This is a genomic window from Allobosea psychrotolerans, from assembly GCF_002917105.1.
GTDB lineage: Bacteria > Pseudomonadota > Alphaproteobacteria > Rhizobiales > Beijerinckiaceae > Allobosea > Allobosea psychrotolerans.
Window position 1 is genome coordinate 194,085 of record NZ_PQFZ01000007.1, and the last position, 57,671, is coordinate 251,755.

General features: G+C 66.8%; 41 protein-coding genes (1 of these 41 only partly in view). 30 read left to right on the top strand and 11 right to left on the bottom strand.

Going from position 1 to position 57,671, the window contains the following annotated elements:
* The first annotated feature begins 23 nt into the window (after positions 1–23).
* A complete protein-coding gene (locus tag CYD53_RS14440) occupies positions 24–1,262 on the top strand; it encodes an aspartate kinase (RefSeq protein ID WP_103718791.1) in 1,239 nt (412 codons plus the stop codon).
* A gap of 43 nt (positions 1,263–1,305) precedes the next feature.
* On the opposite strand, the gene CYD53_RS14445 is transcribed toward CYD53_RS14440, so the two are convergent.
* Positions 1,306–2,157, bottom strand: a complete 852-nt coding sequence (locus CYD53_RS14445) for an NAD(P)H-dependent oxidoreductase (protein ID WP_103718792.1) — start codon at positions 2,155–2,157, stop codon at positions 1,306–1,308.
* Between the two features lie 95 nt (positions 2,158–2,252).
* On the opposite strand from CYD53_RS14445, the gene CYD53_RS14450 reads away from it, so the two are divergent.
* The 9 genes from CYD53_RS14450 to CYD53_RS14490 all read left to right on the top strand — a co-directional run bounded on the left by CYD53_RS14450 (position 2,253) and on the right by CYD53_RS14490 (position 12,611).
* The gene (locus CYD53_RS14450; protein ID WP_103718793.1) at positions 2,253–3,179 is read left to right on the top strand and encodes a LysR family transcriptional regulator; all 927 of its coding nucleotides are present in this window, start codon (positions 2,253–2,255) and stop codon (positions 3,177–3,179) included.
* 165 nt (positions 3,180–3,344) lie between these two features.
* Positions 3,345–4,694, top strand: coding sequence for a methyl-accepting chemotaxis protein (locus CYD53_RS14455; protein ID WP_103718794.1), 1,350 nt, complete (start codon positions 3,345–3,347; stop codon positions 4,692–4,694).
* Between the two features lie 200 nt (positions 4,695–4,894).
* On the top strand, positions 4,895–6,460 hold the full coding sequence (locus CYD53_RS14460) for a GMC family oxidoreductase (protein ID WP_103718795.1): 1,566 nt from the start codon (positions 4,895–4,897) through the stop codon (positions 6,458–6,460).
* A gap of 62 nt (positions 6,461–6,522) precedes the next feature.
* A complete protein-coding gene (locus CYD53_RS14465) occupies positions 6,523–7,608 on the top strand; it encodes a phosphotransferase family protein (protein ID WP_103718865.1) in 1,086 nt (361 codons plus the stop codon).
* A gap of 267 nt (positions 7,609–7,875) precedes the next feature.
* Positions 7,876–9,150 (top strand): acyl-CoA dehydrogenase family protein, encoded by a 1,275-nt coding sequence (locus CYD53_RS14470; RefSeq protein ID WP_103718796.1) that lies wholly within the window; start codon positions 7,876–7,878, stop codon positions 9,148–9,150.
* Positions 9,151–9,200: 50 nt separating this feature from the next.
* A complete protein-coding gene (locus tag CYD53_RS14475) occupies positions 9,201–9,758 on the top strand; it encodes a GbsR/MarR family transcriptional regulator (RefSeq protein ID WP_103718797.1) in 558 nt (185 codons plus the stop codon).
* Positions 9,759–9,796: 38 nt separating this feature from the next.
* Entirely contained in the window at positions 9,797–10,462 is a 666-nt protein-coding gene (locus CYD53_RS14480) for a DUF4166 domain-containing protein (protein WP_103718866.1), read from the top strand.
* Positions 10,462–10,890, top strand: coding sequence for a thiol-disulfide oxidoreductase DCC family protein (locus CYD53_RS14485; RefSeq protein WP_103718798.1), 429 nt, complete (start codon positions 10,462–10,464; stop codon positions 10,888–10,890). The genes CYD53_RS14480 and CYD53_RS14485 overlap by 1 nt, the downstream gene beginning before the upstream one ends.
* Positions 10,887–12,611 carry an SDR family oxidoreductase gene (locus CYD53_RS14490; protein ID WP_103718799.1) on the top strand — a complete coding sequence of 575 codons (1,725 nt, stop codon included), beginning with the start codon at positions 10,887–10,889 and terminating at the stop codon, positions 12,609–12,611. The genes CYD53_RS14485 and CYD53_RS14490 overlap by 4 nt, the downstream gene beginning before the upstream one ends.
* Positions 12,612–12,629: 18 nt before the next feature.
* Here the strand turns inward: CYD53_RS14490 and CYD53_RS14495 are convergent, their stop codons facing one another.
* From CYD53_RS14495 to CYD53_RS14515, 5 genes are all read right to left on the bottom strand, one after another.
* Positions 12,630–15,719, bottom strand: a complete 3,090-nt coding sequence (locus tag CYD53_RS14495) for an efflux RND transporter permease subunit (protein ID WP_245928246.1) — start codon at positions 15,717–15,719, stop codon at positions 12,630–12,632.
* Between the two features lie 44 nt (positions 15,720–15,763).
* Entirely contained in the window at positions 15,764–16,981 is a 1,218-nt protein-coding gene (locus CYD53_RS14500) for an efflux RND transporter periplasmic adaptor subunit (RefSeq protein WP_103718801.1), read from the bottom strand.
* Between the two features lie 20 nt (positions 16,982–17,001).
* Complete coding sequence (locus CYD53_RS14505; protein WP_342751703.1) at positions 17,002–17,448, bottom strand: MarR family winged helix-turn-helix transcriptional regulator; 447 nt, start codon at positions 17,446–17,448, stop codon at positions 17,002–17,004.
* 181 nt (positions 17,449–17,629) lie between these two features.
* Positions 17,630–18,280 carry a transglutaminase-like domain-containing protein gene (locus tag CYD53_RS14510; RefSeq protein WP_245928235.1) on the bottom strand — a complete coding sequence of 217 codons (651 nt, stop codon included), beginning with the start codon at positions 18,278–18,280 and terminating at the stop codon, positions 17,630–17,632.
* A gap of 112 nt (positions 18,281–18,392) precedes the next feature.
* Complete coding sequence (locus CYD53_RS14515; protein ID WP_103718804.1) at positions 18,393–19,595, bottom strand: pyridoxal-phosphate-dependent aminotransferase family protein; 1,203 nt, start codon at positions 19,593–19,595, stop codon at positions 18,393–18,395.
* Positions 19,596–19,773: 178 nt separating this feature from the next.
* Between CYD53_RS14515 and CYD53_RS14520 the strand changes: the two genes are divergently transcribed.
* The 9 genes from CYD53_RS14520 to CYD53_RS14560 all read left to right on the top strand — a co-directional run bounded on the left by CYD53_RS14520 (position 19,774) and on the right by CYD53_RS14560 (position 34,603).
* Positions 19,774–20,469: a GntR family transcriptional regulator gene (locus CYD53_RS14520; protein ID WP_425428299.1), complete on the top strand. Its 696-nt coding sequence runs from the start codon at positions 19,774–19,776 to the stop codon at positions 20,467–20,469.
* 198 nt (positions 20,470–20,667) lie between these two features.
* Entirely contained in the window at positions 20,668–21,666 is a 999-nt protein-coding gene (locus tag CYD53_RS14525; RefSeq protein WP_103718806.1) for a Bug family tripartite tricarboxylate transporter substrate binding protein, read from the top strand.
* Between the two features lie 8 nt (positions 21,667–21,674).
* On the top strand, positions 21,675–22,187 hold the full coding sequence (locus CYD53_RS14530; protein WP_103718807.1) for a tripartite tricarboxylate transporter TctB family protein: 513 nt from the start codon (positions 21,675–21,677) through the stop codon (positions 22,185–22,187).
* Between the two features lie 95 nt (positions 22,188–22,282).
* On the top strand, positions 22,283–23,806 hold the full coding sequence (locus CYD53_RS14535; protein WP_103718808.1) for a tripartite tricarboxylate transporter permease: 1,524 nt from the start codon (positions 22,283–22,285) through the stop codon (positions 23,804–23,806).
* 153 nt (positions 23,807–23,959) lie between these two features.
* On the top strand, positions 23,960–26,899 hold the full coding sequence (locus CYD53_RS14540; RefSeq protein ID WP_103718809.1) for an FAD-binding and (Fe-S)-binding domain-containing protein: 2,940 nt from the start codon (positions 23,960–23,962) through the stop codon (positions 26,897–26,899).
* A gap of 42 nt (positions 26,900–26,941) precedes the next feature.
* Positions 26,942–28,276, top strand: coding sequence for a beta-propeller fold lactonase family protein (locus CYD53_RS14545; protein ID WP_103718810.1), 1,335 nt, complete (start codon positions 26,942–26,944; stop codon positions 28,274–28,276).
* Positions 28,277–28,403: 127 nt separating this feature from the next.
* Complete coding sequence (locus CYD53_RS14550; protein WP_103718811.1) at positions 28,404–31,676, top strand: hybrid sensor histidine kinase/response regulator; 3,273 nt, start codon at positions 28,404–28,406, stop codon at positions 31,674–31,676.
* A 184-nt stretch (positions 31,677–31,860) separates the two neighbouring features.
* Positions 31,861–32,952, top strand: coding sequence for an NADH:flavin oxidoreductase/NADH oxidase (locus tag CYD53_RS14555; protein ID WP_103718812.1), 1,092 nt, complete (start codon positions 31,861–31,863; stop codon positions 32,950–32,952).
* Between the two features lie 157 nt (positions 32,953–33,109).
* Complete coding sequence (locus tag CYD53_RS14560) at positions 33,110–34,603, top strand: carboxypeptidase M32 (protein ID WP_103718813.1); 1,494 nt, start codon at positions 33,110–33,112, stop codon at positions 34,601–34,603.
* 98 nt (positions 34,604–34,701) lie between these two features.
* Here the strand turns inward: CYD53_RS14560 and CYD53_RS14570 are convergent, their stop codons facing one another.
* Positions 34,702–36,087 carry an amidase gene (locus CYD53_RS14570; protein ID WP_103718814.1) on the bottom strand — a complete coding sequence of 462 codons (1,386 nt, stop codon included), beginning with the start codon at positions 36,085–36,087 and terminating at the stop codon, positions 34,702–34,704.
* A 167-nt stretch (positions 36,088–36,254) separates the two neighbouring features.
* Between CYD53_RS14570 and CYD53_RS14575 the strand changes: the two genes are divergently transcribed.
* On the top strand, positions 36,255–36,734 hold the full coding sequence (locus CYD53_RS14575; RefSeq protein ID WP_103718815.1) for a hypothetical protein: 480 nt from the start codon (positions 36,255–36,257) through the stop codon (positions 36,732–36,734).
* An 86-nt stretch (positions 36,735–36,820) separates the two neighbouring features.
* On the opposite strand, the gene CYD53_RS14580 is transcribed toward CYD53_RS14575, so the two are convergent.
* Positions 36,821–38,203 (bottom strand): M23 family metallopeptidase, encoded by a 1,383-nt coding sequence (locus CYD53_RS14580; protein WP_146055923.1) that lies wholly within the window; start codon positions 38,201–38,203, stop codon positions 36,821–36,823.
* A gap of 531 nt (positions 38,204–38,734) precedes the next feature.
* On the opposite strand from CYD53_RS14580, the gene CYD53_RS14585 reads away from it, so the two are divergent.
* The 7 genes from CYD53_RS14585 to CYD53_RS30920 all read left to right on the top strand — a co-directional run bounded on the left by CYD53_RS14585 (position 38,735) and on the right by CYD53_RS30920 (position 50,827).
* A complete protein-coding gene (locus CYD53_RS14585) occupies positions 38,735–39,079 on the top strand; it encodes a hypothetical protein (RefSeq protein WP_103718817.1) in 345 nt (114 codons plus the stop codon).
* Between the two features lie 182 nt (positions 39,080–39,261).
* Positions 39,262–40,599, top strand: a complete 1,338-nt coding sequence (gene tssK, locus CYD53_RS14590) for a type VI secretion system baseplate subunit TssK (RefSeq protein WP_103718818.1) — start codon at positions 39,262–39,264, stop codon at positions 40,597–40,599.
* Positions 40,596–42,179, top strand: a complete 1,584-nt coding sequence (gene tssL / locus CYD53_RS14595) for a type VI secretion system protein TssL, long form (protein ID WP_103718819.1) — start codon at positions 40,596–40,598, stop codon at positions 42,177–42,179. Before tssK ends, tssL begins: the two co-directional genes overlap by 4 nt.
* Positions 42,180–42,197: 18 nt before the next feature.
* On the top strand, positions 42,198–45,821 hold the full coding sequence (gene tssM, locus CYD53_RS14600; protein WP_245928236.1) for a type VI secretion system membrane subunit TssM: 3,624 nt from the start codon (positions 42,198–42,200) through the stop codon (positions 45,819–45,821).
* A 6-nt stretch (positions 45,822–45,827) separates the two neighbouring features.
* Positions 45,828–46,574: a type VI secretion system-associated protein TagF gene (tagF, locus tag CYD53_RS14605; RefSeq protein ID WP_103718820.1), complete on the top strand. Its 747-nt coding sequence runs from the start codon at positions 45,828–45,830 to the stop codon at positions 46,572–46,574.
* Complete coding sequence (locus tag CYD53_RS14610; RefSeq protein WP_245928237.1) at positions 46,574–47,437, top strand: PP2C family protein-serine/threonine phosphatase; 864 nt, start codon at positions 46,574–46,576, stop codon at positions 47,435–47,437. The genes tagF and CYD53_RS14610 overlap by 1 nt, the downstream gene beginning before the upstream one ends.
* A gap of 102 nt (positions 47,438–47,539) precedes the next feature.
* Positions 47,540–50,827 carry a serine/threonine protein kinase gene (locus tag CYD53_RS30920; RefSeq protein ID WP_103718821.1) on the top strand — a complete coding sequence of 1,096 codons (3,288 nt, stop codon included), beginning with the start codon at positions 47,540–47,542 and terminating at the stop codon, positions 50,825–50,827.
* A gap of 329 nt (positions 50,828–51,156) precedes the next feature.
* Here CYD53_RS30920 and CYD53_RS14620 read toward each other — a convergent pair whose 3' ends face one another.
* The 3 genes from CYD53_RS14620 to CYD53_RS14630 all read right to left on the bottom strand — a co-directional run bounded on the left by CYD53_RS14620 (position 51,157) and on the right by CYD53_RS14630 (position 54,125).
* Positions 51,157–51,498: a hypothetical protein gene (locus CYD53_RS14620; protein WP_103718822.1), complete on the bottom strand. Its 342-nt coding sequence runs from the start codon at positions 51,496–51,498 to the stop codon at positions 51,157–51,159.
* 175 nt (positions 51,499–51,673) lie between these two features.
* A complete protein-coding gene (locus CYD53_RS14625; RefSeq protein WP_103718823.1) occupies positions 51,674–52,237 on the bottom strand; it encodes a DUF6931 family protein in 564 nt (187 codons plus the stop codon).
* 4 nt (positions 52,238–52,241) lie between these two features.
* On the bottom strand, positions 52,242–54,125 hold the full coding sequence (locus tag CYD53_RS14630; RefSeq protein ID WP_103718869.1) for a type VI secretion system Vgr family protein: 1,884 nt from the start codon (positions 54,123–54,125) through the stop codon (positions 52,242–52,244).
* Positions 54,126–54,454: 329 nt separating this feature from the next.
* Between CYD53_RS14630 and CYD53_RS14635 the strand changes: the two genes are divergently transcribed.
* The 3 genes from CYD53_RS14635 to tssC form a co-directional block, all read left to right on the top strand.
* On the top strand, positions 54,455–55,750 hold the full coding sequence (locus CYD53_RS14635) for a type VI secretion system protein TssA (protein WP_181011871.1): 1,296 nt from the start codon (positions 54,455–54,457) through the stop codon (positions 55,748–55,750).
* An 80-nt stretch (positions 55,751–55,830) separates the two neighbouring features.
* Positions 55,831–56,352 carry a type VI secretion system contractile sheath small subunit gene (gene tssB, locus CYD53_RS14640; RefSeq protein WP_103718870.1) on the top strand — a complete coding sequence of 174 codons (522 nt, stop codon included), beginning with the start codon at positions 55,831–55,833 and terminating at the stop codon, positions 56,350–56,352.
* A gap of 78 nt (positions 56,353–56,430) precedes the next feature.
* Positions 56,431–57,671, top strand: the 5' portion of a protein-coding gene (gene tssC / locus CYD53_RS14645) for a type VI secretion system contractile sheath large subunit (protein WP_103718825.1). The gene runs 253 nt beyond the window's last position; the window shows 1,241 of its 1,494 coding nt (coding positions 1–1,241); it begins with the start codon at positions 56,431–56,433; its stop codon lies beyond the right edge, outside the window.

A 57,671-nucleotide genomic window follows, 5' to 3' on the forward strand; every position in this document is an offset into this window, starting at 1 on the left:
GATCTGAGAGCCTCTGGACCGCCATGGCCCGTCTGGTGATGAAATTCGGCGGAACCTCCGTCGCCACTGTCGAGCGCATCAAGAACGCCGCCCGTCACGTCAAACGCGAGTTCGACGCCGGCCATGAGGTCGCGGTCGTGGTCTCGGCGATGTCCGGCAAGACCAATGAATTGGTCGGCTGGTGCAAGGAAGCCGCCGCGCTCCACGACCAGGCCGAGTACGATGTCGTCGTCGCCTCGGGCGAGCAGGTGACCTCGGGCCTGATGGCGATCGTGCTGCAGGAACTCGGCCTGCCCGCACGCTCCTGGCAGGGCTGGCAGATCCCGATCTACGGCTCGGACGCGCATGGCTCCTCGCGCATCGAGGCAGTCGAGCCCGCCGGCATCGTGGCCGGCTTCGACCGCAATCGCGAGATCGCGGTGTGCTCCGGCTTCCAGGGTGTCCATGCCTTGACCAACCGCATCGTCACGCTTGGGCGTGGCGGCTCGGACACCAGCGCGGTCGCGCTCGCAGCGGGGCTGAAGGCCGATCGCTGCGACATCTACACCGATGTCGACGGCGTCTACACCACCGACCCGCGCGTCGTGCCCAAGGCCCGGCGCATGGACAAGGTCTCCTTCGAGGAGATGCTGGAGATGGCCTCGCTCGGCTCCAAGGTGCTGCAGGTGCGCTCGGTCGAGATCGCCATGGTCCAGCGGGTGCCGACCTATGTGCGCTCCTCCTTCGACGACCCCGACAATCCGAAAACTGGTACTCTTATCTGCGACGAGGACGACATCGTGGAACAGCAGATCGTCACCGGCATCGCGTTTTCACGCGACGAAGCCCAGATCACGCTCCGGCGCGTCGCCGACCAGCCCGGCGTGGCGGCGGCGATCTTCGGCCCGCTCGCCGATGCCAACATCAATGTCGACATGATCATCCAGGTCGTCTCCGACGACCAGGCGACGACCGACATCACCTTCACCGTGCCGACCGCCGATTTCGAGCGGGCGCGCACGCTGCTGGAGAGCCGGCACGACCAGATCGCTTATCAGTCGCTCCAGGGCGCGACCGATGTGGTCAAGATCTCGGCGATCGGCGTGGGTATGCGCAGCCATGCCGGCGTCGCGGCGCGCGCCTTCCGGGCGCTGGCCGAGAAGGGCATCAACATCCGCGCGATCACGACCTCCGAGATCAAGTTCTCGGTGCTGATCGACGCCGCCTATACCGAGCTTGCGGTGCGCACGCTGCACTCGCTCTACGGGCTCGACGCCGCGTAAGGCGCCAGGCCTTCACGGCGCCGGTCCAAGCGACCCTCCAGCATCAGACCGAATATCGCGTTCGGTCTGATGCTGGAGGGTTTTGATTTTGCATCGGCTGGCCCGCCGCGCCCGCACCATTCAGATGCAGCGCGAAGCCCGCTGCATCCGGCTCGCCCAGCTCGGGGCGCAGCCGCATGCTCGGGATCAGGTAGTCGCCACCGTTCTGCCGCCGATAGGGGATCGGCGGGGTGGAACCAAGCGTGCGCATCCGCTCGCGCAGGCGTTCCGCCACTGCCGCGAACCCGGCCTCGTCGAGACGATCGACCCTGTAGGCCACGAAGGGCGGCAGCACGTCATAGCCCGGATAGTACAGGATGCCGTGATTGATCGGGAACAGCAGATCGTCGATCGGGCCGTTGATGCCGCGATCCGAGTAATGCTCCTCCCAGCCGCCGGCGGTCACCAGCAGCATGGCGCGCTTTCCCGCGAGGGTGCCCTCGCCATAGCGGTCGCCCCAGCGCGTCTCGCTGTGTTCGCCGACGCCATAGGCGAAGCCATAGGCATAGACCCGGTCGACCCAGCCCTTCAGGATCGCCGGCATGGCGAACCACCACAGCGGGAACTGCAGGATCAGCATGTCGGCCCAGAGCAGCTTCTCCTGCTCGGCCTTGACGTCAGCGGTCAGGGAATTACCGGCGAAAGCCTCTCCGGAGGCGGCCGCCGGCTTGAGCCGCGCGTCGGGCGCCAGCGTGGGGAAATCGGCGCGGTCGATCTCGGATTTCCAGCCATCGGCATAGAGATCCGACACCCGCACCTCATGGCCCAGGGCTTCCAGTTCCTTGATGGCGACGTCGTGCAGCGCGCCATTGAGCGAACGCGGCTCGGGATGAGCGAAGACAAACAGGATTTTCATGGGTGGACGATCCGGTGATGGGTTGATTGCCATCCAAGTAGCCAGAGACCGCTCAATCCGTTAGATGTCGGCAATGCATAAGATTATGCCAGATAATGGATAGATCTGACGTCACGCTCGAACGCATGCGCAGCTTCGTCCGCGTCGCCGAGCGCGGCAGCCTGTCGGCGGTCGCGCGCGAGCTCGGCGTCGGGCAGTCGACGATCACCCGGCATCTGCGCGAGCTTGAGGACGCGCTCGGCGTGCCGCTTCTCAGCCGGACCACCCGGCGCGTCACGATGACCGATGAAGGTGGCCGCTACTATGCCGACTGCATCCAGATCCTGCGCCTGGTCGAGCAGGCCGGCGACGAGGCGCGCGGCACGCGCGGCGCGCCGGCCGGCACGATCCGGATCTCCTGCACCGCGGCGTTCGGGGTCCTGCACGCCAGCCGCCTGATCTTCGCCTTTCAGGATTGTTATCCCGAGATCGGCGTCGATCTCAGCCTCACCGACGAACGTGTCGACCTGGTCCGGGAAGGCGTGGATATCGCGCTGCGGCTGGGTCCGCTCAGCGACAGCTCGATGAAGCTGCGGGCTCTCGGCCAGTGCCGGCGCCTGCTGGTGGCGGCGCCGGACTATCTGGCGGCGCGCGGGCGACCGACGATTCCGCAGGATCTCTCCGGCCATGAAGGCATCCGGATGTCGAATGTGGCGGGCAGCGATACGCTGATCCTGCAAGGACCGGACGGCGCGCGCCATGTCGTGCCCTTTGGCGGGCGTTTCCGGGTCGACCACGGGCTTGCCGCGCGCGAAGCTCTGGCAGCCGGGCGCGGCATCGGCCCCACCCATCAATGGCTGGTCGGCGATCTCCTGGCGGACGGCCGGCTCGAGGCGATCCTGCCCGACTACGCGCTGCCTTTCGTGCCGCTGAGCCTGCTGATCGTGCCCGAGCGCGCAGGCATCGCCCGGGTTCGGCTGCTGGTCGATTTCCTCGCCCAACAGATCAGCGGCATTGCGGGGATCGAAGCGCCGCGGCCTTAGGGTTTCCGCAGAGGGCTCCAGGTTCATTCATAGGCACGACACAGCCTAAAATACATGCAGGCAAGCTCCGAGGTTCATTAAGATTTTGATGGGATTGTCTTACGGAGGCAAACCTTCAGGCTGCAGCATTCCTTGGACCGTAATCCGAAAACCGATTCATCGGGAGTGAAGCCTGTCGCCATCACTGGCGCAGCCGTCGAGCGCCTCCTGCTGGCATCGGGCGTCGACGACGAGGCCCGCGCGATCGCCCGCTCCCTGCTGCCGGTCCTCTCCGCCAGGGCCGGCGCTGCCTGCCACGCCTATTGCGATCATCTCGAACGCTCCGTCGCCGACATGAAGCCTATGGTCGCCCAGCACCGGCCGGCGGTGGTCCAGGCCGAGGAGCAGCATCTCCGGACCTTGTTCGACGGCGCCTTCGGCGAGGATTACGTCGCCTCCCTGAACAAGGCGGCCCTGACCGAGTTCGGCGACGCCCTGGGCATCCGCACGCGGCTGGGCACGACGCTGCGCCTGATCGATCCGCTCTTCAAGGAAATCGGCCGCCGCCGACGCTTCGGCAGCCGCAAGGCAATCGAGGAATGCGCGGCCCTGACCCGGCTGATCCTCTGCGACGCCATCGCAGCGACCTCCTGCCATCAGCGGGCGAGCCGCATCAACCTGACGCAGCGCGAGAACCAGCTCCATCTGGCCGCCTCGTCCTTCCAGAACAACATCGTCCAGCTGTCGGAGAGCCTGAAGACCGCGGCCACGACCTTGAGAAACTACGCCGCGACCAGCCATTACCGCAGCGGCCAGGCGGACCGGGAAGCCACGCTCGCGGAGGATGCGGCGCGCGACTGCACCCAGCGCATCACCAGCACGGTGACGGCGACGAATGATCTGGTGCAGGCGCTCGACCATGTCAGCAGCGAGGCGCAGCAGAGCTTCTCAATCACCGGCCAGGCCGTCGCCGACACGCGCGAGGTCACCTCGTCGATCGCCGTACTGGCGGAGGCTGCCGGCCGCATCGGCTCGATCGTGACCCTGATCCAGCAGATCGCGACCAAGACCAACCTGCTCGCCTTGAACGCCACCATCGAGGCGGCGCGCGCCGGCGAGGCCGGCAAGGGCTTCGCGGTCGTCGCCGGCGAGGTCAAATCGCTGGCGCACCAGACCGCCAGCGCCACCGCCGAGATTTCGACGCAGATCGCGCAAGTGCAGTCGGCGACCGAATCCTGCGTCAGCCATGTGAACTCGATCAGCCTGACCATCGCCCGGCTGGAGGAATCGTCGGCCTCGATCGCCCAGACGGTCCAGCAGCAATCGGCCGCCACGAACGAGATGGCCGTCAACACGCAGGAAGCCGCCACCAGGACGCAGGAAGGCCTGCTCTCGGCCAAGGCCGCGCGAATGTCGATCGGCGACGTCACCAAGATGTCGATCGAGCTCGACAGCGCCGCCGTCCAGGTCGAGGCCTCGGCCGGGATGATCAGCGACCTCGTCACGCATTTCCTGTCGAACCTGCATGCGGCCTGAGGCTGGAGCACGATGCGAAAAAGTGGCAACCGGTTTTCGCATTGATGCTGCTCTAACTCTTAGATGAGCGCATTCCCACGTTTCTCCGAAACGCAGAAATTCTCTGCCTCCTTGTTTTGTCGCATTGTCTTCACGCGAGCCGGCGTCCACTTCGCTCGAAAATGCTCTAACCTCCGCGACGCGTCTTTCGCGGAGTCCCCATGATCGAGAACGACTACGACTACATCATCATCGGCGCAGGTTCGGCCGGCGCGGTGCTGGCGGCGCGGCTGAGCGAGAATCCGGCGATCCGCGTGCTCCTGCTCGAAGCGGGACGCGATTTCCGCACGGCGGAGACGCCGGAGCATATCCGCATCCCCAATCCGATGCGGGCGATCGCCGACGACGATTATCGCTGGCCGCAACTGATGGCGCGCCGGACGGAGCGGCAGGAGCCCAAGCTGCTCTGGCGCGGGCGGGCTGTCGGCGGCTCATCGACCATCAACGGGCAGATCGCCATTCGCGGCGTGCCGGACGATTTCGAGCGCTGGGCCGCGCATGGCTGCACCGGTTGGGGCTGGGCCGATGTCCTGCCCTATTTCAACCGGCTCGAGACCGATGTGAATTTCGGCGGCGCGCCCTGGCACGGCGATAACGGGCCGATCCCGGTCTATCGCGCGCCCGAAGCGCAATGGGGCCGGGTCGACCGCGCATTGAAGGACGCCTCGCTGGCGCTCGGCTATGGCTGGTGCGAGGACCACAACGCGCCGGACGGCACGGGCGCCTCGCCCTATGCCATCAACAGCCACCATGGCGTCCGCGTCTCGACCAATGACGGCTATCTGGAGCCGGCGCGTGGACGCGCCAACCTGACCATCATCGGCAACGCCCTGGTCTCCCGACTCAAGGTCGAGGGCAACCGGCCGCATGTCGGCGGCGTCGAGGTCCGCATCAACGGCGAGAGCATCTCGCCACGCGCGACCCGCGAAGTCATTCTCTGTGCGGGAGCGATCCATTCGCCAGCCATCCTGCAGCGCTCCGGCATCGGCCCGGCCGCGCTCTCGGCTTCGCTCGGCATCCCCGTCATCGCCGATCTGCCGGTCGGTGAGAACCTGCTCGACCACCCGATCATGCCGCTGTTCCTGCGCCTCAGGGAGACCGCGATGGTCGACACGCCGATGCACCGCCACACCAATTGCTGCCTGCGCTACGGCTCGGGCCTCGGCGGCGCGGGCGAGAACGACATGATCGTGATCGCCGGCAACCTCGCCTCCTTCGGCGGCGGCGACCTGACGCTCGGGCGGCTCGCCGTCTCCGTCTACCAGGCCTTCAGCCAGGGCAGCGTCCGCATCACCACGACGGATCCGGGCATCGACCCGCAGGTCGATGAGCGCATGCTCTCCGACGAGCGCGACCTGATCCGCATGCGCGACGGCGTGCGCCGGGCCGAAGCGCTGGCTGCGACGGAGGCGGTGAGGACAATCGCCTCGCGCGTCGAATACGGGCTGTCGGGCCGCTCGATCGATGAGCCGTTCGATGGGGCGGAACTCGACGCCTGGCTGTTCGAGGAATGCTCGGACGCGCAGCACGCCAGCGGCACCTGCCGGATGGGTGCGGCGGACGATTCCCGCAGCGTCGTCGATCCGCATTGCCGCGTCATCGGCTGCACGGGCCTGAGGGTGATCGATGCCTCGATCATGCCGGAGGTGGTGCGCGCCAACACGCATCTGAGCACGGTGATGATCGCCGAGAAGATGGCAGCCGAGATCGGTGGCGGCGGACGTTGAAATCCGGTCTTGCGCCGATCGTCGCGTTGACCTGCCCCTCCGGCCTCACGATGATGCCGGGCATGACGACCGGCCCAACCTCGGCAACCCTGGAATTCGATCCCGCCCGGCTCGACGCCTTCCTGCGCTCCGCCCTGCCCGGCCGGACCGGCGGCGCGATGATGTTGGAGCGGATCAGCGGCGGCCAGTCGAACCCGACCTTCTTCCTGTCCTATCCGGATGCCGGCACGCGACTGGTGCTGCGCAAGAAGCCGCCGGGGCCATTGCTGCCCTCGGCCCATGCGGTCGAGCGCGAATACCGCATCCTCAAGGCGCTGGCGGGCTCGGCCGTGCCGGTGCCGCCGGTGCTGCTCCTGCATGAGCAGGATGATGTCGTCGGCACGCCCTTCTATCTGATGGAACGGCTGGAGGGCCGCGTCTTCCACGACACCGCCCTGCCCGGCGTTTCCAGCGATGATCGCCGCGCCATGTATTTCGCCATGGCAGAGACGCTGGCCGCGCTGCACGCCTTCGACTGGCAGGCGGCCGGGCTCGCCGATTTCGGCAAGCCCGGAAACTATTATGCCCGCCAGCTCCGGCGCTGGGGCGGGCAATGGCGCGAGACCAAGACGCGGCCCATCCCGGCGATCGACCGCGCGATCGACTGGCTGAGCGCGCATCTCGACGAGAGCGCGGAGACGACGATCGTCCATGGCGATTTCCGGCTCGGCAATCTGATGTTCGCGCCCGACGCGCCGCGGATCGTCGCCGTGCTCGACTGGGAACTCGCGACGCTCGGGCACCCGCTCTCGGACGTCGCCTTCTCCTGCCTGCCCTGGCATTCGACGCCGGCGATGTATGCCGGCTTCGTCGGGCTCGACCGCGCGGCGCTCGGCATCCCGACGCAGGCCGAATATCTCGAGCGCTATTGCGCCGCCGCCGGACGCGCCAGCGGGCCCGGGCGCTTCCACATCGCCTTCTCGCTGTTCCGTTTCGCCGTCATTCTCGACGGCATCGCGGCGCGCGCCAAATCGGGCAATGCGGCAGCGGAAAATGCGGTCGCGGTCGGCGCGATGGCGGAGAGTTTCGCGCTGCGGGCCGACGCCGTGATCAACGACAAAAACAGTGAGACAGTGCAGGAGAAAACGCGGGGAACCCCTCTCCTGTAAGGAGAGGGGCAGGGGTGAGGTGTCGGCCGTCGGACCAGTTGCATGACGGCCTTGCCGTCATTGCGAGCGTAGCGAAGCAATCCAGGAGGGCTCGCTCTACGTCCTCTGGATTGCTTCGCTACGCTCGCAATGACGAGGGAGCAGCCGTCAGGGCACGGCCTAAGCGTCCAACGGCCGACGCCTCACCCTGCCCTCTCCCTCCGGGAGAGAGTTCCCCGCGCCTCGCCTTCTCTCGGTCGAGTAAGTACAGGCAAACGAGGAAGCACCATGGATTTCGCTTATTCCGCCAAGGTAGAGGAGCTGCGCACGCGGCTCCAGGATTTCATGGATGCCCATGTCCAGCCGGCCGATGCCGCCTGGAAGCATGAGGTCGAGGCCGGGCGTTATCCCATGGCGCTGATCGACGGCTTGAAGGCCAAGGCCAAGACTGCGGGCCTGTGGAACCTGTTCCTGCCCGCCTTGAAGCCGGATGAGCCCGGCACGAGGCTGAGCAATCTCGAATATGCGCCGCTCGCCGAGATCATGGGGCGGATCTACTGGTCCTCGGAGGTGTTCAACTGCAACGCACCCGACACCGGGAACATGGAAATCCTGCATATGTTCGCAACGGCGGAGCAGCGCCAGCGCTGGCTCGTGCCGCTGATGAATGGCGAGATCCGCTCCTGCGTCGGCATCACCGAGCCCGGCGTCGCCTCATCGGACCCGACCAATTTGCAGACCACGATCATCCGCGACGGCGACGATTACGTCATCACCGGCCGGAAATGGTGGACGACCGGGGCGCTGCACCCCAACGTCAAATTCTGCATCGTGATGGGGCTCTCCGATACGCGCCCCGAGGCCGATCCGCATAAGCGCCATTCGATGGTGATCGTGCCGATGGATGCGCCCGGCCTCACCGTGATGCGCAACCTGCCGCTGCTGAACCATTTCTCGCCGGAGGGGCACACCGAGACCGATTTTGCCCAAGTCCGCGTGCCCGCCGCCAATATCCTGGGCGAGGAAGGCGCGGGCTTCGCGCTGGCGCAGGCGCGGCTCGGCCCGGGGCGCATCCACCATTGCATGCGCTCGATCGGCCAATGCGAGGTCGCGCTCGAACTGATGATCGAGCGGGCGCTGCAGCGAAAAGCCTTCAGCCGCCAGCTCGCCGACTATGCCAATGTCCAGGACTGGATCGCGGAAGGGCGCATGGAGATCGACCAGGCCCGGCTGCTCTGCCTGCGCGCCGCCTGGATGATGGACACTCATGGCAACAAGGCCGCGCGTGTCGAGGTCTCCGCCATCAAGGTCGCCGCGACCCGGCTCCAGACCCGGATCGCCGACCGCGCCATGCAGATCTTTGGCGCCGGCGGGCTCTCCAACGATACGCCGCTGGCCTTCATCTACTCCTGGGGCCGGGCGCTGCGCTTCATCGACGGCCCCGACGAGGTGCATCTGCGCACCATCGCCGGCGCCGAAATCAGGAAGCGCCAGGGCGCCAACCGCTCGACCTTCGCCGAGCAGGGCGTCAAGGCGCCCTATCAGAAGCCTGCCGTCGAATAGCCGCCGAGGCGAAGCTTGCGCCGGCTCGCGGCTTGTCTTATATTTCTGTCATGACAGAAATTACAGATACGAAAGAAGAACTCCCCGAACCGCTCGAGGCCTTCATCCTGCAATGGGGCGATCTCGGTGGACAGTGGGGCGTCAATCGCTCGATCAGCCAGATCCATGCCTTCCTCTATCTCGCCGAGCGGCCGCTGACTGCCGAGGACATCGCCGAGAGCCTCGACATGGCCCGTTCCAACGTCTCCAACTCGATCAAGGAATTGCTGGGCTGGAACCTGATCCGGCGCGTGCCGATGCGGCAGGACCGGCGCGACCATTTCGAGGCCGAGACCAATGTCTGGGAGATCGCGGCGCGCATCGCGGCTGGCCGCAAGCAGCGCGAGATCGACCCGGCGCTGACGGCGCTGCGCCATTGCGTCGAGAAGGCGGAACACGACCCGAAGGTCACTCCGGTCGCGCGGCAGCGCCTGCACGACATGCTGGAGTTCACCGCCGCGCTCGACCGCTGGTACGGGCAGATGCTGTCGATCCCGCAGGGCAAGCGCGACATGCTGATCCGGCTGGGATCAAAGATCGCCTCCTTCCTCCCCGGGGGAAAGAGCTGAAACGGGGTAGCCAGAGCCACCCAATGGAGCAAGCCGCGATGTCGGCTCATGCACACAGGCAGACACAAGAGCCCGCCGGGCCTGCCACGACGCCCGCCCTCACCGATCTGCGCTTCCGCGCCCTGCTGGGCAGCCGGTCATGGAACGAACTTCCAGCCGACGTCCAGCGCCGCTTCTCCAAGCGCTTGAGCGGCAACGCGGCTGCGACCTATGTCGGGCGGATCAGCGAGCTGCGCATGAACCGCGCCGGCCGCATCCTGTCCCAAGTCCTGCGCCTGATCGGCGCGCCCTTGCCGATCTGCCTCGATACCGACGTTGCCAGCGTCGTCACCGTGACCGAGGACGCCACCACCGGCGGCCAGGTCTGGACCCGGCTCTACGCCAAGCAGGCCGGCTTTCCGCAGGTCATCCATTCCGCCAAGCGCTTCTCGGGCCCGACCGGGCTGGAGGAGTATATCGGCTTCGGCATCGCGATGGCGCTGACGCTCCATGTCGAAGAGGGAACGCTGCTGTTCCGCAGCGCCGGCTACAACCTCCAGCTCGGCCGCTTCCGGCTGCCCTTGCCCGGCTGGCTCTCACCGGGCGCGCTGACCGTCAGCCATGCCGAGACCGGCCCCGGCGCCTTCGCCTTCACGCTGCATCTCGCCCACCCGCTCTTCGGCGAATTGCTTGATCAGACCGGGCAATACCGGGACCAGCATTGATGAGCCGGCCTCCCGAGAACAGCCCACCGACCTGGCTCTATGACGGCGTCTGCGTGCTCTGCTCGGGCGGCGTGCGCTACGCACTGAAGCATGAGCGCGACAAGGCGATGCGCTTCGTCGCGATCCAGTCGCGCGAAGGGCGTGAACTGGCGCGCGCCCATGGCATCGACCCGGACGATCCCGAAAGCTTCCTATTCATCGAGAACGGCGTCAGCTTGCCGAAATCCGACGGCGTGCTCGCCTTGATCAGGCATCTCGGCGGGCCGGCACGGCTGCTGCTGATGGGGCAATTCCTGCCGCGCGCCCTGCGCGATTGGCTCTATGACCGTGTCGCGCGCAACCGCTATCGCCTGTTCGGCCGGAGGGCCTCCTGCGAGATGCCCGATCCGGCCCAGCGCCGACGCTTCAGCCTGCCCGAGGCATCATGACGACCAGACGCGTACTCCTGATCGGCGGAACCGGCGTCTTCGGGCAAAGGCTCGCCCGGCATATCGCCGGCATGGCCGGGCTCGACCTCACCATCACCTCGCGCAACGAGGCCAAAGCGCGCGCGCTCGCCGACAGCATCGCGACCGCCGCTACGACAACCATCCGAGGCATCGGCCTCGACCATCGGCGCGATCTCGATGCTGTTCTGGCCAAGCTCTCGCCCTGGCTGGTCATCGATGCCTCCGGGCCGTTCCAGGGCGCAAGCTACGACGTGCCGCGCGCCGCGCTGACGGCCGGCGCCCATATCGTCGATCTCGCAGATGCACGCGACTACATCCTCGGTTACGGCCCGGCGCTGGACGGCCTCGCCTGCGAGCGCGGGCTCGTCGCATTGGCGGGCGCGAGCTCGACTCCGGCCTTGTCCTGCGCTGCCGTGGCAGCGTTGACCGAAGGCTGGCGGCGCATCGACACGCTCGACATCACGATCACGCCCGGCGGGCGCAGCGAAGTCGGCGAGGCGGTCATCGCCGCGATCCTGAGCTATGCCGGCAGGCCAATCCCGATCTGGCGCGAAGGCGAGCTCCAGGACGCGCATGGCTGGATCGATGGGCGGCGCGTCGTGATGCCGGGTCTCGGCTCGCGACGGGTCGCGGCCGTCGAGACGGTCGATGCGCAATGGCTGGGCCCGAAGCTCGCTGTGCGCTCGCGCGTCGCTTTCCAGGCCGGCCTCGAATCGCCGATCGAGCAGTTCGGCATCGGCATGCTGGCCCGATTGCGCAAGCGCGGCTGGCTCGGCGACTTGAAGCCCTTGATCCCCGCCTTGCTGGCGGGGCGCAAGCTGACGCGGCTCCCGACATCCGATCGCGGCGGCATGCTGGTCGAGGCGACGGGGCTCGATGCGAACGGCGAATTGCGGACAGCGCGCTGGTCCCTGCTGGCCGAGCGGGGCGACGGGCCGCATGTCCCGACGCTGCCCGCAGCGGCCGCATTGCGCGCCTTGCTCGCAGGGCAGATCGCGCCCGGAGCGCGGCCGGCGGCAGGCGCGCTGACGCTCGCCGCCATCGAGGCCGAAATGACGCCCTATGCGATCAGCACGCAGAGCGAGACGACACGTCATGGCGAAGCGGTCTTCGAGGCCGCTCTCGGTCAGGCCGCCTTCAAAGCGCTGGCCGCGCCACTCAAAACCTTGCATGGCAGGGACGGCCCGCCGGTCTGGCATGGCCGTTCCGAGATCGAGACCGGCAACGGCTTCATCGCGCAGTTGCTGCGCAAGATCATCGGCTTGCCGCCTGCCGGCCGCGACATCCCGCTCACCTTCTCCATCGAGCGCATCGCCTCCTCCTCCGGCCCTGCCGAGATCTGGACGCGAAACTTCGGCGGGGTGCGGTTCTCATCGCGGCTCTCGACGCGTGCCGGAGGCGAACTCTGGGAAGCGTTCGGGCCTCTCTCCTTCGGGGTGGGCCTTGCCGTAGCCGGCGACGGCCTCGAACTTCCGGTCGCGACGATGCGGTGCCTGGGCCTGCCCCTGCCGTCATTCCTGCAACCGAAGTCGCAAGCGCGGGAATATGCCGACGCGGAGGGGCGCTTCCACTTCGACGTAAAGCTGACGCTGCCCGTCATCGGCCTGCTGACGCATTACAAGGGCTGGCTGGTGCCCGCCGGCGGCGCAGACGAGGCACGTCCGGAAAGCGCGCCCGCCGCTTCGCATCCGGCGGGCTGATAGCGCGGGCCTCCGCTCCTACTCCGCCGGAGCCGGATGGGCGGGTGCGGCGGGCTCTCCCAGCTTCTTCCTGCGCGAGAACAGCCGGTCGAGCCCGTTCGAGAGCCGCTCCATATAGAGGAACAGCACCGGGGTGATGAACAGCGTCAGCACCTGCGAGATCATCAACCCGCCGACCACGGCGATGCCGAGCGGCTGGCGCAATTCCGCGCTGGCCCCGGCGCCGAGCGCGATCGGCAGCGTGCCCATCAGCGCGGCGAGCGTCGTCATCAGGATCGGCCGGAACCGCATCACGCAGGCCTGGTGGATCGCGTCCTGCGGCGTCTTGCCCTCGCGTTTCAGCACGAGCGCGACGTCGATCATCATGATCGCGTTCTTCTTGACGATGCCGATCAGCATCAGAAGGCCGATGATGGCGATGACCGAGAGATCGAGCCCGAACAGCCTGAGCGCCCCCAGCGCGCCGATCGCCGCCGAGGGCAGCCCGGTCAGGATCGTCAGCGGATGGATGAAGCTCTCATAGAGGATGCCGAGCACGATATAGATCGTCAGGATCGCGCCTGCGATCAGCAGGCCCTGATTGGCGAGCGAATCCTGGAAGGTCTTGGCCGTGCCGGCCAATGTCGTCGAGAGCGATTTCGGCAGGTTGATCTCGGCCTTCAGCGCCTCGATCCTGGTGACGCTGTCGCCGAGCGCGACGCCAGCCGGCAGGTTGTAGGAGATCGTCACGGCCGGGAGCTGACCGAGCTGGTTGACCGTGAGCAGGCCCGTCGTGCGCTCGACACGCGCGAAGGCGCTGAGCGGCACCAGATTGCCATTGCTGGCGCGGATGCGGATCTGGTCGAGCTTGTCGGCCGACCAGCCGCCCTTTGGATCGAACTCGACGATGACCTGATAACTGTCGCCGGTGGTGTAGATGGTCGAGACCTGACGCACCCCGAAGCCGGAATAGAGCGTCGAGCGCAGGATGTCGGAGCCGATCTTGAGCTGGTTGGCCTTGTCGCGGTCGATCACCAGCGTCGCTTCCGCCGCGCTGTTCTGCAGGTCGGTGGTGACGTCGATGAAGGTCGCGGGATCACGCCCCATCGCATCGGCGAGCTTCAGCGACCATTCGTTCATGAGGCCCTGGTCGAGCCCCTGCACGACGAGCTGGTACTGGCTCTTGGAGGCGCGTGCGCCGATGTTGAGGTTCTGGACCGGCGTCATATAGGCAGTGATGCCGGCGATCGGCGCGAGATCGCGACGCAGGCCGGCTAGCACCGTCTGCAGCGGCGGGCGCTCATTCTGCGGCTTCAGCTCGACGAAGAGACGGCCGGCATTGAGGGCGCCGGCGCTGCCGCTGCTGCCGCCGACCGTGGAAGCGACATGAGCGACATAGGGTGAATTGCGGAAGACGTCGGCGACCTGCCCCTGCAACGCCTTCATGGCCGGGAAGGAGACGTCCTGGCGCGCCTCGGTCGAGACCTGGAGCTGGCCGATATCCTCCTGGGGGAAGAAGCCCTTGGGCGCGGTCTGCAGCAGCCAGACACTGAGAGCAAGCGTGCCGAAGAAGGCCAGCAGCATCACCGGCTGGAAGCGCAGGCACAGCGTCAGCGCTCGGTCATAGCCGCGCAGGATGCCGTCGAACCCGGCCTCGAGCACGCGTCCGAAGGCGTTCTCCTTGTGGTGCTCCGAATAGCCGCTCAGCAGGCGCGAGCACAGCATCGGCGTCAGCGTCAGCGAAACGAAGGCCGAGGCCAGGATCGAGACCGTCACGACCACGGCGAATTCGTTGAAGATGCGGCCGATGACGCCGCCCATCAGCAGCACGGGGATGAAGACCGCGACCAGCGAGAGCGAGATCGAGATGATGGTGAAGCCGATCTCGCCCGCGCCCTTGAGCGCCGCCTCATAGGCCGGGATCCCGTCCTCCTCCATATGGCGGACGATATTCTCCAGCATCACGATGGCGTCGTCGACGACGAGGCCGACGGAGAGCGTCAGGCCGAGCAGCGAGATGTTGTCGATCGAGAAGCCGAAGGCATACATCGCCGCAAGCGTCGCGATGATCGAGATCGGCACCGCCACGGCAGGGATGAAGGTCGCAGCGACGCGACGCAGGAAGGCGAAGATCACCATCACCACGAGGCCGATCGTCAGCAGCAAGGTGAACTGGACATCGTCCACGGCCATGCGGATCGAGACCGAGCGGTCGTTCAGCAGGGACAGGGAAGCCGCGGCCGGCAGCTGCTCCGAGAAAGCCGGCAGCATCGCCTTGACCTTGTCGACGACCTCGACGGTGTTGGCATCGGGCTGGCGCTGCACGGCGAGAACAACCGCGGGCACGCCGTCATAGGCGCTCGAGGTCAGCGAATTCTCGACGGAATCGATGACCTTGGCGACGTCGCCCAGACGCACCGGCTTGCCGTTGCGCGTGGCGATGATGACATTGGCGAACTGCGCGGCGTCGGCAAGCTGGGTGCGAGCCTGGATTGTGAGCTGCTGGCTGCTGTTCTGCAGCGTGCCGACCGGCGTGTTGGCGTTGGTCGCGGTGATCGCCGCCTGCAGGTCGTCGACGCCGATGCCGCGCGCAGCGAGCGCGACCGGGTCGATCTGGATGCGGACTGCGTATTTCTGGCTGCCGAAGATCAGGACCTGCGCAACGCCGTCGACCGTCGAGAGCGCCGGCGAGATGACCTGCTGAGCGAAGGCGTCGAGCTGCGAGAGCGGCACGACATCGCTCTTCAGCGCCAGCAGGATGATCGGCGCGTCGGCCGGGTTCACCTTGCGATAGCTCGGCGGCGTCGTCATCTCGAGCGGAAGCTGCTTCTGGGCGCGGGTGATGGCGGCCTGCACGTCGGCGGCGGCTGCGTCGATATTGCGGTTCAGCACGAACTGGATCGCAATCGAGGTCGAGCCCTGGGCGTTCGTCGTGGCGATCGAGTCGATGCCGGCGATGGTGGCGAACTGCTTGACGAGCGGCGTCGCGACCGAAGTCGCCATCGTGTCGGGCGAGGCGCCGGGCAATTGCGCCGAGACGTTCACGACCGGGAATTCCGCCCGCGGCAGGGCCGCCACCGGCAGGAAGCGATAGGCAAACAGCCCCGCCAGCACGAGCGAGACCGACATCAGGATCGTCGCCACAGGGTGGCGGATGCAGAAGCCGGAAATGTTCACGACTTGGCTCCCTGTGCGACCGGGGTGCCCTGCGAAGCCGGATCGGCCGGCGCGCCGTCCTTGGCGGCGCGCTCACGAATGCGCACGCCGGTCTTGAGCCGCATCTGGCCGTCGGTGACGACGCGCTCGCCGGGGTCGAGGCCCTCGCTCAGCGCCGTTCGATCGCCATCGCTCAGCGCGACCTTGATCTGACGCAACTCGGCCGTCTGGTCGGCCTTGGCGACATAGACATAGGCGCCCTTCTGGCCGGTCTGGACGGCGACGGTGGGAACGACCGTCGTGCCCATCAGGGTGTCGGCGGCGATCTCGACATCGACATACTGGCCGGGCCAGAGCGCGAGGTCGTCATTGCTGAAGGAGGCCTTGGCCGTGATCGTGCCCGAGGTCATGTCGACCGTGGAATCGACGAAGTTCAAGGTGCCCTGAGCCGGCGGCTTTCCGGAATCGGGCACGCTCGCCGTCACGGGAATGGCGCGGCCCGAGCCGAGAGCCCGCTGCAGCACCGGCAGGTCGCGCTCGGGCAAGGTGAAGGTGACCCGCAGCGGCTTCATCTGGGTCAAGGTGACGAGGCCCAGCCCCGTGCTGTTGGCGCCGACGAGATTGCCCGGCGTGACCTGGACCGCACCGGCCCGGCCGTCGATCGGCGCCAGGATGCGGGTGTAGCCGAGCTTGAGCTTGTCGGCGTCGAGCGTCGCCTTGTCCGCGAGGATGGTCGCGGCGGCCGAGCGCTCATCGGCCGTCGCCTGATCGACCGATTGCTGCGTGCCGGCATTCTTGACGAGCAGTTGCTGGTAGCGCGCGAGATCGGCCTCGGTGCGCTTGTGGACCGCCTGATCGCGGGCGATCGCCGCCTCGTCCTTCTCGATCTGCGCCTTGAGGTCGCGGTCGTCGAGGGTGAAGAGCAGGTCGCCGGCCTTGACGAACTGGCCGTCGACGACGTGCTGTTCCATGAGCTGACTGTCGAGCCGCGACTTCACCACGACGCTGGCCGGAGTCTCGACGAAGCCGATGGCGCGCTTGCGCACGGGCATGTTGGCCCGCTCGGCCTGCGCCGTCACCACGGCGACCGCAGCGCCCTCGCCGCTGCGCCCGGCACGGGCCGCACGCGCGCCGTCACCAGGATCGACGGCGCCGCGAGACGTCGTGAACCAGGCGCCGGTCGCAACCGCGACCGTGGCCAGGAGAGCAATCGAGAAAAGGGTCTTGCGCTGCATCGGTGAGTGGCTCCGGGGGATCAAGCGGCGCTGTCGGCGAGATCCGCCGCAAGCTGTGTCAGGCGTTCTTGTTTCTGCAGGCGAATGCGTTCGCGCATCGCGGCAAGCGTCTCCAGCGTCGCGAGGATCGCCGCCTCCTCGACGCCATCCAGCACCTCGCCGGCGATCTCGCTGCGCACCGTGTCGAGATCGTCGACCAGCGTGCGTCCATCGGGCGTCAGATACAGGAGGTAGGCGCGTCGATCGTTCGGGTCCGGCCTACGCTCGACCAATTTCTGCTGCTCCAGCCGGTCGAGCAGCCGCCCCACCGAGATCGGCTGTATTTCGAGCTGCTCGGCCAGGGCGGCCTGGTTGAGGCCTTCCTGGCGGCGCAGGCGCCCGAGCACGCCCCATTGCGCGCGGGTCGTGCCGTGCTGGTGGGCGCGCTGGTCGACATAGGCCCGCAACAGCCGCGCGGTCTCGACCAATTGGAACGTCAATTCACGCTTCAGGGGGCGCTTCATCTGCCGTGCCTCATAATCATAAGCCTGCTTATGATATGAGCGGCGATTGCGGCGATTTCTGGATCGCCTTCGCAGTTGCACAATTTCTGGTGCGCAATCTGGCGTTGGCCGCCGGATCGCGTCTCGGCCGCGCTTTTTGCGCGTTTCAGACCTTCGCTTCCTGCTCCATAGAGGCGCCGCGCAGGCCGCCGGGAATGCAGAGTTTCGGGTAGAGCCGCCTCATCTCGATGATCAGGAATTTCACCGGCACGTCGAAGAAGGCGCCGTGATCGGCGATATAGGCCATGAATTCGCGGCCCTGCCCGTCGAAGCTCTGGAGGAGCGCGTCATGCCGGCCGTCGAAAAACAGCGGCGCGACGCCGAGCTTCGCACACAGGCCCGCATTGAAGGTCGGCGAGACTTTCAGCCAGCGGCCGCCGAGAAAAACCTCGGTATAGCCGTGATAGGCAAAGATGTTGGTGCCGACAGCCTCCAGCAGGCGCGGCGTCGCGAGATGGTTCATGACGTCGGCGAGGCCGATCCGCGCCGGGATGCCGAGCGCACGGCAAAGCGCGGCATAGAGCGCCGCCTTGCCGACGCAATAGCCCGTGCCGGCCGCAAGCACGGCGCTGGCGCGATAGCTGCCGGGGTCGAGATAGTCGCGATAGGGATCGTAGCGGATCTCATCCCGCACCGCAGCATAGAGCAGCCGCGCCTGGGCTACCGGCTCGGCGACGCCTGCCGTCAGCCGCTGCGCCTGCGCGATCACATCCGGGTGATCGCTGTCGATGAATTCGGCCGGGCTCGTGAAGAGCACGCGGTGGCTGTCCTGCATCGCTTTCGTGCCCCGCGCCGGAGGTGACGCGCGAAGCCTAGCACTACAGCGGCCGCCCCGCGACGGCACTATGGCGCGAAGCTTTACATAGCGCTCAGGCCACCGCCGCGACCGGCACCTGATTGCCGTCGTCGCGCACCTCGAGTGCGGCCATCGCCGCCATGACGCCGCCGCTGCGATGCGGCACCCCCGCCGCAGCCAGCCCCATCTCGACGCCCGACAGCGCGCCCAGCAACATGAGTTCGTTGCACTCGCCGAGATGGCCGATGCGGAAGACCTTTCCTGCGACCTTGCCGAGCCCGGAACCGAGCGAGATGTTGTATTTCTCCAGCGTGATCTTGCGGTAGCGGTCGGCGTCGTGGCTCGGCGGCATCATCACGGCGGTGAGCACCGGCGACTGCTCGGCCGGGTTCTCGCAGAGCACCTCCAGCCCCCAGGCCTTGACGGCGGCACGCGTCGCGGCGGCGAGGCGCTGATGCCGCGAGAAGACATTGTCCAGCCCCTCCTCCTGCAGCATCGCGAGCGCCTCGCGCAGGCCATAGAGCAGGTTCGTCGCCGGGGTGTAGGGGAAGAAGCCGTTGGCGTTGATCTTCACCATCTCCTGCCAGTCCCAATAGGAGCGCGGCAGCGTATTGGTTTTCGACGCCGCCATCGCCTTCTCGGAGATCGCGTTGAAGCTTAAGCCCGGCGGCAGCATCAACCCCTTCTGCGAGCCCGAAACCGTGACGTCGACCTGCCATTCGTCATGGCGGTAATCGACCGAGGCGAGCGAGGAGATGGTGTCGACCATGAACAGGGCCGGATGGCCGGCGGCGTCGATCGCCTTGCGGATCTCGGCAATGCGGCTCGTCGAGCCGGTCGAGGTCTCGTTATGGACCACCATCACGGCCTTGATGCTACGCGCCTTGTCCGCGACGAGCCTCGCCTCGATCGTCGCCGGATCGGCCCCGCGCCGCCAATCGCCCGGGATGAAATCGACATTGACGCCGAAACGCGCCGCGATCTGGCGCCAGAGCGTGGCGAAATGGCCGGTCTCCGCCATCAGCACCGTATCGCCTGATGAAAGCGTGTTGACGATCGCCGCCTCCCAGGCGCCCGTGCCCGAGGACGGATAGATCACCACCGGCTGGCTCGTCCTGAAGACGGCCTTGCAGCCCTCCAGCACCGTCTTGCCGAGCCTGGCGAATTCGGCGCTGCGATGGTCGATGATCGGCATGTCCATGGCGCGCAGGACGCGATCGGGGATCGGACTCGGCCCCGGAATATGCAGGAAATGTCGACCCTGCTGCGTTGCCATGGCGTGTCCTCCCTCATGCGCATCTCGGCTGCGCGTTCTTCATAGCCGATTTTTTGCATTCATTTTTTGAGAATGCAATCGCCCATCCGAACTCAAACTTGGTGCCGATTATCTCGACAGCTCGTCGAGCTTCGCGTACCCAATAGCCATGACGAGCACAATTCCGGACCTGGAAGCCATGGAGATTCAGCCAATCGAGCCAGGGGCGACACCCGCCGCCGCGGCGCCCCGGCCGGCCATCTCGCTGCATGACGGATTGGTGACGGCGCTGCGCGACTACATCGTCGAGGGCAATCTCGCCGATGGCGCGCGCATTCCAGAGCGCCTCCTCTGCGACCGCTTCGGCATCTCGCGCACGCCCTTGCGCGAGGCCCTGAAAGTGCTCGCCGCCGAAGGGCTGATCGACCTGCTGCCGAACCGCGGCGCGCGCGTGCGCGAGTTGAGTGCTGAGGATCTGCGCGAGCTCTTCGACGTGATGGGCGGGCTGGAGGCATTGGCCGGGCGCCTGGCCTGCGAGCGTATTTCGGATGCGGAAATCGCCGAAATCGAGCAAACACACCATGAAATGTACCGTTTCTATCTGCGCCGCGAGATGCATGGCTACTTCCAGTGCAACCAGGCGATCCATCGCATGATCGTCGAGGCGGCCGGCAATGCGACGCTGAGCGCGACCTATGCCAGCTTCGCCGGGCGCATCCGCCGCGTGCGCTATTCGGCCAATCTCGCCAAGGAGCGCGATCGCTGGGGCGAGGCGATGCGGGAGCATGAGGCGATCCTGGACGCACTGCGCCGGCGCGCCGGCAGCGAACTCAGCGACATCCTGTTCCAGCACCTGCGCAACAAGCGCAAGGCGGCGCAGGCAGAGGTCGCCTAGCAACCCCGCGTCATTGCGAGCGCAGCGAAGCAATCCAGGGGGACGTGGCGCGCGAAGGCTGGAATGCTTCGCTGCGCTCGCAATCATGGTTGGTAGTCATTTTGTGTCGTTGCAATTTTCAGATTGAATGCAGATTTTTTTGGTTCTAGGCTCCCCTCACGACGCCGTCAGAGCGCGACTTAAGGGAGGTTAAGGATCATGAAGCAGCATTGGCTTGCCTTCTCCACGTTGCTAACCGTATCCGCGTTACTTGCCGGCGTCGCGCCCGCAGCCGCCTGGGAGCCGACCAAGGCGATCGAGATCGTCGTGCCCTTCTCGGCCGGCGGCGCCTCCGACCAGATGGCCCGCACGATCCAGGGCATTATTCAGAAGAACCAGCTCACCACCCAGCCGATCATCGTCGTCAACAAGCCGGCTGCAGGCGGCGCCGAGGGCATGCTCGACATCCAGAAATCGGCCGGCGACCCGCACAAGCTGATCACCACCTCGAGCGGCATCTTCATGACGCCGATGGCGACCAAGCTGCCGCTGAACTGGCAGGACTACACGCCGGTCGCAATGATGGCGCAGGATTCCTTCCTGCTCTGGGTCAATGCAAAATCCCCCTACAAGACCGCGGCCGATTTCATGGCGGCGGCCAAGGCGGCGCCCGCGCCGCTCAAGATCGGCGGCACCTCGTCCAAGCGCGAGGACAATTTGCTCGTCTTCGGCATGGAGAAGAGCGGCGGCGTCAAATTCGCCTATATTCCCTATACCAGCGGCGGCCAGGCCTCGACCCAGCTTTCGGGCAATCATGTCGACGCCAACACCAACAACCCGGCCGAGGATCTGGCGAACTGGCGCGGCGGGGCGACCAGGCCGCTCTGCGTCTTCGCGGAACAGAAGATGGCCTATAGCGAGAAGGTCGCGGACGGCCTGTCCTGGGCCGACATCCCGACCTGCGCCTCGCAGGGGCTGAACGTCAGTTACCAGATGCTGCGCGGCATGTTCATGCCCGGCAAGGTGACGAAGGAGCAGCAGGCCTTCTATGTCGAGCTGTTCAAGAAAGTCTCGCAGAACGCGGAGTGGAAAGACTATCTGGCGCGCAACGCACTCGTTCCCGATTATCGCGACGGCGACGCCTTCGTGCAGTTCCTCAAGCTCGACGAGGACAAGCACGCCAAGCTGATGAGCGATGCCGGCTTCATGGCCAAGTGAGGCCTGCAATGTCCGGCGCTTCCGACAGCCAAGTCTCGCACAGTCAAATCCCGCGCGGCCTCTCCCGCCGCCCGGTCGAGATCACCACGGCGCTCCTCCTGATCGCGCTCGGCCTGCTCGTGCTCTATGATTCCTATGGCCGCGGTGCGGGCTGGGACAATGGTCCGCAGAACGGCTTCTTCCCGGCGCGTGTCGGCTGGATCTTCCTGGCCGCCTCGCTCTTCATCCTGGTGCAGTCCTTCCGCACCGAGAACCGCGTCTTCGTCACCTATGAGCAGCTCGGCCAGGTCGCGCGGGTGTTCGCGCCGCTGGTGCTGTTCGTGGCGCTGGTCCAGCCGCTCGGCCTCTACGTCGCCGCGGGCATCTTCATCATCGTCTTCATGAGCATCGTCGCGACCTCGCGCTGGTGGGCGATCGGGCTGACGGCGGTCCTCGTGCCGCTCGCCTGCTTCTGGGTGTTCGAACTGCAGTTTCGCGTACCGCTGCCGAAAGGCCCGTTAGAGGCCCTGCTCGGCTACTAGAGCAATCTTCCAATTGCCCTATCTCCTTGTTTTGTCGCGTTTTCCTGACGCGAACCGGTATCCACTTCGCTCGAAAACGCTGCTGAGGACAAGCGATGGATGATTTCTCCTCCCTGATGACCGGCTTCCAGGTCGCACTCTCCTGGCACAATGTCGGCTTCATGGTGATCGGCGTCGTGCTCGGCATCATCGTCGGCGTGCTGCCGGGCCTCGGCGGGCCCAACGGCGTCGCGATCCTGCTGCCGCTGACCTTCGGCATGGACCCGACCTCGGCGATCATCCTGCTCTCCTCGATCTATTGGGGCGCGCTGTTCGGGGGAGCGATCACCTCGATCCTGTTCAACATCCCGGGCGAGGCCTGGTCGGTCGCGACGACCTTCGACGGCTACCCGATGGCCGTGCAGGGCAAGGCGGCGGAAGCACTGACGGCCGCCTTCACCGCCTCCTTCATCGGCGCGCTCTCGGGCGTGATCCTGATCACGTTCGTGGCGCCGCTCGTCGCCTCCTTCGCGCTCAGATTCGGGCCGGCCGAGTTCTTTGCCGTGTTCCTCCTGACCTTCTGCTCCTTCATCGGCATGGGGCGCGAGAACCGCGCCAAAATCCTGGCCTCGCTCTGCATCGGCTTCCTGCTCGCGGCGGTCGGGCTCGATTCGATCTCGGGCGATCTGCGCATGACGTTCGGATCGACCGAATTGATGCGCGGCTTCGATTTCCTGGTCGTGGTGATCGGCCTGTTCGGCGTCAGCGAAATCCTGCTGACCGTCGAGGAAGGGCTGGTCTTCAAGGGCAAGCAGGCCAAGATCGACCTCAAGGTGGTGCTGCGGACCTGGGCCGGGCTGCCGCGCTATTGGGCGACGCTCCTGCGCTCGGCCATCGTCGGCATGTGGATGGGCGTGACGCCGGGCGGGGCGATCGCCGCCTCCTTCATGGGTTACGGCCTCGCCAAGCGCTTCTCGCGGCAGCCCGACAGCTTCGGCAAGGGCAATATCGAAGGCGTGCTCGCACCCGAAACCGCGGCCCATGCGGCGGGCACCAGCGCGCTCCTGCCGATGCTGGCGCTCGGCATTCCAGGCTCGGCGACGGCTGCCGTGCTGCTCGGCGGCCTGCTGGTCTGGGGGCTGCAGCCGGGGCCATTGCTCTTCGTCGAGCAGAAGCAGTTCGTCTGGGGGCTGATCGCCTCGATGTATCTCGGCAATCTCGCCGGGCTTGTCATCGTGCTGGCGACCGTGCCGCTGTTTGCGGCGATCATGCGCATCCCGTTTTCCTATGTCGCGCCGGTGATCCTGATCGTCTGCGCCATCGGCGCCTATACGATCTCGAACTCGATCTTCGACATCTGGCTGATGCTGGGCTTCGGCCTCGTCGGTTATGTCTTCAAGAAGCTCGATTATCCGCTCGCGCCTCTCGTATTGGCGCTGGTGCTCGGCGACAGGGCCGAGGACTCGTTTCGCCAGGCGCTGCTCGGCTCGGGCGGCAGCCTCAAGGTCTTCGCCGCCAACGGGCTGGTGACGACGCTGGTCGGGCTGGCGCTTCTCCTGCTGCTCTGGGGGCCGGTCATGGATGGTGTCGGCGCCTTGCGGCGACGCGGCCAGCCAGTCGCAGCGAAGGCGGCTGAATAGGATGGGTCCGTTATTGCGAGCGAAGCGAAGCAATCCAGGAGCCGTGGAGCGAGCCGTTCTGGATTGCTTCGCGGAGCCTGTACTTGGGCTTGCCGAAGGCAAGACCCGGATGCTCGCAATGACGATCGCTACCGGCGAGGCCGAGATACCACAATGACGCTGGCACAGCCTTTCGCCAAATCCCATTCCCGCAATCTCGGCCTCGAACGCCGCCTCGCCCAGACGCTGGAAGGCGAGGTGCGCTTCGACGCCTTCACGCGCGGCCGCTACGCCACCGACGCCTCGATCTACCAGATCATCCCACAGGGCGTGGTCTTCCCGAAATCGGAAGCCGATATCGCGGCCGCGCTGACGATCGCCGCCGAGCACGGCGTGCCGGTGATCGCGCGCGGCGGCGGCACCTCGCAGAACGGCCAGCCGATCGGCGATGCGCTGATCCTCGACATGAGCCGGCATTTCAACGCGATCCGCGACTACGACCCGGCCGCCGGCACGATCTCGGTCGCGCCCGGCCTCGTGCTGGAGGCGCTCAACGCGCATGTCCGGAAGGATGGGCTGTTCTTCCCCGTGGAGCCATCGACCGCCAGCCGCTGCACCATCGGTGGGATGACCGGCAACAACTCCTCGGGCGCGCGCTCGCTGCGCTATGGCAAGACGGTCGACAATGTCATCGCCATGAAGGCGCTGTTCCATGACGGCGAGCCCTTCGCGCTGGGCGACGGCTTTGCCGGAGACAATCAGTCGATCAGGGCACGCGACCTGATGACGCGGATGCTCAAGCTCGCCGACGGGCACCGAGCCGAGATCGAGGCGATCTTCCCCAAGGTTCAGCGCCGCGTCGGCGGCTATAATCTCGACGAGCTCCTGCCTGCCCGGCCGAACCTCTCGCATCTGCTGGTCGGCTCGGAGGGCACGCTCGCCATCACCACCGAGGCGACGCTGAAGCTCTCGCCGCTGCCGGCGCATCGCGTCATGGGGGTCTGCCATTTCCCGAGCTTCCGCTCGGCGATGGAGACGACGCGCCATATCGTGGCGCTCGGCCCGGTCGCGGTCGAGCTCGTCGACAACAATGTGCTCGTGCTCGGCGCCGACATCCCGCTCTTCGTGCGCACGCTCGCCGACATCACCAGGGGCGAGCCCAACTGCCTGCTGCTGGTCGAATTCGCCGGCGACGATCTTTCCGCGCTCAAGCACGATCTCAAGCGCCTCGACCAGTGCATGGCCGATCACGGCTTTACTGATGCCGTCGTCGAGGTGGTCGAGCCCGCCAGGCAGAAACCGGTCTGGGAGGTGCGCGAGGCCTGCCTCAACATCATGATGTCGATGAAGGGCGACGGGAAGCCGGTCTCCTTCATCGAGGATTGCGCCGTCCCGCTCGAACATCTCGCCGATTATACCGACGCCGTCACCGCGCTGTTCGAACGCCATGGCACGCGCGGCACCTGGTATGCCCATGCCTCGGTCGGCTGCCTGCATGTCCGCCCGATCCTGAACATGAAGGACGAGGCCGGGGTCAAGGCGATGCGCGGCATCGCCGAGGAGGCCTGCGAATTGGTGCGCAGCTTCAAGGGCTCCTATTCCGGCGAACATGGCGACGGCATCTCGCGCTCGGAATTCGTCGAGCCGATGTTCGGCGGCCCCCTCACCCGCGCCTTCGAGCAGGTCAAGGACGGCTTCGACCCCGACAACCGCTTGAACCCCGGCAAGATCGTGCGCCCGCTCAGGATGGACGATCGCAGCCTGATGCGCTTCGCACCCGGCTACGCCACGCCGATCCCGGCCGAGACGGCGCTCGACTGGTCCGACTGGGGCGGGCTCGGCGGCGCCGTCGAGATGTGCAACAACAACGGCACCTGCCGGAAGATGACCGGCGGCACGATGTGCCCCTCCTGGCGTGCCACGCAGGACGAGACGCATCTGACGCGCGGGCGGGCGAACAGCTTGAGGCTCGCCATCTCCGGCCAGCTCGGGCCGGACGCCTTCACCTCACCGGAGATGAAGGAGACGCTCGATCTCTGCGTCTCCTGCAAGGGCTGCAAGCGCGACTGCCCGACCGGCGTCGACATGGCGCGCATGAAGATCGAGTTCCTGCACCACTACCATCAGCGCCACGGTCTGCCGCTGAAGGAGCGCCTGATCGCCTGGCTGCCGCGCTATGCGCCTTATGCGGCCAGGCTCGCCCCGCTGATGAACCTGCGCGACCGCATTCCGCTGCTGGCGCGACTCTCCGAGCGCTGGCTCGGCTTCAGCGCGCGGCGCTCGCTGCCGGTCTGGCGCAGGGCCTGGACGCAAGGCGGGCGCTCCGCGACGCCGGGCGACGTCAAGGGCGACGGCCGCGACCTCGTGCTCTTCGGCGACAGCTTCAACCGCTATTTCGAGCGCGAGAACCTCGAAGCCGCCGAGCGCGTGCTGGCGGCCGGCAGCTATCGCCTGCACAAGGTCGAGCCCAGGGATGGTGGCCGGCCGCTCTGCTGCGGCCGCACCTTCCTCTCAGCCGGCCTCGTTGACGAGGCGCGCATCGAGGCGAAACGAACGCTCGAAGCGCTCGCCCCCTATGTCGCCAAGGGCGCGCGCATCGTCGGCCTCGAACCCTCCTGCCTGCTGACTTTCCGCGACGAATTCGGCGCAATTCTGCCCAAGGCGGAGGTCGAGCCGGTGGCGAGCGCTGCCTTCCTGCTCGAAGAGCTTCTGGCCGCCGACCTCAAGGCGGGGACAACCACCTTGCCCCTCAAGGACCAGGCCGGCCGCATCGCGCATCTGCACGGCCACTGCCACCAGAAGGCTTTCGCGGCGATGGGCGCGGTCGAGGCGACCTTGCGCGCCATTCCCGGCCTCGATGTCCGCCCGATCGAATCGAGCTGCTGCGGCATGTCGGGCGCCTTCGGCTATGGCGCGGCGACGATCGACGTCTCCTTCGCCATGGGCGAGCTCGCCTTGCTGCCGGCCGTGCGCAAGGCCGGCGCGGGTGACCTCATCGTCGCTGACGGCACGAGCTGCCGGCACCAGATCCATGACGGCGCAGGGCGCGAAGCGATGCATGTCGCGCGCGTGCTCGCCGAGGCTCTGGAGGACAAAGCCCGCCAGACAAGCTGATCAACGACCCGGCAAACGGGCGATCCAACGGGAGGAACGACCATGCTACGGACGACGCTTCTCTGCAGCGCGATGGCGCTCGGTTTCACGGCATATGCGGACAGGGGCATGGCGAAGGACTATTTTTTAGCGAGCGGACGCTGGGACAATGTCGTGCTGGTGATCGATCTCGACAAAGCGCTCGACCCCGCCAATGACGGCACGCCGAAGGCGGTGGTGAACCGCCTGCGCGTCACGCCCGATATCGAGGTCGACGGCAAGACCGTGATTTCAAGCGGCCAGCCGATCTCGATCGCGATCGCGCCCGACAACAAGCGCGCCTATGTCGTCAACCATTCCGGCCGCTCGACGCCTGCCGCAGCGGCCGCCTTCCAGCATGGCCATGCCGGCACCGTCACGGTCATCGACCTGGTGAAGGCGCTCGATCCGGCCAGCAACGACACGCTCGCCGCCGTCGCGGGCTATATCGAGACGGAAGGTTTTGGGCCGACCGGCTTCGCCATTGCGGCGGACGGCAAGCATGCGGTGCTCGCCCATGCCGAGCGCGAAGGCGACGAGGATGGCGGTCGCCATCTCAGCATCGTCGATCTCGCCAGCAACAGGGTGATCCGCAGGGTCGAACAGGCCTATGGCAAGCCGGGCTTCCCCTGCCCGCCCGATCCGGTGCCGCATCGCGCGCCCGATCCGAAATTCGGCTGCTTCCCCGACACCAATGGCGTGACGATCAGCCCGCTCGGCGGCGGCACGATCTTCGGGGCCAATGGCGGCACCGACGACATCACCGTGATGAGCCTGCAGAAGGCGATCGCCGGCGAGGCCGGCGCAGAGCTCGCACGCATCCCGGTGCAGGCCGGCGGCTTCGGCATCTCGGTGAGCCCGGACGGCAGGCTCGTCGCCCATGCCTCCCGCGAAAGCGCGCAGACCGACATCCCCGGCAACACGGTCTCGATCATCGATGTCGAGAAAGCCTTGTCCGACCCCGCCAAAGCCGAGGTCGCGCGCGTGCTGGTCGGCACCGACGACAAGGCCACTCCGACCCGGCCTTTCGTGGCGGCCTTCCTGCCGGACGGAAAGCGCATCCTCTCCACGCATTTCCGCGCCAACAACATCGACATCATCGATGTCGCCAAGGCGATCGCGGGTGGGCCCGCGACGATCCGGCGGGTCGAACTGAAGACGCCGGGCGGCGAGCCCTCGCGCCCGCGCGGCATCGCGATCACGCCCGACGGCAAATACGCCGCCATCACCGGCGCGCCCAAGGGCAAGCCGAACTCCAGCATCGTCTGGATCGTCGATCTCGCAAGCTATGAGGTGAAGGGCCGTGTCACCGGAATCGGCAATGAAAGCTACATGATCGGCGTGTTCCAGGCGCCGTAATCCTGACGCCACAGCCCTTTTCGCCATCCGGACAGGCGGCGCGCGGCCAAGCACGCCTTTGCGCTTGCCGTAATCTGCGATCCCGGCCACATGTCAGAGGTCTCTTAGAACTCCACCAGAGCGCCTCATGCTGGCCCCGCACGACCCATATGCTTTCCTGGAGAATGGCGGCGAGACCGGCGCACTCATCGCGCAATTCGACTGGTCGCGGACGCCGTTGGGGCCGATCGAGAGCTGGCCGCAGAGCCTGCGCACCACCACGGCACTGGCGCTCAGTTCGCCGCTACCGGTCGTGATGCTGTGGGGGCCGGAGGGCACGCTGATCTACAATGATGGCTATGCCGCCTTTGCCGGCAAGCGCCACCCTGCCCTGCTCGGCGCCAAGGTGCTGGAGGGCTGGCCGGAAGCGGCCGAACTCAACGCCCGCGTGCTCGACACCGTGCTCGCCGGCGGCACGCTCTCTTTGCGTGAACAGCGCCTCGCCTTGAACCGGCGCGGCGTGCCGGAGGATTGCTGGCTCGACCTCGACTACATGCCGATCCTCGGCGAGGACGGCCGCCCGGCCGGCGTCTTCGCCGTGGTCATCGAGATCACCGAACGAGTCCGCACCGAACAGCGGCTCAAGATCGCGCAGGAGGCCGGCGGCGTCGGCGTCTTCGAATGGTATCCCGAAAGCGGCCTGCTCGACGTCTCCGACGAATATCGTCGCATCTGGGCCATTCCGCCGGAGGTGCAGGTCACCGACGATCTGCTCGTCAGCCTGCTGCATCCCGATGACCGCGCCTTGTCGGGGCCGGAGCGCCTGACCGAGGCCAATCCCCTCGCCTATGCGGAATATCGCCGCTTCGACCCCGCCACCGGCGAGACCCGTTGGATCGCGCGACAGGGCGAGGCGGTCTCGACGCCCGAGAGCGGGCAGCGCCGTTTCGTCGGCGTCTGCTTCGACATCACGCCGCGCAAGGCGGCCGAGGACGCGCTGCGCGCCAGCGAGGCGCGCTGGCGCAATCTGTTCGAGCAGATGCAGGAGGGCTTCTTCATCGCCGAGGCGGTGCGCGATGCCGCCGGGACAATGGTCGATTTCCGCTTCGTCGAGATGAATCCGGCCTTCGAGGCGCGCACCGACGTCAGGATGGCCGATGCGATCGGCCGCAATGTCAGCGAGATCATCCCGAACCTGCCGCCCGAGCTGATCACGACCTATGCCATCGTGCTTGAGACCGGCAAGCCGGCACGCTACGAGATCAATGTCCCGTCGATGAAGCATCGCTGGTTCGAGGCGCGGGCAAGGCGCATCGGGCCGGACCGCTTCTCGGTGCTGTTCCTCGACATCACCGGCCGCAAGAAGGCGGAAGCCGCGCTCAGAGAAAGCGAGGCGCGCTTCCGCACGCTTTCGCAATCCATGCCGAACCATGTCTGGACCGCCAGGCCCGACGGCCAGCTCGACTGGTTCAACGAGCGCATCTACGCCTTCACCGGAGCGGCCCCCGGCACGCTCGACGGCGAGGCCTGGATGGCGGTGGTCCATCCCGAGGATGTGGCGAGCACCGCCGCCTCCTGGGAGAACGCCCGGCGCGACGGCACTCCCTACGAGACCGAATTCAGGCTTCGCCGCCACGACGGCACATTCCGTTGGCATATCGCCCGCGCGATGCCCGCCCATGACGAGCACGGCACGATCACGCGCTGGGTCGGCACCAACACTGATATCGACGCGCAGAAGACGGCGGAGGCCGCGCTTGCCGACCTCGCCGACACGCTGGAGGAGCGCGTCGCCGCTCGCACCGCCGAACTCGCCAAGGCCGAGGAGGCGCTGCGCCACAGCCAGAAGATGGAAGCCATCGGCAACCTGACCGGCGGCATCGCCCATGACTTCAACAACCTGCTGCAGGTCATCAGCGGCAACCTGCAATTGCTGTCGCGGGAGGTCGCGGGCGACGAGAGAGCCGAAAAGCGCGTCGACAACGCCATGGCCGGCGTCGCGCGCGGCTCCAAGCTCGCAGCCCAACTGCTGGCCTTCGGCCGCCGCCAGCCGCTGGAGCCCAAGGTCGTCAATGTCGGCCGCCTGATCCGCGACATGGACGACCTGCTGCGGCGTACTTTGGGCGACGCGATCGAGATCGAGAGCAGCATCGCCGGCGGGCTGTGGCACACGCTGGTCGACCCGGCCAATGTCGAGAATGCCATCCTCAACCTCGCGATCAATTCGCGCGACGCCATGGATGGCCAGGGCCGATTGACGATCGAGGCCGGCAACGCCTTCCTCGACGACGCCTATAGCGGCGCCCATCGCGACGTCGCTGCGGGGCAATATGTCCAGATCTCGGTCACCGACACCGGCTCGGGCATGAGCCGCGAGGTCATGGACCAGATCTTCGAGCCGTTCTTCTCGACCAAGCCGCAGGGCAAGGGCACCGGACTCGGCCTGTCCATGGTTTATGGCTTCGTCAAGCAGTCCGGCGGCCATGTGAAGGTCTATAGCGAGCCCGGCCAGGGCACGACGATCAAGCTCTATCTGCCGCGCTCGCTCCAGACCGAGGACATGCTGGTGGAGAGGGACGCAGGCCCGGTCACCGGTGGCAGCGAGACCATCCTCGTCGTCGAGGATGACGAGGCGGTGCGCGAGACCGTGATCGCGCTTCTGGGCGAGCTCGGCTATCGTGTGCTGAAGGCGCCCGACGCCCAGAGCGCGCTCGCGGTCATCGAGAGCGGGGTCGCGATCGACCTGCTCTTCACCGATGTCGTCATGCCCGGCCCGCTGACGAGTCCGGAGCTGGCGCGCAAGGCCAAGGAGCGGCTGCCTCAGCTCAGCGTCTTGTTCACCTCCGGCTATACCGAGAACTCGATCGTCCATGGCGGGCGGCTCGACGAGGGCGTCAACCTGCTCTCGAAGCCCTATGGGCGCGAGGCGCTGGCGCGGAAGATCCGCCAGGTTCTGGTGCAGGACGGCAAGACGCCGTCCTATGAGACCGTCCGGCCCCAGCCGAAAAGCGCTGCGCAGAAGGCGGCGTTGCAGGCCGCGACCGCCCCGGTGCCCGAACCGGCGCGCCGGAGCAACCTGACCGTGCTCGTCTGCGAGGACGACGCCATCATCCGCATGGACACCGCCGACATGGTCCAGGATCTCGGCCATGTCGCCATCGAGGCGGAGAACGGGCTGAAAGCGCTCGAGATCGCGACGGGGCGCAATGTCGACATCCTGCTGACGGATGTCGGCCTGCCCGATATCTCGGGCAGCGAACTGGCGCACAGGTTGCGCGCATTGAAGCCCGAGCTCGCCATCATCTTCGCCACCGGCCGCGACCAGGTCGAGGGCTTCGAAGGCGCGGCCCGCACCGCGCTGCTGAAAAAGCCCTATCGGCTGCACACGCTGGAGAAGATTCTCGGCTCGATCCTGGATTGAGAAGCGCCGCACGCCGTCTTCCGTATCGGAACATCGCTTGCGTTTGCAGCGCAGGGCGCGTGCAGGCTTGCGCATGGCCAGGCATGCTGCGCTGCGGCTAGACTTGCCCGAACGCGGACGAACCTGCCCCTTCGAAAGCCCGCTCCATTCCAAACCCTGCCCCATTCAAGGCGAACCGACCACGATGAGCCAGCTCTTCAGCCCCTACACGCTCGGCGAACTCACCCTCGCCAACCGCATCGTCATCGCTCCGATGTGCCAGTATTCGGCCGAGGACGGCCGCGCGACCGACTGGCACGTCATCCATCTCGGCCATCTCGCCTTGTCGGGCGCCGGGTTGCTCTTTCTGGAGGCGACGGCAGTCGAGCCGGAAGGGCGGATCAGCCCGTTCGATCTCGGCCTCTGGTCGGATGAGACCGAAGCCGCGCTGGCCAGGGCGCTCGCCGCCGTGCGCGCGCATTCCGATATGCCGATCGGCATCCAGCTCGGCCATGCCGGCCGCAAGGCCTCGGTGGCGCAGCCCTGGGCCGGCGGCGGCCAGCTCGGCCTCGACCAGGGCGGCTGGCAGACGGTCGCCCCCTCGGCTGTGGCCTTCGAAGGCCACGCCAGGGCTCCGCACGCCCTGACGACCGACGAGATCGCCCGGCTGGTCGAGAGCTTCGCGCTTGCCGCCAGGCGCTCGGCCAGGCTCGGCCTCGATGCGATCGAGCTCCACGGAGCCCATGGCTATCTGCTGCACCAGTTCCTCTCGCCGCTCTCCAACCGGCGCGAGGACACCTATGGCGGCTCGCTGGAGAACCGCATGCGCTTCCCCCTCGCGGTGTTCGATGCGGTCAAGGCGGTCGTGCCGTCTTCCCTTCCCGTCGGCATCCGTGTCTCCGGCACGGATTGGGTCGAGGGCGGCTGGGATATCGAGCAGACGCTCGTCTTCGCCTCCGCGCTGCAAGCGCGCGGCTGCAGCTTCATCGACGTCTCGGGCGGCGGCCTCTCGGCCGCGCAGAAAATCCCGCTCGGCCCGAGCTACCAGGTGCCGATGGCGCGCGCCGTGAAGCAGGCGACCGGCCTGCCGACCATCGCGGTCGGACTGATCACGGAAGCCGACCAGGCCGAGGCGATCATCGGCACGGGCGACGCAGACTTCGTCGCACTGGCGCGCGGCATGCTCTACGACCCGCGCTGGCCCTGGCACGCGGCCGCCCATCTCGGCGCGACCGTGAAGCCGCCCTTGCAATATCTGCGCTCTCAGCCGCGCCAGTACAAAAGCCTGTTCGGCTGAACCCGATCATTGACCTCAGCCCTCATCCCGAGGAGCCGCGCAGCGGCGTCTCGAAGGATACTCCAGAGCGCGCCGGATGATCCTTCGAGACGCATTCGTTCCGAACGCTCCTCAGGATGAGGGCTTTGGAAAACTGACGACAAGGGAAACACCAAGCATGACCGCCTATTCCGAGCTTGCCGATCATTTCGGCCGCATCGCCGCGCTGTCCAACGCCATCGGCATCCTGAGCTGGGACAATGCCGCGATGATGCCGACCGGCGCCGCCGCGACGCGGGCCGAGAGCATGGCGCTGCTCGACGTGCTGCGCCATGGCATGGCGGTCGAGCCGCGCATCGGCGACTGGCTGGGCGCGGCCGAGGCCGATGACGGGCTCGGTCCCTGGGAGCGCGCCAATCTGCGCGAGATCCGGCGGCTCTGGACGGTTCAGACCGCGCTGCCCGCCGATCTGGTGGAAGCGTCGAGCAAGGCGATCTCGGTCTGCGAGATGCGCTGGCGACAGGCACGCACGGACTCCGATTTCGCCGGGCTCCTGCCGTTCCTGAGCGAGGTCTTGAACCTGCAGCGCCAGATCGGCCAGGCGAAGGGCGAAAAGCTCGGCCTCTCGCCTTACGACGCGCTCTTGAACGACTACGAGCCCGGCGGGCGCTCGGAGAAGATCGACGCCTTGTTCGACGATCTCGCCGGCTTCCTGCCGGGCTTCACGCAGGAGGTCCTGGCGCTCCAGGCGCGCCGGCCCAAAGCGCCGGAGCCGCAGGGCCCCTTCGCGATCGAGAAGCAGCGGGCGCTCGGCCTCAAAATGATGGCGGCGCTGGGCTATGATTTCGAGCGCGGCCGGCTCGACGTCTCCACCCACCCGTTCTGCGGCGGGGCCGACAACGATGTCCGCATCACCACGCGCTATGACGAGAGCGATTTCGCCAAGGCCTTGATGGGCGTGCTGCACGAGACCGGGCACGCGCTCTACGAGCAGGGCCGGCCGCAAGCCTATATGAACCAGCCCGTCGGTCAGGCGCGCGGCATGAGCCTGCATGAAAGCCAGTCGCTCCTGGTCGAGATGCAGGCCTGCCGCTCAGCCGCGTTCATCCGCTTCGCGGCGCCCTTGATGCGCGAGGCTTTTGGCGGCTCGGGCCCGGCCTGGGAGCAGGAGGCCCTGCTGGCGCGCTACACCAAGGTCGAGGCCGGCTTCATCCGCGTCGATGCCGACGAGGTGACCTATCCGGCCCATGTCATCCTGCGCTATCGGCTGGAGAAGGCGCTGATCGCGGACGAGATGCCGCTCTCGGAACTGCCCTTCGCCTGGAATGCCGGCATGAAGACGCTGCTCGGCGTGACCCCGCCCGACGACCGGCGTGGCTGCCTGCAGGACGTGCATTGGCCGAGCGGCGGCTGGGGCTATTTCCCGACCTATACGCTGGGCGCAATGACGGCAGCGCAGATTTTCGAGGCCGCCTGCAAGGCCGAGCCCGAGATCCTGCCTTCGATCGGGCGCGGCGACTTCTCGCCTCTGGTCGGCTGGCTGCGCAGCCATATCCACAGCCAGGCCAGCCTCTACGAGACCGACGAGCTGCTGACCCACGCCACCGGCCGCCCGCTCGACGCCGGCGTGTTCAAGGCGCATCTGCGCCGGCGTTATGGCGGCGAAGGCTAGAGCGTTTTCGAGCGAAGTGGATACCGGTTCGCGTGAAGAAAACGCGTTAAAACAAAAAGCTAGAGCTGTTGAACGATCCAATCGGATCGGAAACTGCTCTAGTCTTTGCCGCCAGAGACCACCGGCATCGGAAACCCGCCGAACGCCTGCTCATAGACCGCCCCCAGCGCCAGCAGGCGGTCGTCGCTTCCTTGCGGCCCGATCAGCTGGAAGCCGATCGGCATGCCGTCCGGGCCCGGCCTCGCCGGCAAGGTCAGCCCCGGCAGTCCCAGCGCATTGGCGAAGGCGGTGAAGACGGCGTGACCGCGCGGGCCGACCGATTGCCCGTCGATCACCTCCGGGTGCGTCTGCCCGACCGGCCAGGGCTGCGCTGCCGTCGCGGGCGTCAGCAGCAGGTCGAAGCGGGAGAAGAGCGCCTCGAACGCCTCGCCAGCCGCCTCGATCGTCCGCAGCATGCCGAGATAGTCGCTGGCCGAATGGCCACGGCCGCGTTCGGCCATGGCGGCGATCCCGGGTTGCACGGGCGCGTCCCGCCCGAGCTTGAGATGCGCGTCGAGCAGCCAGGCCACACCGGTTTCGCTGACGACCGACCAGATCGCATTGACCGGCTCGGCCAGGGCGAAATCATCCAGGCGCTCGACGCCATGCCCGAGCCCGGCGAGGCGCTCGGCCGCACCGGCGACGCTGGCAGCGATCGCCGGATCGACCGGCGCCTCGCCGAAGCGTGGAATGAAGGCGATCCGCTGCCCAACGGGCGGCGCAGCCACCTCCCCCGCGTCAGCGATGATGCGCAGCATCGCGCAGACGTCGCCGACGCAACGCCCGACCGGCCCCACCACCTCGAAAGCGTCGAGGATTGCCGGAAAGCCATGCCGGCGCGGCACCAGCCCGCGCGAGGGCTTGAGGCCGATCAGACCCGCATGCGCCGCCGGTCGGCGGATCGAGCCGCCGCCATCGGTGCACAGCGCCAGTGGCCCGATGCCCGAGGCCACGGCCGCAACCGCCCCGCCGCTCGACCCGCCAGGCGTCAGGCTTAGGTTCCACGGGTTGCGCGTCGGGCCGAAGAGCGCGTTGTCGGTGACGCCCTGCACGGTGAATTCCGGCACATTGGTCTTGCCGAGGATGACGGCCCCTGCCGCGCGCAAACGGGCGACGGGGGTCTCGTCGCGTTCCGGCACAAAATCGGCGTAGCAGGCGCTCCCCCAGGTGCTGCGCAGGCCGGCGGTCAGGATGTTGTCCTTGATCGTCAGCGGGACGCCGTCGAGCGGCCCAAGCGCTACGCCACGCGCCCAGCGGCCAGCGCTGGCCCACGCCGCCGCCTGCGCGCCCGCCCGGTCGAGCGTGACGACGGCGTTGAGGAGCGGATTGACGGCGTCATGGCGCTCCAGGACCGCTTCCAACGCCTGGACCGGCGTGGCGCGCCCCGCCGCGAAAGCCTGCGCGAGTTGCCCGGCTGTCAGGGCCCAGAGTGGCTGGTCGCTCATTGGAAAGGCGCTCCGCAATCATCATACCGGGATAGCCTCCCCCGACTGGGAAACGCCGTCATTCCAACCGCTAAGCCATGGCTGCTCATCCGACAACGGGGCTTGAAACGGGGCGCGATTAGGATTTGAATCAAGTTCCCGCTCAGGGCCACGCTAGGGAGAACGCAATGCTGAGGACTTTGATAGTCGCATCTGCTTCCGCCATCGCCGTCGCATCCGTCTTCGCTACGCCGGCCTCGGCGCTGACGATGAAGGAATGCAGCGCGAAGTATCAGGATGCCAAGAAGGCCAATACGCTGAAGGGCCAGAAGTGGAACGATTTCCGCAAGGCCCAATGCGGCGACGACGACGCCTCCGACAACGATGCCGCAGCAGCCGTCGCCGATCCCGCACCGGCGCCCGCAGCCACGCCCGCTGCAACGGCCACCGGGCAGAAGCCGGCAGCGGCGCCCGCCCGCGCCAAGGCTGCGGTCTTCCCCAGGGTCGTCTCGCCGAAATACTCCGAGGAATCGCCCGGCAAGGCCCGGCTGAAGACCTGCGCCGACCAGTACAACGCCAACAAGGCGACCAATGCCAATGGCGAGCTGAAGTGGATCGAGAAGGGCGGCGGCTACTGGAGCCAGTGCAACGCCAAGCTCAAGAGCTGAGCAGAGCCGCCACGCGAAACAGCTCGGCCCCGGATCCTGTCCGGGGCCGTTTTTATGCCGATGCGCCAGACATCCCGCGCTCACATCTATTGGGTCGCATAGATCCGTTCCCCGACCCGGATGAAATGGGTGGGGTCGTTGGGCTCGCCATTGATGCGCGTCTCGTAATGCAGATGCGGGCCCGTCGAGCGCCCGGTGCTGCCGACGAGCCCGACCACCGTGCCGAGCGCGACGGGTTGGCCCACGGCGACGTTTATCGCCGATAAATGACCGTAGCGCGTGGTGATGCCGTTGCCATGATCGATGATGACGAGATTGCCGTAGCCGCCGCCGACGCCTGCCGTCTGCACCACGCCTGATCCCCCGGCATGAACGGGAACGCCGATCGGCGAGCGGAAATCCGTGCCGGCGTGGAAGCGGGCCTCGCCGGTGAACGGATCGGAGCGCGTGCCGTAGGAGCTGGTCATCAGCCCGGCGCTGCCCGGGATCGGCCGGAAGAACGGCACGGCGTTCGCCGCCGTCCTGAGCCGACCCAGGACCGAAAGCGTGCGCCTGATCTGCGCGACATTGCTCTCGAAAGGGCCGCCGCCGAAATCCTTGGTCTCCGGCAGCAGGTTGGCGACCTGCCCGCGCACGAGCGCAGCCGTGGGCACGAATTTCTCGGCGTCGAGCCCGACCTCGGAGAACGCCTGGCGCAATTGCAGCAGGGTCGATTGCGAGCGCTGCGTCAGGCCGTTGAGCGAACCCAGCTGCACCTTCTCGAAACGGTCAATCGCATGTTCGAGATAGGTCACACGCTCGGGCGCGGGATAGCTCGGATCGAGAATGGTGAAGGTCGATTGCGGCGCGGCGCGCTGCACCGAGGCCGCCTTGATCGGCGCCCCGCCGGCCTCGCCGAACTTCACCGGGCTCGCCCCGTCGGGCACGCGGGTCTGGTCGGCCAGCGCGGTCAGCATCGCCTGGCGCGCCTCCAGCGCCGCCTGGCGCAGCATCAGATCGGCGATGCGCCCCTCGACGCCGTCACGCTCCAATCGGGTCTGCCGGGCGAACCGGTCGAGCTGGGTACGGAAGACCACCAGCTTCTGCTCATAGGCGAACTGCATGTCGCTCTGCTGCGCGACGAGGCGGGCCGAGAGCTTGTCGCCGAAGATCAGGGCGCTGGTCGCGATTGCAGCCCAGCCAGCCAGCAGCACGAAGGCGACAAGGACAAGCGCAATCGTCGCCGGGCCAATCGTCATGGTCCAGCGCGGCCGGCCCGGCCGCGAGAGCCTGGCCGCCTTGTCGCGCTTGTCGGATTTGCCGTCGCCCGGGGTTGCGGCTTCGGCCTTGCGCATCTGCGCCTGGGCCTTCGCCTCGGCGGCAGCAACCTTTGCCTCGGCGGCAGCCCTGGCCTCCGCGGCCTTTGCCGCCTTCATCCGGGCAGCAACGCGCTCGGCCGCTGTCTGCGGTTTGGACGGGGCGGAACTCAAGGCCGGGCTCCTCCAAGCATGTCCTGGAAAACGGCGCGCGCGATTCTCTGCCGAGCCGGGCGAAAGTCAACGCCGCAACGATGCTTCAGGCTGGCAGCCCCGCCACCTGCCGAAAGGGACATGGAGCCCATTTCCTTATACGGGGGGATCTTTGACTTTACACAACGCAAAGGCAATCCGCCGCAATAGCCTCGCCAAGATACCGACGATTGTCGATTCGGGGCGCGAATTGTCAATCGATTGCGTAATTGACATGACACGCGTCCCGTTGAAACACTCCAAGCAATCTTTCTCTAGGTTCGGCCATGTCATCACCTTGCGACATCACCGTGTTTCCCCAGCATGCGAGGCGGCCCGGAGCGAGGTGATCCGGCGCTTCAACGCCAGGGATTAAGGACCAGGTCACGCGCAACGCCGAGAGACGCGCCAGATATGTGAATGAATTCAGGGTGCTACAGGAGAGAAGCCCCTGGACGGACTCGACCTCTCAGACTTGGCCTCTCATCGCCTTCCGCCGCAAGGAGCCCTGCCATGACCGCGACCCTGCCTCCCGAACAATCCGCCCTCGACCGCGAGATCCTCGACGAGTTGTTCGAGATCGTGCCCGACGAGTGGAACGCTTTCCTGCTTTCGGTCGAGCCGCGCAAGCTCGACGGCGACGGGCAGATCGTCACCATCGTCAACCCGGACATCGCCGGGGCGGAAATCCCCGCGACAGAGGCGATCCGCATCTGCGTCGCCAAGCTTGCGGCCTTCTTCACCCGCGAAAAGCGCAGCTGGGAGCGCCTGACCTATGCCGCCTTCGCCGACGAGGCCGGCACCTGGCGCGTCAAGATCACCGCACCGCTGCCGCCCCCCACAGCGCCGGCCGCATGAGCGCACTGGGACCGGCCGTGGTCAAGATTAGGCACGCGGTGCTTTCGTGCTTGTTCCGCTGCATTGCGCCACGTTACGATGCGTGAGCGCGGCTGAAATAAAGTTTGCCGGCTGCGTGACGAAGCGGGATGCGCCGCTTACGCCTTGATCTGGAATCATGACGATGGCTCGAAGGCTCGGCGATGTCTTGGAACAGTAAGGTCGTCTGGGGCGAAGGACTTTTTCTGCGGCCGCATCATCTGCAGCAGGCGGACCGCTATCTCGAAAACCTCGTCGATGCGCGCACGCGCTTCGTCACGCCTTACCCCTGGGGCTTTTCGACTCTCGAGATCGACCGCGACCTTGCCCAGCAGAGCCGCTTCGGCCTGCGCCGCGCGGCCGGCATCCTGCCTGACGGCACGCCCTTCGACATTCCCGCCCACAGTCCCCTGCCCGCTCCCATCGACGTGCCGGACGCCGCCGCCAAGCAGTTGCTCTGGCTGACCATGCCGGTCGCGGCAGCCAATACGCGCGAGGTCGACGAGCCGACGAGCGCCACCGCCAGTCGCTATGTCACCGCCAGTGAGATGCTGATCGACTCGACGGCCGCCATGCGCGTCGAGGAGGAGATCGACGTCGCCTATCCCCGACTCGGCTTCGATCTGCGCAAGACCACCAAGCCCGGCTATGTCAGCTTGCCGATCGCCCGCATCGTCGAGGTGCGCGACAAGACCATCGTCTTCGACGACAAATTCATCCCGCCGGTGCTGATCGCCTCGGCCTATCCCGCGATCGACGGCTGGATCGACCGCGCCATCGGCTGGATCGAGGCCAAGCTCGAGGAGCTGGCGCGCTATGCGGCGGATCCGACGGCCGGCGGCGGCCTGCAGAGCGCCGATTTCTTCGTGCTGCAATTGCTCAACCGGCACCTGCCGGTGCTGCAGCATTTCCGGCATTCGCGCTATATCCATCCCGAGCGGCTCTATGAGGAGTTCGTGCGAATGGTCGGCGAACTCGCGACCTTCGCCACGCCGGAGCGCCGGGCGCGGACCTATCCGCGCTACGACCACGACAATCTCGAACTCGTCTTCGAGCCAATCCTGCGCGACCTGCAGGATTTCCTCAGCGCCAGGCTCGGCCGCCGTGCCATCCGGCTCGAACTGATCGAGCGCGCGCCCAACGCCTTCGTCTCGACGATCCGCGACCGCAGCCTGTTCCGCAACGCCAATTTCGTGCTGGAAGTCGCGGCACGCCGACCCCTGATCGAGATCCAGCTGCAATTCCCGCAGCTCTTCAAGATCGGCCCGAACACGAAGATGAACGACATCGTCAACGCCCATCTGCCGGGCGTCGGGCTCAATCACATTCCGACCCCGCCGCCGCAGATCCGCGCGGTCGCGGACCATGTCTACTTCCTACTGGACAAGAACTCTCCACTCTGGCCTGAATTCAGCACGGCAAACGCGATCGGCCTGCATTTCTCGGGCGACTGGCCGGAACTGCAGCTCGATCTCTGGGCGATCCTCGGAGACAGGCGATGACCGAGCCCAAAGACCCGTTCGAACCTGCCTACAACCCCAATGAGCGCACGGTCGTGCGGCCCAATCCCGGGGGCAGGCGCCCGGTCGCGCCGAGCCCGCCCAGCTCGCAGCCCGAGCAGCCGGGCCCGTTCACGCCGTCGGCCTATCCGCCCCCGCCCGCCTCCTACCATCCGGCCTCGGGCTACCAGCCGCCGCCGAGCTACCCGCAGGCAGACCCCAACGCCGCCGCGCAGGACGCCTGGGCCGATGCGCCGCGCCAGAGCTATCCGCAGCCGGCCCCGCCGCCCTACCAGCCGCCACCGGCGCAGAGCTACGCTCCCCCGCCCCAATCCGCGCCGCAACCGCAAGCACCAGGCTCCGTGCCGCAGGTCGCGCCGCGCGAGATGCCGGTGGCGCCCAATGAAAATCCGATCATGAGCGCGGCCGCGCCGATCCTGTCGATCCTCGGGCGCCTGCGCGTGGCCCTGGCCTATGCCTCGTTCAGCCAGTTGATGGACCAGGTCGCCGGCGCGATCCAGCGCTTCGAGGCCGACGTCACCGGCGCCGGCATCGGCCAGGAGCAGGCCAAGCAGGCGAAGTACACGCTCTGCGCCACCGCCGACGACATCGTCCAGAACATCCCGGCGCAGGATCGCCAGCTCTGGACCCAGTACAGCATGCTGAGCCGCTTCTTCGGCGAGCGCACCGGCGGCATCCGCTTCTTCGAGGAGCTCGACCGGGCCAAGCAGGACCCGATCCTGAACTACAACTTGCTGGAGCTGCAGCACGCCTGCCTGGCGCTGGGCTTCCAGGGCGTGCACCGGACCTCGGCCGGCGGCCAGGCGACCTTGCAGACGATCCAGCGCAATCTCTACGAGACGCTGCGGCGCGTGAAGCAGCGCGTCAATCAGGAGCTTTCGCCGCGCTGGCAGGGCCAGGACATGGCGGCACGCGGCACGACCGTGCGCATCCCGTTCTGGGCGATGGCCTCGCTCGCAGGCCTCCTGCTGCTCGCCATGTACCTGACCCTGCGCTCGCTCCTGAGCTCCGGCAGCGATGCGGTGATCGACGATGTCGGCCGCATCTTCCCCACGACCGACGTCTCGATCGAGCGGCGCGTCGTCCAGCCGATCAAGCCCACGCCTCCGCCGCCGATCAAGACGACGCAGCTCGAGCGCATCCGCGCGGCGCTGGCGACCGAGATCGGTGAGCAGAAACTGGCGGTGGATTCCGTCTCGACCGGCATCATCGTGCGCGTCAACAGCTTCGCCTCCTTCGAGCCCGGGAAGGCGACGGTGATCGACGCCTTCCGCCCGCTCGCCAAGCGCATCGCGCAGACGCTGGAGAAGGAGCCCGGCCAGATCAGGGTCACCGGCCATTCCGACAACACGCCGATCAAGACCGTGCGCTTCGCCAACAACTACGAATTGTCGGTCGAGCGCGCCAAGGCCGTCGGGGTCCTCCTCGCGGAGGATCTCAGCGACAAGAAGCGCATCCTCCCCGACGGCAAGGGCGACACCGCCCCCATTGCCTCGAACGATACGATCGAAGGTCGCGCGCGCAACCGGCGCGTCGACGTGCAGATCCCGCATGAACGCTGACCTGAGGCGGAGGCGCTCGTGACCCTGGCAATCTGGTTGCGCATCATCATCAGCCTGATCGGGCTTGCCGCCTTCGGCGCGCTGGTCTGGTTCGCCAGCCCGTTGATCTCCATCGCCGGCATCTATCCGTTCGATTCCGAATGGGTGCGCTTCGCCATCATCGCGGTGGTGTCGCTCATCGTGCTCGGCCTGCTGGTCTGGGGCATCATCCGGCGCAGGCGCGAGGCAGCGGCGCTGGAGCAGGGCCTGGCCGATGCCGCCGTCGATGAAGGCGATGGCGACGTGCTGGGCGAGCGCATGGCGGACGCGCTGCTGACGCTGAAGAAATCTGCCGGCTCGAGCGCCAACTATCTCTACGAGCTGCCCTGGTATGTGCTGATCGGCCCTCCGGGCTCCGGCAAGACCACGGCCCTGGTCAATTCGGGGCTGAAATTCCCGCTCGCCAAGGGCGGCGCGCCATCCGCCGTCGCCGGCGTCGGCGGCACACGCTATTGCGACTGGTGGTTCACCGACGACGCCGTGCTGATCGACACGGCCGGCCGCTACACCACGCAGGATTCCGACGCCTCGGCCGACCGCAAGAGCTGGCTCTCCTTCCTTGACCTGCTCAAGAAGAACCGGCCGAACCAGCCGATCAACGGCGTCATGCTCGCGATCAGCATCGAGGATGTACTGACCGCATCGCCCGCCGAACTCAACGCCCATTCCGATGCGATCCGGGCGCGGCTGACCGAGTTGCACGACAATCTCAAGGTCGATTTCCCGGTCTATGCCCTGTTCACCAAGATGGACCTTGTCTCCGGGTTCATGGAGTATTTCCAGCATCTGAACGAGGCCTCGCGGCGCGTGGTCTGGGGCCATACCTTCCAGACCGACGACAAGACGCTGAACATGATCAGCGAAGTGCCCGACGAGTTCGACGCGCTGGTGGAGCGCCTCAATTCCGAACTGCCCGACCGGCTCCAGGAAGAGCCCACGCCCAGCGCGCGTGTGCAGATCTTCGGCTTCCCGACCCAGATGGCGGCGGTGAAGACCCCGATCATCGAGTTCCTCAACCGTATCTTCGAGCCGACACGCTATCATTCGCGCGCGACCCTGCGCGGCTTCTATTTCACCTCGGGCACGCAGCAGGGCACGCCGATCGACCAGCTGATCGGTGCGATGGCGCGCAATTTCGGCGCGAACCAGGTTGCCGCCGCGGCAATGTCGGGCTCGGGCAAAAGCTTCTTCCTCACCGATCTGATCACCAAGGTGGTGATCGGCGAATCCGCCTGGGTCTCGACCGACCGCAGGGCGGTGCGCCGCGCCTTCGCCCTGAAGGCGGCCGCCTATAGCGTGCTCGCCCTGGTCACGCTGGGCGGGGCGGCGGCGTGGTGGACGAGCTACAACCGCAATGTCGACCTGATCGCCGAGACCAACGACCAGACCAAGACCTTCGTGGCGACCGCGGCCCCGATCATCCAGGAGCCGACCGTCGCCGATCGCGATCTGGAGAAGATCGTGCCGCTGCTCGACGCATTGCGCGCCCTGCCCGCCGGCTATGCGCAGGAGGGCGTCTCGCCGCCCCTGCAGGCGACCTTCGGCCTGAGCCAGTGGGATCGGCTCGGCGCGTCCTCGGAGGCGGTCTACAAGACCGGGCTGGAGCGCCTGCTGCGCTCGCGCCTGATCTTCCGCATGGAAGAGCTGATCGAGGCCAACCGCTCGCGGCCCGACTTCATCTACGAGGCGCTCAAGGTCTATCTCATCCTCGGCGGCCGCCAGAAGATGGACGAGGATCTGATCCTGCTCTGGATGCGGCGCGACTGGGTCGACAATCTCTATCAGGGCGCCGCCAATGCGCGCCTGCGCGAGGAGCTCAGCCAACACCTGACGGCGATGCTGCGCCTGCCCGATTCCGGCGGCGCCGGCACGCTGACGCTCAACGAGCCATTGATCGAGGAGGCCCAGAAGACGCTGGCGCGGTTGAGCCTGGCCGAGCGTGCCTATCAATTGCTGCGCGTCCAGGCACGCGCCTCGCCGGGCAAGCCCGACTGGACCGCCGCCGCCAAGGGCGGCGCCGACGCCAAGCTCGTCTTCGAGGGCCCCCGCGGCGGCGAGCTCGAGAATGTCCGCGTCCCGTTCTTCTACACCTATGCCGGCTTCCATGAGGGCTTCATCGGCCGCTTGCGCGACGTCGCCAAGCAGATCGAGGAGGAGCGCTGGGTGCTGGGCACGGCCGGCGACCAGAGCGCCGTCTCGGATCAGTACGAGGCGCTGCCGCGCGCCTTGCTGGAGCTTTACGCCAAGGACTTCATCGCCTCCTGGCAAGGCGCGATGGCGGCGCTGCGCTTCCGGCCGCTGCTCGCCAACAAGCCGCAATATCCGGCGCTCAGCGCGGCGTCGGCCGTCACGTCGCCGCTGAAGCAGGTGCTGGAATCGATCCGCGACGAGACCAAGCTCACCCGTGAGCGCCCGGCGCCGGCCGGGCAGACCGCGACGCAATCGGCAGGCGGCTCCTTGAGCCAGGCGCAGCAGGCGCAGAACCTGGCGCAGCGGCTCGGCGTCAATACGGGCAGCGCCTCGACGACGCTGTCGCGCATGGATATCGCGCTCAAGGCGATGGAAAAGCCCAACACCGCCAGCGGCGAGCAAGCGCCGGGTGCGACCATCGAGGCGGCCTTCAAGCCGTTCCACCAGTTATTCGAGGGCGAGCAGGGCCGCCGGCCGATCGACCAGGTGCTGCTCGCCTTCTCCGAGGTGAACCAGAATCTGCGCCTGCTCGCGACCAACCCGGCGCTGGCGCCGCAGGTCAACGCCACCTTGCCCGGGCAGATCCAGACCTTGCGCAACAGCGCCAACCTGATCCCGCAGCCCTTTTCCGGCCTGATCCAGACCGCTGCCACGAGCTTCGAGAATGAACTGACCGGCAGTTCGGTCTCGCAGCTCCTGCAGGACCTGCGCTCGCAGGTCACCGCGACCTGCAACCTGATCGTCACCAACCGCTACCCCTTCGCGCGCGGCAGCGACCGCGACGTGCCGCTGGCCGATTTCGGCCGGCTCTTCGGCACGGGCGGCATCATGGACAAGTTCTACACCACCAATCTCGCGCCGCTGGTCGACACGTCCAAACCCGAATGGGCCTTCAAGCAGAACATCAGCGTGGCGCGCTCGCTGCCGCCCGCCGCGCTCAAGGAGTTCCAGCGCGCCGCCGACATCAAGGACGCGTTCTTCGGCACTGGCGGCAACATGCCCTCCTTCACCATGGCGATCACGCCGCAGCCGGCGGCGAGCTCCGGCTCCGCGCCGACGATCAAGCTCGACATCAGCGGCGTCGCCGTGGTGGCGCAGGCCGGCGGCGGGCCGACGCCGGTGGTCTGGCCGGGCCCTGCCGGGCTCGACCGCACGGTGATTTCGAGCCAGACCACGAGCACAGGGCTGTTTGGCGGCGTGACCAGCAGCCCACCCGTCTTCGGACCGGAGAAGCGCGGCCCCTGGGCCTTCTTCCGCTTCCTCGACCTCGGCTCGGTGACGAAGCGCGGGGAGGCCCTGGTCGCCAGCTACTCCGTCGGCGGCCAGTCGATTTCCTACCAGATCAATGTATCGTCCCTGAAGAACCCGCTGACATTGCCGGCCCTGCGGGAATTCAGATGTCCGGGAGGCTGAGGCAGGATGCACTGCGCCCTTTTCGGCAAGCTACCGGCCAAGCGTGATTTCATCGCGGTGAACATGCCGCGCGAACTCCTGCGCTTCTGGGAGATCTGGCTGCAGGGCGGCATGGCGGCCAGCATCCAGGCCCTCGGGCCGGGCTGGAAGGAGGCCTATCTCAGCGCGCCGATCTGGCGCTTCTGGCTCGGCCGCTCGCATCTCGGCAGCGAGGTGCTCGGCGCCTTCATGCCCTCGCTCGACGGCGTCGGCCGCTACTTCCCGCTCGCCATCCTGGCGATGGCGCCTGAGAGCCAGGCCTTCGCGGCGCCGACGGAGAACGCGCAGGCAGCCTGGTTCGAAAGCGCCGAAGCCTTCCTGCTCGACACGCTGGAGCCAGACGCTGCCTATGAGGCAACGCTCGCCGCGCTCGAAAGCCTGCCCTTGCCCGAGAGCGTCGCGCGCGACACGCAGCCCGCGATCGTCGCCGCCAATCGAGGACTGCTCGGCGTGAGCGGCGACGCCGCGACCGAGATTCCGGCCTTGCTGGCGCGGCTCGAACGGTCGGACAAGGCCGCCCGCCAGGCGGCAGGCTCCTGGTGGTGGAGCATTGGCGGCGACAGGTTTCCAGCGCTTGCGCTCTGTGCGGAACGGTTGCCGGAGGCACAGCATTTCACGCTGATGCTGACGGGCCCGACCGCCGGTCCGGAAAGCGGCGGCACTGATGCGAGCGGCGAGAGCGCACAACCGGCCAGGATCGGAGTCGAGCCCTGATGGACAGCACCCTTCCGCCCCCGTCCATGCGCGCGAGCAACGATCCGCTCGCCATGCTTGCCGGCGCGCTCAACCCGCAGGCCAGCTTCCGCTTCGAGACCGGAGCGACCACCCATGTCGGCAAGGTGCGCAGCGAGAACGAGGACAGCTACATCGTTCACGCTGACGCCGGCCTCTGGTGCGTCGCCGACGGCATGGGCGGATATGAGGCCGGCAAGCTCGCCTCCTCCACCGTCGTCGAGGCGCTGCGCACGATCGGCCAGGCGGCCTCCGCGGCGGATCTTCTCGCGCGGTTCCAGGACCGGGTGCTGCAGGCCAATACCGGCCTGCGCAAGGCGGGCGCGGAACGTGGTCTTGCCACCTTCGGCACCACCGTCGTCGCGCTCCTGATCTATGAGCGCTTCTTCGCCTGCTGCTGGGCCGGCGACAGCCGGACCTACCGCGTCAGCCAAGGCCGGCTGTCGCAGATCTCGCGCGACCATACCGAGGTGCAGGATCTCGTCGACCAGGGACAATTGACCCCGGAGGAGGCCAAGCGCTGGCCGGGGCGCAACATCATCACGCGCGCCATCGGCGTGAACGACCTGCCCGATCTCGACCTGATTCAAGGCGCGGTGGAAGAGGGGGACGTTTTCGTGCTATGCAGCGATGGCCTGACCGGCCATGTCTCGGATACCGAGATCCTGGCCGGCGTGGCCGGGCGCGCGCCGCAGGCGGCCTGCGACCATCTGGTCGAGCTCACTCTTGCGCGCGGCGCGAGCGACAACGTCACGGTGATCGTCGTGGCATGCGAGCCGAAGGGCGCGGACGCGCCAGTCCCACCCTCGCCGGCCAGAAGCGACGCCGACGGGCGTGAGGCCTGAAGCGATGCGGCGGCATGAAACAGGGATGACGGAAATGCGGCGGCGTCGCCGCCGTCTTGTCCGCGCCCTGTCGGCCGCCAGCTCCGGCGAAGGCCGCGTGCCATGAGCGACAACGGCGCCACCGTCATCATTCCCCGCGCCCGCGTCGCAGTCGGTACGACGCTGAACGGCATCTATCGGATCGACCACCCCATCGCCGCCGGCGGCATGGGCGAGATCTACAAGGGCTACGCCATCCAGACCGGCGATGCGGTCGCGATCAAGATGATCCGCTCCGATCTCGCCGAGAACGAGAGCGCGCTCGCTTTGTTCCGCAAGGAAGCGTCCTCGCTGCACAACCTGCAGCACGAGGCGATCGTGCGCTATTACCTGTTCTCGATCGACCCGCAGCTCGGCCGCGCCTATCTCGCGATGGAGTTCGTCGACGGCACCTCGCTGAAGGACCATCTCGTCCGCGGACCGCTGTCCTTCGAGGACACCTGCATCCTGCAGCAGCGCATCGCCTCGGGGCTGCATTCGGCCCACAAGCTCGGCATCATCCATCGCGACGTCGCCCCCGACAACGTCATCCTGCCCGGGGCCGACGTGGCCTTGGCCAAGATTCTCGATTTCGGCATCGCGCGTTCGACGCGGGCCGGCGAGCAGACGATCATCGGCAGCGGCTTCGCCGGCAAGTACAACTATGTCTCGCCGGAGCAGCTCGGCCTGTTCGGCGGCGACGTCACCCCGAAATCGGACATCTACAGCTTCGGCCTGGTCCTGGCGGAGTGCCTTCAGGGCCGCCCCATCGACATGAACGGCTCGCAGGTCGAGGTCATCGACAAACGCCGTGTCGTGCCCGATCTGTCGAAGATCGATCCGCGCTTCCGGCCGCTGCTCGAAAAGATGCTGCAGCCCCTGCCGGAGAACCGCCCGGCGACGATGGCGGAGGTCGCGGCCTGGCAGCCTGCCGTCGGCAAGCCGGCCAAAGCGACGACGACGACAGGCGCCAGCAGCGGCAAGACGGGCATGGCGATCGCGGCCGGCCTGGGCGCCGTCGCGCTGCTCGGCGGTGGGCTTTATTTCGGCGCCGACCTGCTGAAGGGCGGCGGCACCCCGGCCCAGATCGCCAGCACCAGCCCGGCGCGCCTGGCCGATGAGGAGGCCCTTGCCGCCCAGGCCGCGCGCCGCGCCAGCGAGGATGCGCGCGCCCGGCAGAGCCAGGAGCGCGCCGAGCAGGAGCAGCGCGCGGCGCAGGAACGCGCCCTGCAGGAGAAAGCCGCGAGCGAGAAGCTGGCGCGCGAGCGCGAACTCGAAGAGACGCGCCGCCAGGTCGAGGCCAAGGCTGCCGACGACGCCCGCAGACTGGCGGAAGCCAGGGCGGCCGAGGAGGCGCGCCGGGTCGCTGAGGCCAAAGCCGCCGAAGAGCGCCGTGTCGCGGAGGCCAAAGCCGCTGACGATGCGCGCAAGCTCGCAGAGGCGAAGGCGGCCGAAGATGCGCGCCGTGCGGCGGAAGCCAAAGCCGCAGAAGAGCGACGCGTCGCGGAGGCCAAAGCCGCTGACGATGCGCGCAAGTTCGCCGAGGCGAAGGCGGCTGAAGACGCGCGTCGTGCGGCGGAAGCGAAGGCAGCAGAAGAGCGACGCGTCGCGGAGGCCAAAGCCGCTGACGATGCGCGCAAGCTCGCAGAGGCGAAGGCAGCCGACGACGCGCGCCGCGCGGCGGAAGCGAAAGCCGCCGAGGAGGCCCGCAAGCTGGCGGAGGCCAAAGCCGCGGAAGAGCGCCGGATCGCCGCCGAAGCGAGAGCGGCCGAGGATGCGCGCAAGCTCGCTGAAGCCAAGACCGCCGACGAGGTGCGCCGCCTGACCGAAGCGAAGGCGGCCGAGGATCGCAGGCTCGCAGCCGAAGCCAAGGTCGCGGAAGCCAAGGCCGCCGAGGAGGCGCGCCGCACCGCCGAGGCCAAGGCCGCCGAGGACCGTCGGATCGCAGCGGAAGCGAAAGCGGCCGAGGATGCCCGCAAGCTCGCCGAGGCCATGGCTGCCGAGGAGGCGCGCAAGCAGGCCCTCGCCAAGGCAGCCGAGGACAAGCGCCTCGCGGCGGAGGCGAAGGCGGCGGAGAACGCCCGCAAGCTCGCTGAGGCCAAGGCTGAGGAGGAGACCCGCAAGCTGGCCCTCGCCAAGGCAGCTGAAGACAAGCGCCTCGCGGCTGAAGCGAAAGCGGCGGAGAATGCCCGCAAGCTCGCCGAGGCCAAGGCCGAAGAGGAGACCCGCAAGCAGGCTCTCGCCAAGGCGGCCGAGGAACGCCGCCTCGCCGCTGAAGCGAAAGCGGCGGAGAACGCCCGCAAGCTCGCCGAGGCCAAGGCCGAGGAAGACGCGCGCAAGCAGGCCCAGGCCGCCAAGCTCGCAGAGGAGCGCCGGCAGGCGGCCGAGGCCAAGGCGGCAGAGGAAGCCCGCAAGATCGCCGAGGCGAAGGCTGCCGAGGAGATGCGCAAGCAGGCCCAGGCGAAGGCGATCGAGGACAAGCGCCTCGCCGCCGAAGCCAAGGCGGCCGAAGATGCGCGCAAACTCGCGGAGGCCAAAGCCGCGGAAGAGGCGCGCAAACAGGCCGAGCTTCAGGCCGCCGAGGCCCGCCGCCTCGCCGAGGAGCAAAGCGCCAGGGCGGCTGCCGACGCGGAGGCCAACCGTGTCGCCGCCTTACGCGCCGAAGAGGAGGCGAAGCGCAAGATCGACGGCGCAACCGCGGAAACACGGGCCACCGCAGAGGATGCGCAGATCACCGAGCGCCAGCGCATTGCGCTTGAACAGGCGCAGGCGCGCTGGCTGACGGAAGAGGCCGAGGCCATGCGCCGCGCCGGGGTGACCGCGCCGCGCCAATCCATCGAAGAGATCGAGCAGCGCAACGCCGCCGCCCAGGATCAGGGCGTGCGGGTTGCCCTGGCAGATCCCACCCTGCTCGCCCCCAAGCCATTGGCCGACCCGCGACCACCACGCCCGGTTCCGACCGACCCTGCAGCGCTGACGCGCGAAACGCAGGAGGAATTGACGCGGATCGGCTGCTATGCCGGCCGGATCAGCGGCAATCTCAATGTCGCGACCCGCGAAGCGCTGCGCATCTACCGCCAGCGCATCGGCGCGGCCCCCGAGCCGGCCGCGATCACGCCCGAGCAACTGCTCGAACTGCGCGAGCGGCCTGCCCCGACCTGCCCCCCGACGAATGTCGCCCCTGCGCCGGGCAAGCGGGCCCCTGCCCTGGTGCGTCGCCCGCCGCGCACCGAACCGGTGCAGCGCGCCCAGCAACCCCAGCGCGAGCGCGCCGCCGAAAGCAAGCCGGCTCGGGCCGCGCCGGCCGCCGCAGCGGCGCCCGCGGCAGCCGCGCCGAGGCGCGTCACGCCAGGTCTCGGATTGGGATTCTAGGGCATTTCCGCGTTTCTCCGAATCGCAGAAATGCCCTAGCTTCCTGTTTTAACGCGCTTTCTTCACGCGAACCGGTGTCCACTTCGCTCGAAAACGCTCTAGGTTGCTCTCGGCTCGGAAGCGCGTCGTCATCCCGGCGGAAGCGAAGCGCTGCTCCGGGATGACGGCGTGTCTCCAAGCGTGAGCGGTCAGCTTTGAGATTTCGTTCGGTCCGCACAGGCGCCGGACCAGACAATGTGCACAACACCCACCGCCCGAACGCAATCGAGCGACGCAAGTCTTGCGTCGCTCGGGTCATTCGCTTGGCGATGGCGTCCGTCGTGGGCCGTTCAGTAGACCGTGCCGATCCAGATGAGGCTAGGCCGCGCGGAGAATGAGGTGTAGCCCTCGGCACGGCGCGGCGGGCGGGCCGGCTCGGCATAAGCCACGCGCTGCAGCGCCGGAGCGGTACGTACCGGTTTGACCGAGGCCACGCGCACGCTCCGGGGGCGCGTCGCCGCGTTACGCACAGGCGGCAGCGGCGCTATCACCAGATGCGGCTCGTCTTGCGCTTCCGCGACCAGAAAGGCGCCGGGAACGATCACGTCCTGTGCCAATGCAGGCGTGAGCCCGATGAGTGCGAGCGCCGTTCCGAAAGCCATGGATCGCGCAGTCGAAAGGCCGAAGATCATCGCCTAGCTCCATTCTGCATCAGGGCACCATATCATGATTGTGCCAATGCGCCAACATCCGCAAGGTTCCACGAAACCGGTGAAGAATGTCCGAATCCTATCGGAACAACCGGATCCAACCCCGATTCAGGTCATTTCTGGCATTCTCCCCGCCCCGCCGTGACCTCGTCCCGCCTCAGCTCGGGCGGCGCTGCAGGAGCTTCAAGCCATGGTCGATGCAGGTCGTCAGCCTGGCGCGGCGCTCCTGAGTCGCGTTACGGGCCAGGGCGATCAGGACTGCCGCGCGGATCGCCTTGGCCGTCAGATGCGGCGGGGCCATCACCGGAGCGTGAGGATTGTCGGCCATATCGCCGCCGGACCAGGCCGCGCCCAGCGCAAGCCAGGTACTGGCGTCGGCGCGCTGGCTCGCAAAGCCGATGCGCAAAGCTTCGATCCGGCGCGACTGCTGCGGATCCTTGACCCAGAGTTCGGCCGCCTGGAAAGCGCGGTTCTGCTCGATCTGCTGGCGCTCGCGTTCATCGGCGAGCCCGCGCACGCAGGAGCAGCCCCACCAGACCGCCTCCCGCCTCGGCAGGAGATAGGCGCAGAAGCTGATCGCGTCCTCCGGCGTCTTGCTGTCGATCAGCCCGACGAGGAAATCGCGCGGGGCGGCATCGCTGGGGGCAGCCTCGATATCCTCTCCCGCAGTCGGAAAGGCCTCGAAGACATCGCGCGCGGTGAGAAAGCGGTCTTGGCGCATGGCGTCAGTTGATCTTCACCATGCCGCCCGTGATCGTCAGGGTCGCGTGCCCCTTGAGCTGCGTCGTCGTACCCGACATGTCGAGATCCGCCGAAGCCTCGACCTTGATGTTGAGCGATTTCAAGGTGATGCTCTCCTGGTCCATCACAATCGTCGAACCGCCCACCTTGAGCGTGATCTTCTGGCCCGCCTTGATCAGGATTTCCTGGCTGACGTCGACAACCTGGTTGCCGGTCTCGACCTTGAGGTTGTCGTCGCCCTTCTTCAGGGTGATGTTGCGCGAGGCCTCGCCCTTCTCGCTTGAAAAATCCTCGCCGATATTGCGGGTCTCGGTGTCCCGGATCAGCGTGTCGAGAAACTTCTCGGCGCGGAACTCGACCTTCTCGGCCTTCCTGGTGTCGTCGAAGGTCAGCTGGTTGTAGCCATTGCTGCCGGTCGTCGTGTCCGATTTGATGCCGTTGATATTCTTGCTCGCCTTGGTGCCGAACGGCATCTTGTGCTTGCCGTTATAGACTGTGCCGACCACCAGCGGGCGGTCGATGTCGCCCTCCAGGAATTCGACGATCACCTCCTGGTCGATGCGCGGGATGAAGGAACCGCCCCAGGAATCCCCGGCCCAGACCTGCGCGACGCGGACCCGGTAGAGATGCTCGTCATCGCGATCCCAATGGAACTTTACGAGGATGCGGCCCTGATCGTCGACGTCGATCTCCTCGCCCTTCTCGCCGACGACGCGGGCCGTCTGCGGGCCAAAGATCGTCGGCTTGTCCGTGAGCTGCGGCGGCTTGAACGGCCGGTCGGCGAGCTGGAACTCGTATTGCCCGGAATACTCGTGCCCCCCGCCATCCGCGCCGGAGCGATAGGATTGCAGCGAGACGAAGGAATGCGTCGCCCTGACGACGAGGAACTGCTTGTTCTCGCTGTCGGCGCTATGGCGCTGCAGCGTGGTCAAGCCGCCGGGATAGAGCGTCGCGGCATCGCCCGAGGCGATCCGGCGCCGGTCCGAAGCCTGCTCCGATTCGAGCCTGACCTTGGCCAGCGTCTTGCCGTCGCCATTCTCCAGGTAGCGGCCGGGATAGTCGTAAACCTCCAGCGTGGAATGCTGATAGGATTCCGAGGTCTGCTCCTCCGCCTGCATGTCGGCGTCGGGCTTCTCGTAATTATAGTCGCGGAAGGTGATCTTGCCGGTGCGGAAACGGCGCTCGACCATCCAATGCTCGAGATGCTCGACCTCGCGCCGGTTATTGGTATCCAGCGGCAGGAATGGAATGGTTTCGGTGCCCTGGATCGGCTTGTGCGATGAGGCCTGGTCGGCCAGCACCAGGCGATGCGTCCCGGCCTCATGCTCGAAGTAGTAGCAGATGCCGTACTCCTCCATCAGCCTGCTGACGAAGGCGAGGTTCGTTTCCCGGTACTGAACGCAATATTCGAGTTGCGGATAGGATTTGATGTCGAGCCTGAGCTCGCCGAGCTGCCCGTCGCGCAGGACCTTCTCGATGATCTTGTCGACCGTCTGGTTGTGGAAGATCTTGCAGTTGGCGGTCTGCCCCAGCAGCCAGAGCCAGGGCCGCAACGTCAGGCGATAGAGGTAGAAATCCTCCTCCATGCCGAGCCACTGCGCCTCGACGAGGACACCGCTGAAGTAGCGCTTCTTCCTGCGGGCGACGACAGTGCCTTCGTATTCGACGACATTGATCTCAAGATGGCATTGCTGGCCGAGCGCGGCGTCGAAATCCAGATTGTCCTTCGCGCTCAAGGCCTCGATGCGGTATTCGAACAGTTCGCTCAGGCCTTCATTGGCATCGAGCCGCCGGAAGGCCAGAACGTCGCCGCCGAACGGCGTCTTCAGGATCGCGGGTCGGTTGGCCTGACTAAGTTCTCGGCTCATGTCGGCTCGCATGTCCAATATGGCGGTCGCTAACCGGGCGAAACCTATAGTCCGCCGGCATGCCGGTCTAGCACAGAGACCGGCTGACCAAAAGCAAGCCGACATTTCCGCCAATTCAACCGGTACGGTACCGCAATTCAGCCTGGTTCTTAGCCGGAGCGCGATTGATCTCGATCCACCATAACGCCAGGCGATCATTGTAAGATCACCCAGCACATGGGAAACAGGGCGTTCATGGACGCCTTGTCACATATCGACGCTACGGCATGATCAAGAACGCCGGCACGGCAGGGATGCGGGATGAGGGACATGGATCGGGGGACATCGAGATGACAGCGGACCTCGCCACGACCCTGAGCGAAGCAATCGCAGAGGACGCCCCCTGTGGCCCCGATCTCGACCTCGCCTATGACCCCGATTACAGCCTGTTCGTCGCGCGGGCGGAGGGCCTGCTGCCGGAGAAATCCTTCTTCGACTTCGACCGGACCAAGAACGACCTGGCGAAAGAAAGCAGCGCCGTCGAAACCTTCCTGGGGCGCACCCGCGATCTGCGCCTGCTCGTCCTGCTCGCGAAGCTGCGCATCCTCAACCGGGATCTCGGCGGCTTCGTCGCGGCCCTGACGGCGATGGCGGCCTTGCTGCGCGCGCGCTGGGAGCATGTCCACCCCGCCGCCGAGGAGGGCGATTTCGGCCTGCGCATCGTGGTCATCGAGTCGCTCGACGATACGACCAGCATCATCATGCCCTTGCTGCACGCCCCCTTGACAGTCAGCCGGCGCATCGGCGCGGTCAACTACCGGATGGTCCAGATCGCGCGGGGCGAGGCCACCGCCCGCGAGGGCGAACCGGCGCCGGATCTGCAGGCCGTGGAAACAGCCTTCAGCGACGGCGACATGGCCGGGTTGGTCCAGAACCGCGACCTGCTCGTCGCGGCCGCAGCCGCGCTGGCCGAGATGGAAGCCTGCGTCGAGGAGCAGAACGCCGGCAGCCTCAGCCTCGGAAAACTCAAGCCCACGCTCGACAAGATCAGGACCGAGCTCGACGGCGCAATCGTCAAGCGCGACCCGGGCGCCGCGGCGGCGCCGCAGGCCGCCGGCAGCGCGGAGGCAAATGGTGCAGCCCCGGATGCTGCCGGCCCCACGCCCTCCATCCCGCTCGACACGCCGGCCGGCATCCGCCGCGCCTTGCTCGGCGCCGAGCTGTATTTCCGGACCCGCGAACCGTCGAGCCCGGCGCTGCTGCTCGTCGCCCAGGCGCGCCAGCTCGTCGGCAAGGGGCTCGCCGAAAGCGTTCAGCTCCTGGTTCCAGACCATGCCAGCGATGCGACCATCAATGTCGGCGGCCGCATGGTCTTCGACCTGCCGATCGAGCGCCTGGCCACATTGATCGAGGCCGGGCCCGATGGCGAGACCGTCGACACGGAAGCCGATCCGCCGGCCGCGGGCAGCCGGCACGAGGCGCTCGACATCCTTCAGCAGGTCGCCACGCATCTGCGCGCCCGCGAGCCCTCGAGTGCCATTCCGTTACTGTGCGAGCGTGCTCGTGCGATGGCCGAGCGCGATTTCATGTCACTTTTAAGAGAAATGCTACCGGAACGTGCATTTCGAAATCTCGACGAAAGTTGATCATGGAGTTGACCTTACGGCCGTTTTGAAATGTAGTGTTTCTGCTTCATTTCGGCAGCGAAGCAGCCTCGGGGGTTGACATGTCCGACAGCGGCCAGAAGTTCATCCGACGCAACCGAGCGCCTCGGGTTCATATCAGTTACGATGACCCCTACGATGCCAATCGTAAGATCGAGATTCCGTTCGTCATGGGCGTGATGTCGGACCTGTCCGGAAACTATGCCGGCGCAGAAAAGCCCGACGTCGCGGATCGCGGTTTCCTCGACATCGACATGGACAACTTCGAGAACCGCATGGCGGCGATCGAACCTGGCGTCACCTTCCGGGTCGACAACAAGCTCGGCGACACGCCATCGGGCGAAAAGCTCCAGGTCGCGCTGCGGTTCTCGAAGATGGCCGATTTCAGCCCCGCCGCCGTGGCGCGCCAGGTGCCGGCCGTCGCCAAGCTGCTGGAGGCGCGCGAGCAGCTCGCCAACCTCAAGAGCTACATGGACGGGAAAGCCGGCGCGGAAGCCAAGCTGCGTGAACTGCTGAGCGACCCGAAACTGATGGCGGCGCTGAGCGAGCGCGCCAAACCAGCCTCCGAAGACGACAAATCCTAAGCACGCCCGAAATCCTAGGCACGCCCACAATCCTGAGCACGCCTACGACGCGCCACTTCGCTTTTTGGAACGGTCATCATGGCTACCGAGCTCAAATCCGCTACCCAAACCGGGCAGACCGAAACGCGCGATGTCGATGAGTTCGCCTCGCTGCTGAAGCAGAGCTTCAAGCCACGCAGCGAACGCGCCGCGACCGAGGTCGAGAACGCCGTCTCGACGCTGGTCCAGCAGGCACTGGCCGATCAGTCGCTGGTCAAGGACGACGTCCTCGACACGATCGAGGAAATGATCGCGCAACTCGACAAGAAGCTCTCCGAGCAGGTCAACGCGATCATCCACGCGCCGGAATTCCAGCAGATCGAGAGCGCCTGGCGCGGGCTGAACTACCTGATCATGAATTCGGAGACTGACGTCCAGCTCAAGATCCGCGTGATGAACATCTCGAAGAACGAGCTGTCGCGCACGCTGAAGCTCTATCCCGGCGCGAAATGGGACCAGAGCCCGCTGTTCAAGAAGGTCTATGAGCATGAGTTCGGCCAACTCGGCGGCGAACCTTATGGCTGCCTGATCGGCGACTATTATTTCAGCCACCTGCCGCAGGACGTGCAGCTGCTTCGCGACATCAGCAAGGTCGCGGCCTCCGCGCATGCGCCCTTCTTCGCGGGTGCCGGCCCGACATTGATGGGCATGGATTCCTGGAACGAGCTCGCCAATCCGCGCGATCTCGGCAAGATCTTCGATACGCCCGACTATGCCGCCTGGCGCTCGCTGCGTGACTCCGACGATTCCTGCTATGCCGGCCTGTGCATGCCGCGCGTGCTGTCGCGCCTGCCCTATGGCGCGAAATCCGACCCGGTCGAGGAATTCGGCTTCGAGGAGGAGACCGACGGCCATACCGGCTCGAACTATGCCTGGATGAACGCCTCCTATGCGATGGCGGTGAACATCAACCGGGCCTTCAAGGAATGGGGCTGGTGCACGCGCATTCGCGGCGTCCAGTCGGGCGGCGAAGTCATCAACCTGCCGACCCATACCTTCCCGAGCGATGATGGCGGCGTCGACCTGAAATGCCCCACAGAAATCGCGATCAGCGACCGGCGCGAGGCCGAGCTCGCCAAGGCCGGGCTGATCCCGCTGATCCACCGCAAGAATTCCGACAAGGCAGCCTTCATCGGCGCGCAATCGCTCTACAAGCCGAAGAAATACGACAACAACGTCGATGCGACGGCGTCGTCAAACCTTCGCTCCCGCCTGCCATACATGTTCGCGGTCTCACGTTTCGCGCATTACCTGAAATGCATGGTGCGCGACAAGGTCGG

Coding starts and splice junctions, on each gene's coding strand:
- CYD53_RS14450 (WP_103718793.1), top strand. CDS start 2,253: ATGGATAGATCTGACGTCACGCTCGAACGCATGCGCAGCTTCGTCCGC.
- CYD53_RS14575 (WP_103718815.1), top strand. CDS start 36,255: ATGCTGAGGACTTTGATAGTCGCATCTGCTTCCGCCATCGCCGTCGCA.
- CYD53_RS14630 (WP_103718869.1), bottom strand. CDS start 54,125: ATGAGCCGAGAACTTAGTCAGGCCAACCGACCCGCGATCCTGAAGACG.
- CYD53_RS14470 (WP_103718796.1), top strand. CDS start 7,876: ATGGATTTCGCTTATTCCGCCAAGGTAGAGGAGCTGCGCACGCGGCTC.
- CYD53_RS14500 (WP_103718801.1), bottom strand. CDS start 16,981: ATGCAGCGCAAGACCCTTTTCTCGATTGCTCTCCTGGCCACGGTCGCG.
- CYD53_RS14550 (WP_103718811.1), top strand. CDS start 28,404: ATGCTGGCCCCGCACGACCCATATGCTTTCCTGGAGAATGGCGGCGAG.
- CYD53_RS14530 (WP_103718807.1), top strand. CDS start 21,675: ATGTCCGGCGCTTCCGACAGCCAAGTCTCGCACAGTCAAATCCCGCGC.
- CYD53_RS14540 (WP_103718809.1), top strand. CDS start 23,960: ATGACGCTGGCACAGCCTTTCGCCAAATCCCATTCCCGCAATCTCGGC.
- tssK (WP_103718818.1), top strand. CDS start 39,262: ATGTCTTGGAACAGTAAGGTCGTCTGGGGCGAAGGACTTTTTCTGCGG.
- CYD53_RS14440 (WP_103718791.1), top strand. CDS start 24: ATGGCCCGTCTGGTGATGAAATTCGGCGGAACCTCCGTCGCCACTGTC.
- tssL (WP_103718819.1), top strand. CDS start 40,596: ATGACCGAGCCCAAAGACCCGTTCGAACCTGCCTACAACCCCAATGAG.
- tagF (WP_103718820.1), top strand. CDS start 45,828: ATGCACTGCGCCCTTTTCGGCAAGCTACCGGCCAAGCGTGATTTCATC.
- CYD53_RS14610 (WP_245928237.1), top strand. CDS start 46,574: ATGGACAGCACCCTTCCGCCCCCGTCCATGCGCGCGAGCAACGATCCG.
- tssB (WP_103718870.1), top strand. CDS start 55,831: ATGTCCGACAGCGGCCAGAAGTTCATCCGACGCAACCGAGCGCCTCGG.
- CYD53_RS14495 (WP_245928246.1), bottom strand. CDS start 15,719: ATGTCGGTCTCGCTCGTGCTGGCGGGGCTGTTTGCCTATCGCTTCCTG.
- CYD53_RS14570 (WP_103718814.1), bottom strand. CDS start 36,087: ATGAGCGACCAGCCACTCTGGGCCCTGACAGCCGGGCAACTCGCGCAG.
- CYD53_RS14520 (WP_425428299.1), top strand. CDS start 19,774: ATGGAGATTCAGCCAATCGAGCCAGGGGCGACACCCGCCGCCGCGGCG.
- CYD53_RS14465 (WP_103718865.1), top strand. CDS start 6,523: ATGACGACCGGCCCAACCTCGGCAACCCTGGAATTCGATCCCGCCCGG.
- CYD53_RS14560 (WP_103718813.1), top strand. CDS start 33,110: ATGACCGCCTATTCCGAGCTTGCCGATCATTTCGGCCGCATCGCCGCG.
- CYD53_RS14480 (WP_103718866.1), top strand. CDS start 9,797: ATGTCGGCTCATGCACACAGGCAGACACAAGAGCCCGCCGGGCCTGCC.
- CYD53_RS14460 (WP_103718795.1), top strand. CDS start 4,895: ATGATCGAGAACGACTACGACTACATCATCATCGGCGCAGGTTCGGCC.
- CYD53_RS14585 (WP_103718817.1), top strand. CDS start 38,735: ATGACCGCGACCCTGCCTCCCGAACAATCCGCCCTCGACCGCGAGATC.
- CYD53_RS14515 (WP_103718804.1), bottom strand. CDS start 19,595: ATGGCAACGCAGCAGGGTCGACATTTCCTGCATATTCCGGGGCCGAGT.
- CYD53_RS14485 (WP_103718798.1), top strand. CDS start 10,462: ATGAGCCGGCCTCCCGAGAACAGCCCACCGACCTGGCTCTATGACGGC.
- CYD53_RS14545 (WP_103718810.1), top strand. CDS start 26,942: ATGCTACGGACGACGCTTCTCTGCAGCGCGATGGCGCTCGGTTTCACG.
- CYD53_RS14635 (WP_181011871.1), top strand. CDS start 54,455: ATGACAGCGGACCTCGCCACGACCCTGAGCGAAGCAATCGCAGAGGAC.
- CYD53_RS14475 (WP_103718797.1), top strand. CDS start 9,201: ATGACAGAAATTACAGATACGAAAGAAGAACTCCCCGAACCGCTCGAG.
- CYD53_RS14445 (WP_103718792.1), bottom strand. CDS start 2,157: ATGAAAATCCTGTTTGTCTTCGCTCATCCCGAGCCGCGTTCGCTCAAT.
- CYD53_RS30920 (WP_103718821.1), top strand. CDS start 47,540: ATGAGCGACAACGGCGCCACCGTCATCATTCCCCGCGCCCGCGTCGCA.
- CYD53_RS14620 (WP_103718822.1), bottom strand. CDS start 51,498: ATGATCTTCGGCCTTTCGACTGCGCGATCCATGGCTTTCGGAACGGCG.
- CYD53_RS14555 (WP_103718812.1), top strand. CDS start 31,861: ATGAGCCAGCTCTTCAGCCCCTACACGCTCGGCGAACTCACCCTCGCC.
- CYD53_RS14625 (WP_103718823.1), bottom strand. CDS start 52,237: ATGCGCCAAGACCGCTTTCTCACCGCGCGCGATGTCTTCGAGGCCTTT.
- CYD53_RS14525 (WP_103718806.1), top strand. CDS start 20,668: ATGAAGCAGCATTGGCTTGCCTTCTCCACGTTGCTAACCGTATCCGCG.
- CYD53_RS14535 (WP_103718808.1), top strand. CDS start 22,283: ATGGATGATTTCTCCTCCCTGATGACCGGCTTCCAGGTCGCACTCTCC.
- CYD53_RS14490 (WP_103718799.1), top strand. CDS start 10,887: ATGACGACCAGACGCGTACTCCTGATCGGCGGAACCGGCGTCTTCGGG.